This is a genomic window from Collinsella sp. CLA-ER-H6 (assembly GCF_040092305.1).
Taxonomy (GTDB): Bacteria; Actinomycetota; Coriobacteriia; order Coriobacteriales; family Coriobacteriaceae; genus Collinsella.
Map to the genome: position 1 here is coordinate 115,344 of NZ_JBBNLS010000001.1, position 57,671 is coordinate 173,014.

A 57,671-nucleotide genomic window follows, 5' to 3' on the forward strand; every position below is an offset into this window, starting at 1 on the left:
TGGAAGGTCTCGGCGGGAACCACATAGGGCTTGCCGTCGACCACAACCGGGGTGTACTCCCAGCCAAACTCCTCGCAGCACTTGGGAGCCAGGTCCTCGAGCATGACCTCGGCGCGGCCGTCGTGCTCAACGGCGACGTAGGCGGCACCGGGCTTGAGAGAAACTGCCTGGTCGGAGGGGATGGTCCACGGCGTGGTCGTCCAGATGATAAAGTCAACCGGGCCGTCGAAGTTCTCGAGGCCGACGGGCTTGGAGGTCATCTCAAAGCGCACGAAGATGGACGGGCTCGTCTCGTCGGAGTACTCAATCTCGGCCTCAGCAAGTGCGGTATGGCAGTGCTTGCACCAGTGGACGGGCTTGTGACCGCGATAGATCATGCCCTTGTCGAACATGGCCTTGAAAACCTCGATGTCGGCGGCGTCATGCTTGTGATAGAGCGTCAGATAGGGGTTGTCCCAATCGCCGAGCACGCCCAGGCGACGGAAGCCGGCCTTCTGCAGCTCGATGTTCTCGACAGCGAACTTATTGCAAAGCTCACGGATCTTAGCCGTGGAGGTCTGGTTGAACTTCTCGGTGCCGAGCTTCTCCTCGACCTTATGCTCGATCGGCTGGCCATGGCAGTCCCAACCGGGAACATAGGGAACCTCATAGCCCTGCATCATCCAGTAGCGGTTGATCATGTCCTTGGAGATCTTGTTCATGGCGTGGCCGATGTGGATCGGGCCGTTGGCGTACGGAGGGCCGTCGTGCAGCACGAACTTCTTGTGACCCTCGTTCTTCTTCAGAACCTGCTCGTAGACCTTGTTGTCCTGCCAGTCCTTGAGTCGCTTGGGCTCGGACTTGGAAAGACCGGCACGCATGGGAAAACCGGTTTTGGGCAGATTCATCGTCTGCTTGTACTCGTTTGCCACGGTACCCCTTTCATGTCGTGGGCGCGCACGCCCGTTGGGCACCAAAAAAGCGCCCGTCCCTACAAGCTGGGACGAAGCGCCACAAAACGAGCTGTACGCCCGCAAAAGCTCTTCGCTTAACCACCCAGCTTAGATGCCCTCGCCCGCGTAATCGCGCGCTCGCATCCGTTACTCGGCTGGCCTGTATCGACGACCATCTCGGCGATATCTACTAAGATGTGCCTGTGCGGCACATCCGTTGGGACCGCAGCTCCGGGGTGATTTTCATCGGTCGCATGCACGGGTTCTCAGCGCTCCCCGCTCTCTGTGGCATGCGGACGGCCGACTACTCGTCCCCATCAACGCTTATGCGGAGTATGCTAGCACGTTCCGCGCCGGCGAAAAACCCTCAACACTGGTTTCATACGTAAGAAATTTCTCGTGGTCGTTAGCCTTCTCTAGGAGCAAAATAACTGAAAGCACTTTAACTAACGAAAGAAGGCTGCCATGCGCACAATCGGAATGAGCGACTACACCGTCGGCGAGGATTGCTTTACCGAGCTGCCCGCCGCACTGGCGGAGTACGGCGCGAAGAAAGTCGCCATCATTGGTGGCAAGCGAGCCCTAGCTGCGGCGCTGCCGGGCATCGAGGCGGCGCTTGAAGGTACCGACGTCGAGATTCTGGAGACGCGCGTCTACGGCACCAACAGTACGCGCGCCAATATCGCCAAGGTCGTGAACTCCCCCGCTTGCCAGCAGGCAGACGTGCTTATCGCCTGTGGCGGCGGCAAGGCACTCGACACCGTCAAGACAGCGGCAATCGAGCTCAAGAAGATTGTCTTTACGGTGCCGACGATTTGCTCTAACTGTTCCGCCGCGACCGCCATTGCCGTCGTCTACAACGACGATGGATCGCTCGAGGGCTATTCGTACCCCAACCGACCGGCGCACATCTTCATCAATCCCAAGATCATCGCCGAGGCTCCGGCGGAGTACTTCTGGGCCGGCGTGGGCGACGCCCTGTCCAAGCAGCCCGAAGTCGAGTACGCCACGAGCGCCGGCGACCTGGAGCACACCGCCGGCCTTGGCCTGGCTCTTGCCCACACCTGTTCCGAGCCGCTGTTTACCTACGGTGTTCAGGGTCTTGAGGACGTTCGTCAGAATCTGTCGAGCGAGGCCGTCAAGCAGATCGCGCTCGACATCGTGGTCAACACGGGCTATGTCTCGAACCTGACCAACCAGAACGATTACTACTACAACTCGAGCGTGGCGCACGCGTTCTACAACGCCACCTGCAGCATTCCGCGCGAGGTCACCTACCTGCACGGCGAGGTCGTGAGCCTGGGCGTGCTCGTGCTGTTCGCCTATACGGGCGATACCGAGAACCTTGAGCGCTACGCGGCCTTTAACAAGCAGATGGGCCTGCCCGTGACGCTTGAGCAGGTCGGGCTTTCCGAGTCCGATATCCCGGCCCTGTGCGAGTACGCGCACGCCACCAACGAGTGGAAGCAGGGCAACCCCGAGCCCTTCACCGACGAAAAGTTCGCCGCCGCCATCAAGGCCGCCAACGCCTACGGCCACACGCTCTAGGCCTAGCCCAAAACCACCACAAGGGAGCAGTGCCCTTGTGGTGGTTGTTTATTGCTCCACCATTCAGTTCGTACTCGAACCCGGTTCTTTACGAGAAAGGGTTCGGGTACGATTTTTTATCGGAAATTCTGCGGAAGGACTACTCGGAACGGTAAACAGGAACGAATAAAGGCAGGGTATCATCGTGGTGATGGCATCCTGCCTTTTGTTTTGCGGAACCAAGGTCGCTTTATACGAACTTGATCGCCACTTATATGGCGCATTGATGGCAATTGCTGCGTACGTGCGTACCGGGAGCCCGTACACCTCTGGCAAGGCGTAACACACTAGACTTTGTTCCAAAGTCCGTGTGCTAAGGGGGCAGGCGCCTTAGAATTCCTGTGGAGTGTGTACGCACGTACGCAGGAAAACGGCAAAATTTCACTATATCGGGGCGTTCTTTCATCGGAGCGTATGGTATACACGGCTTAGTTCAACAAATAAGAATTTATATATAAAGGAGAATACTGATGAAACTGTTTTTATGTTCGCACTTTTCAAGTGTAGGAAGTCTGATAAAGGAAGAAATTGATAATAAGAAAGTCGCATTTATCCCAACAGCCTCGCTGCGTGAAGGCTACACCGGTTATGTCGGCTCGGCTCGAAAATTATTCAAAAAGTTGGGAGCAATCGTAACTGAAATTGATATTTCAACGGAGGCTTATTCAACGATAAAGGCTCTTTTTGAAGATGCGGATGTGATCTATTTTACCGGCGGAAATTCTTTTTTCCTTATAGACCAGCTCCGTAAAACGGGAACGGATGAGCTGTTGAAGAAAGAATTGGCAAACGGAAAACTGATGATTGGTGAATCGGCAGGTGCGATTGTATGCGCTCCAAGCATCCAATATATCGAGCAAATGGATGAAAAGCCGGAGGACTACACACAAGAAGATGATGCAGGGCTTAATTTGATTGATTTCTATGTTCTTCCGCATTTTCTTACAGCACCATTTAAGAAAGTTACCGAGAAAATAATGACTGAGTTTTCGGATTTGAATCTATGCCCAATTAACAATCGTCAGGGAATTGTAATTGATGGTGAAGGTTCAAAGGTTATTGGCAAAGACTAATTTAAAATTCCAGTTTGCTGCACTCGTTCCTAGCAGGGTTTGGGGCAGGCACGCCCCAACAAGAAGCCGTCCCAAAGGGGCAAGAATGGGGACAGCGGACGATTTCTTGGACCGTTACGCGGCCCTTCCCAGCGCGGAGCGGAACTCGGCCGGCGTGCGGCCACCGAGCGCATCGCTGCGCCTCTCCGTATTGTATCGGCCGATCCAGCCCCCGAGCTCCTCGATGAAGCGGGCGGGGGTCCAGTCCGACCAGTCCCTGCCGTGCCAGAACTCCTTCTTGAGCAGGCCGAAGAAGCCCTCCATCGCCGCGTTGTCCGGGCCGCAGCCCTTGGCGGACTGGATTGGCTACACTGATGTGGACGGTTCCGGGAGGGGCGCAAGAGACGGGAGGGCCGTGTACGCGTTCCTGCGCGAGGGCCGCGGGGAGGGGCTACCTGGGTACGGCGCCTGTCAACTCGGTCGACGTCTTTGATGACCGGGTCGTACTCAATATCAAATTCACGGATGATGCCAAAACGGTCACCCGTGAGAAAGTGTTGGGTTCGAGTGCTGTGGGCAATGTTCCAACATGCTGGGATCAAACTCGCTTGCCGGGATCACACGGTAGCCGTGGCGCAGGAGCAGGTCGACGAAAACACCGTTGCCCACGGTGAGCGTACCGCTGAACGTTCCGTCGTAGATGCGACCTACGCCACACGAGGGGCTGCGGTCCTGCAGGATGCACGCGGCGATCTCTTCCGGACCGCCCGCTTGCTCGCACATATCGAGCGCACGTTGAGCGCCTAGGCGAAACTCGCGATCGACCGAGATGCCCTCGCAGGTATGGACCTCGCCGTCCACGATCTCGGACGGCTTGCGCGGTGTGGGCAGGCCGCCAAAGACCTCAGGGCACACCAAGAGGACCTCGGTCCCCGTACGTTCGCAGGCCTCGACCAACGCGCGGTGGTAGTTGTCGAGCCCGTTATACTTGCAGCTCTCGCCCATCAAGCAGGCACTTACCACGATCTTCATATACAACTCTCCCCACGCAAAACGCCCCATTTGAGATAAACACTCAAATGGGGCGATTGACACTGCGCAACCAGTATTACTGCTGCTTTGGCATCAGCGGATTCTCGCGCGTGAGGAGATTCATGAACTCCTCGCCCGTGATCGTCTCCTTCTTGTACAGATAACGAGCCAGCTCGTGGAGCTTGAACTTGTTCTCCTTCAGGATCTGCAGGGCGCGGTCGTGCGCATCCTCGATCAGCTTGGCGACAATCGCGTCCACGCGCTCGGCCGTACCGGGGGCGCAGGTGAGCGACGTGTCCTGGTTAAGGTACGCATTCTGAACGGTACCGAGTGCCATCATGCCAAACTCATCAGACATACCAAAGCGCGTCACCATGTTACGGGCGAGCTTGGTGGCCTGCTCGATATCGTTGGCGGCGCCGGTCGTCATCTCACCAAAGATGAGCTCCTCGGCTGCACGGCCACCGCAATAGACGGCGAGCTTGTCCAGGACCTCCTGGCGCGTGGTCAGGAAGCGCTCATCCTCCTCGACCTGCATGGTGTAGCCCAGAGCACCGCTCGTGCGCGGCACGATGGTGATCTTCGTGACCGGTGCAGAGCCCTTCTGGCGGGCGGCAACGATGGCATGGCCGATCTCGTGGTAAGAAACAACCTGCTTCTCGTGGTCGGACAGCACCGTGGACTTACGCTGCTGGCCAGCGATGACGACCTCCACCGACTCCTCAAAATCGTCCTGCGTAGCGCGCTTGCGGCCCTCACGGACGGCACGCAGGGCGCCCTCGTTGATGATATTGGCCAGGTCAGCGCCCGAGGCACCGGGCGTGGCGCGGGCAATCGCGGTCAGGTCGATCGGCGGCTGCGTCTTCACGCTCTTGGCATGCAGCTCGAGGATGTTCTTGCGGCCGGTCAGATCGGGCAGCTCAACGGGGATGCGGCGGTCAAAACGACCGGGGCGCAGCAGGGCCGGATCGAGGCTGTCGGGACGGTTGGTGGCAGCGAGGACAACGATACCCTTGTGGTTATCGAAGCCATCCATCTCGGTCAGCAACTGATTGAGCGTCTGCTCGCGCTCGTCGTTGCCGCTAAAGCCGCCGCCGTCACGCTTTTTGCCGATGGTATCGATCTCGTCGATAAACACAATGCACGGGGCCTTTTCCTTGGCCTGCTTAAACAGGTCGCGCACCTTGGCGGCGCCACGGCCGACGAACATCTCGACGAACTCAGAACCCGAAATGCTAAAGAACGGAACACCAGCCTCGCCGGCAACAGCCTTGGCTAGCAGGGTCTTACCGGTACCCGGAGGGCCAACAAGGAGAGCACCGCGCGGCAGCTTGGCGCCAATCTCCTCGTAGCGCTGGGGCTTCTCCAGAAAGTCGACGACCTCCTTGAGGGACTCCTTGGCCTCTTCCTGGCCGGCGACATCCTTAAAGGTCACGCCCACGTCCTTGGAGGCGATCACGCGCGCGCCGGACTTGCCCAGTCCACCGCCGCCAAAGCCACCGCCGCCAAAGTTCATCGAAGGACCGTCATCACCCATGGCCTTCTTCATGCGGCGGTTGAGCCACCAGCCGATCAGGAAGAAAATCGCCATGGGAAGGATGAGCGTAAGCAGGTAGTAGGTCATCAAACCCGAGTTTTTATCGGGAACGACCGACTCCAGCGAAGCGCCAGACTCAAGCACGCGATCGGTAAAGCCCGCATCGTTCGGCACACCGGTCGTCTTATAGGCGATGTTCTCGTCCTCGCCCTTCTTGGTGTAATAAATCGAGTAATCGTCCGTGTTGTACTCGACCTTGTCGACACTCTTCTTATCGAGCGCTTTGACAAACGTCGAGTAATCGGTCTTCGTAATCTGCTGCGTGTGACCGATGTTGGGGAACAGAACGGTCGAGAGCACGAGGTAGACGACGAAGGCGATGAGCACGTAGAGGATCATATTCCGTCTACGCTTGTTGTCATCCATCTCCATCTGCTTGAACTCCATCTACTGGGGTTAATAATGCTTTCTAGAATACCCAACCCGAGCGGTGATAAACCGACGCCGGGCACGAAAAGACAGAGATGGCATCACTGGAAGTCGGCAAGGTTCAAATCTATACGGGCGACGGCAAGGGCAAGACGACGGCTGCGCTGGGGCTCGCGCTGCGTGCCACGGGCTATGGACTTAACGTGCTCATGCTTCAGTTTGCCAAGAAGCTGCACTGCGCCGAACATGATGCAGCACCTCGATTAGGGCTATGCATCGTACAAGCCGACCGCGACACATCCGAGGCTTGCGCCGCGCAGATCATGGAGCTCGCATGCGAGCAGATATCACAGGTCGACGTTCTGATTTTGGATGAACTCGGCGAGGCCATGCGCCGCGGCTTCGTGACGCGCGAGGATGTCGAAGCGCTGATCGCGATAAAGCCCGCCACCACGGAGCTCGTGCTCACCGGCCGGGGCTTGCTGCCCCTCGCGAACCTCGCCGACCTTGTCACCGAAATGCGCCCCATCAAACACTACTTCGACGAAGGACTCCTAGCCCGCCAAGGCATCGAATACTAGCCATTGGGGACGTCCCGAATGGCTAGGCGGTGGCGCGGCCTAGCCAGTTGCCACTGTGGTGGTAGATGGTGAACATCGTGGCCGTGATGAGCCAGGTTACGGGGTAAACCAACAGCAGGTGCTCAAGAGACGGATCGAACGGCATAATCGCAAACACCCAGATCACCCTCAAGACAACGGTGCCAAAGATGGTGAGCATCATAGGCTGCAAGCTCACGCCAGCGCCGCGAATGGAGCCCGACGCGTTCTCGATAATCGAGAAGATCGCGTAGAACGGCGCGATGAAATGAAGAATCGTCGTGGTGTACGCCGAAATCGAAGCATCGTCGACAAACAAACGCGACAGAGGACCCGAGAACACCAGGAGTACGGCAGACAGGCCACCAATGAGCATAAACGACAGCACGAGCGACGTATGGTAGCCCTTGCGCATGCGCTCATAGTTGCGCGCGCCAAAGTTCTGTGCCGAGAACGTGGTGATCGACACGCCGAGCGCCTCGGTAACCATCCAGACAATGCCATCTAAGCGGCCCGAAAGACCCCACGCCGTGGTGACATCGGCACCAAACGAGTTGACCGACACCTGAATCAAAACGTTGGAAATCGAATACGCAGCAGACTGAAAGCCAAGCGGCAGACCACACGAGATCATGCTCTTACAAATGCCAGGATCAATGCCGAGTTTGGACAGCGAAAGCCGCCACGCACCCGGTGCGTGCATCATGCGAATCACGATCATCGTGGCGTTGGAGCAAATGGTCAGCGCCACCGCGATGCCGCAGCCCAGCGCCTCCATATGAAGCACGGCAACAAAGATGACATCCAGCACCGCATTAACAAGGCAGCCGGAAGCGATGATCACAGCAGGCCCGCGCGTGTCGCCCACGGCGCGCAGCAGTGCCGTTCCCATATTGAGCAGCAGCGCCGCAACCATGGCGGCAAAATAGCAACGAGCATAGGCCACGCCCTCGGCCAAAAGTTCATGCGGCGTGTTCATAAGTACCAGCATGGGCTCAACGAACACTATGCCAAGAATCGAGAAAACGATACCGCCCACCAGCGCGAGCGTCATGGCCGTATGGACCGAACGGCTCAGCCGCTCATCATCGTGCTGACCAAAATACTGACCGGTAATGACCGCGCAGCCGGCGCCGACGCCAACGCAAAAGCCAATGCAGAGCTCGGTGAGCACCATCGTAGCTTGAATGCCACCTAGCGCGAGCTTGCCGCCAAACTGACCGACGATATAGGTACCGATAAGCGTGTAGGCCTGCTGAAAAAAAGAACTAAAAAAGATGGGAACGCACAGCGAAAGCAGCTGCTGCCAAATAACACCCTGCGTTACATCGATAGCCGTAGATTTCTTAGCCACACGCCCTCCCCAAAAGCGTACGTCAACCGACAAAACAGTAATTAAAGACCTAAGCTAATAGCAGCTTAGCACCGACCGACGTCGACCGAAACACCCCGAGTCAGAGCCCGGTGCAAACTATCTGCCTAGTGATACAGCCCCGGCTGGTAGTGATACTCGTTGCTCACGTGCGGGCACAGCTGCCAAAAGGCGACGGCACTCGCCGCGGCCACGTTGAGCGAATCGACCCCGTGCGCCATCGGAATGCGCACGGCTCGGTCGCAGCCCGCGATAGTCTTGGCGCCCAGGCCGGCACCCTCGGTGCCCATAAAGATCGCCAGGCGATCAACCTCCTGCAGCGCAGGATCGTCCAGCGAAACGGAGTCGTCCGTCAGCGCCATCGCAGCGCACGAAAAACCGGCTTCGTGCAGTGCCGCCAGGCCATCGTGCGGCCACACACGAGCCTCGCTGCCAATACGCGTCCACGGCACCTGAAACACCGTGCCCATGCTCACGCGGGCCGAGCGACGGTACAGCGGGTCGCAGCACGTCGGACTGACCAAAATACCGTCGACATTGAGCGCGGCGGCCGAGCGGAAAATCGCACCCACGTTCGTGTGGTCGACAATACCCTCGAGCACGCACACGCGCACCGGGCGCTCCCCCGCCGCCTCGACGACGCCACCCAAGAACTCATCAACCGGAATCTGCCGCGGGCGACGAAACGCCGCGAGCGCACCGCGCGTCACGTTAAAGCCCGTCAGCTGCTCCATGAGTTCCATGGAAGCCACGAACACAGGAACCGGACCTGCGCCCTCGCGCACAACCAGGCGCTCAAACAGCGGCATCATCTGGTCGAGCCAACGTTCGCCCAAAAGAAAGCTCACCGGCTCGTATCCGGCACGCACCGCGCGCTCAATAACCTTGGCACTCTCGGCGATAAAGATGCCCTTTTGCGGCTCTAGCACGCAGCGCAGCTCACGCTCGGTCAGTCGCACGTAGGCATCGAGCCGCTCGTCCTCGAGCGAATCAATTCGCAGAACCTCAACGACATCAGTCATAGCAGCCAGCCCGCACCTTTCTTTACAGCACATCTATACCAAACGAGGCGACGCTAAGCGCCGCCCCATACATTCAATCAACCCGATAATACCGTTCACGCCAGGCGATTTACGCCTCAACGCGACGATACGTCACGAACTCATAATCGACACCCTCGTCGCCCTCGCCCGAGGCAATCGTGGCAACACCGCCACGCCACGCAATCTCCCACGCGGGATCGGCGTCCAAATCGGGAAAGTACGTGTCCACGGGATGGACGCAGCGGTTATGCGTGACCTCGGCCTCGGCGCAATACGGCAAAAACTGCCGATACACCTCGCCGCCACCGATCACCCAGGCAACGGGCTCATCGGCAACCGCGGCGAGCGCCTCGTCGATGCTATGCACCACGTCGACGCCCTCGACAGCAAAATCCTCGTCGCGGGTAAGCACGATATTGCGACGGTTCTTGAGTGGACGCCCACCGGGAAAACTCAGCAGCGTCTTGCGCCCCATGATGACCGGGCAGCCCTTGGTGCAGGCCACAAAATGGCGCATGTCGGCGCGATTGGACACCACCATGTCGCCCTCGCACCCAATGCCCCAATCGTCACACACGGCAACGATAGCAGATAGCTTACACGTCATGAGCACCACCTACACCGCAATGGGAATGTTCTTGACCTGCGGGCCGTACTCATAGCCCTCGACGATCAGGTCATCGGTCGTAAACGCATAGAAGTCATGCACATCGGGGTTGAGCGTTACCTTGGGTGCCGCAAACTGCGGACGCTCGATAAGTTCGCGGACAATATCGACATGACGGTCGTAGATATGGGCGTCGGCGATCACATGCAGCAGCTCGCCGGGAATCATATCGATCGACTGCGCAACCATCATCAGCAAGATGGCGTACTGGCACACATTCCAGTTGTTCGCGGCCAAAATGTCCTGGCTGCGCTGGTTGAGAATCATGTTGAGCGTCGGCTTGTCGTCCTGCGGGCGCTGCGTGACGTTATAGGTCACGCTGTACGCGCACGGATACAGGTGCATCTCGGACAGGTCGCTAAACACATACGTGTTGGTCATGATGCGGCGACTGTACGGTGTGTGCTTAAGATCGTACAGCACTCGGTCCATCTGGTCGAAATCGCCCTCGGCATAATGGCTCTTCTGGCCAATCTGGTACCCGTAGGCCTTGCCGATGGAGCCGGTCTCGTCGGCCCACTCATCCCAAATATGGCTGTTGAGGTCATGGACGTTATTGGACTTCTTTTGATAGATCCACAAAATCTCGTCCATCGCAGACTTAAGCGCCGTGCGGCGCAGGGTGAGCGCAGGGAACTCCTCGCGCAGGTCGTAGCGCGCCGTAACGCCAAAGTTTTTAATGGTATAGGCAGGGGTGCCGTCCTCCCACACCGGACGGACCTTTTGGCCCTCGGTGGTGGTGCCATGGTCCAGAATGTCGCGGCACATGGATACAAACTGTTGATCAGCTTTGCTCATTGACCCTCCTGTCAGTCGCCTACAAGCGAGATTCATTGTAGCCCAGGCGCACGCGGCCCCACAGCCCAAACATAAGCCCTCATTTTCTGACATATGCCAGAAATTCCTTGCGCAAATCCGCACGTTCGCTATTCTATTGTTGACATATGTCAGATTTGGAGAGTGTATGGCAGGAAGACGAGAAAAATTACGCCGCGTTGGGATCATCCCCGAATACCGCGGCTTTACCCCCGACGGCCTTGCCAGTGGAGACGCCATCGACATGACGATCGACGAACTCGAGGTGCTGCGCCTGTGCGACCTGGAAGGCCTTAACCAAGAGGCAGTCGCACAGCAGATGGGCATCGCGCGCGCCACGGTGGCGGCTATTTGCAGCCGAGCACATCGTAAGGTGGCAAACGCGCTGGTCAATGGACGGGCGCTCAGTATCGAGGGCGGCAATATCGCATACTCCCCCATCACCACGACGACGGCCGCATGGCCAGCAAAGGAGGTCGGCACCATGAGGGTGGCAACAACGTACGACAACGGCAACATCTTTATGCACTTTGGCCGCAGCGAGCAGCTCAAGATCTACGACATCCAGGATGGCAAGGTGCTCAACGAGCAGGTCGTAGGCACCGGTGGCACCGGCCACGGCGCCTTGGCGGGCCTGCTTGCCAACGGTGGCGTTGACACGCTCATTTGCGGCGGTATCGGCGGCGGCGCTATCAACGCGCTTGCCCAAGCCGGCATCACGGTCTATGCGGGCGCCCAGGGCAGCTGCGATGCCTGCGTCGAGGCCCTCATTCCCGGCACGCTCGCACAGAACGGCGAGGCCACCTGCGACTGCCATGGACATGATCACGAGCACATCCACGAGCATGGCGAGTCCTGCGGCTGCCACGGTCACCACGACCATGACGGGCACGAAGGCTGCGGCTGCCACTAGCGGCAAGCACCTCGTCGAGAACGCGCTTCCACGCGTGCGACAACCAGCGAACAAACGGCGAAGGCCGTCTGGAATACCATCCAGGCGGCCTTCGCCATACACGACTCAACTAGTCGTTACTTCTTGTTGCGCATCTGCGCTTCCATCTGGCGCAGCAGGTCCATATCGGACTTGGGGCCGCCCGTACCCAGGCCGCCCATGCCGCCCAGACCCATAGCGTCCAGGCCAGGGATATTGGGCATGCGCATCCTCTTGCCCTTCTTGCCCTTTTTGCCCTTCTTGCCGCCGGCCTGCGCCTGATTGGCCATCGTGCGCATGCGGCCCATCATCTTGTTCATCTCGCCCCACTGCTTCATAAGGCTATTGACCTCGGTGGGGGTCACGCCGGCGCCCTTGGCGATACGCGCGCGACGCTGGCCGTTGATGATAGAGGGACGCAGGCGCTCCTCCTTGGTCATCGACATGATGATGGCCTCGTTCTTGTCAAAGATGCCCTCGTCCAGGTTGCCGCCCATCTGGTTGAGCGCGCGCTGACCACCGGGAAGCATGCCCAGAATGCCCTTCATGCCGCCCATCTTCTTGACGGCCTTCATCTGGTCGAGCATGTCGTTCATGGTAAAGCCCTCGCGCAGCATACGCTCGGCAGCCTCGAGCTGCTCGGCGTCGGCTGCCTCCTGGGCCTTCTCGATGATGCCGACAACATCGCCCATGCCCAGAATGCGCTTGGCCATACGATCGGGATAGAACGGCTCCAGCGAATCGGGTTTCTCGCCCATGCTCACGAACTTGATGGGCTTACCGGTCACCTGGCGCACGGAAAGCGCGCCGCCGCCGCGGGCATCGCCGTCGAGCTTGGAGATGATCACGCCGTCAAAGTCGGTGCGCTCGGCGAAGGTCGAGACGACGTTGACAATATCCTGGCCGGTCATGGCATCGACGACCATCAGCACCTGATCGGGCTTGACGGCCTTCTTGATGTCCACGGCCTCCTGCATCATCTGCTCGTCGATCTGCAGGCGACCGGCGGTATCGACGATGACCACGTCGCGCAGGTGGTCAACGGCCTCCTGGATGGCGCCCTTGGCGATATCGACCGGGTGCGCGCCGTCACCGCGGAAGACCGGCACGCCGATCTCGCCGCCAAGCGTGGCCAGCTGGTCGGCAGCGGCGGGGCGGTAGACGTCGCACGCGGCGAGCAGCGGCGAGCGACCCTGCTTCTTGAGCAGGTAGGCCAGCTTTACGGCTGCCGTAGTCTTACCGGAGCCCTGCAGGCCCACGAGCATGATGACATTGGGGATGCGGTTGCTAAAGACGAGCTTGCTCTCGGTGGAACCGAGCATCTCGGTAAGCTCGTCGAGCACGATCTTGACGACGTTTTGCGCCGGCGACAGCGACTCCATGACCTCGGCGGTCATGCAGCGCTCCTTGGTCTTGGCGACAAACTCCTTGACGACCTTAAAGTTGACGTCGGCCTCGAGCAACGCCATGCGAATGTCGCGCATGGCAGAGGTGATATCGGCCTCGGTCAGTTTACCCTTGCCGCGCAGGCGGTCAAATGTGTCGTTGAGGCGATCGCTCAGAGAATCAAACACTAGTCACTCCTTAGTTGGACTCGCCCACCAGGGCGCGGCAGAAATCTTTGGCATTAAACTCCTGCAGGTCATCGACCTGCTCGCCCACGCCGATGCGCAGGATGGGAAGCTTGAGCTTCTCGGCCACGGCCATGGCGATACCGCCCTTTGCCGTGCCGTCGAGCTTTGTCATGATAATACCGTCCAGGCCAAGCGCCTCGTTAAACTCGAGCGCCTGGTTGAGGCCGTTTTGGCCCGTTGCGGCATCGATCACGAGCACGACATAGACGGGCATGGGACCGGTGGCCATATTGGCGGCGCGCTTACGGGTCACATTGACCACCTTGGCAAGCTCGCGCATGAGCTCGGGGCTCGTGTGCAGACGACCGGCGGTATCGATGAGCACCAGGTCGCTGCCGCGCTTGTCGGCCTCGTCGAGCACGTCGTAGCAAACACTTGCCGGGTCGGAGCCGCGGTCGCGCTTGATGACGGGGACGCCGGCGCGCTGGCCCCACACATCGAGCTGCTCGATAGCGGCAGCGCGGAAGGTATCGGCCGAACCGATCACGACGTTCTTGCCGCGGGCGGCCATGGCGCTCGCGATCTTACCGACCGTCGTGGTCTTACCGGCACCGTTAATGCCCACAAACAGCACGCAGCTCGGCGTATCGGAGAACGGATCGCGCTCGATGGGCACAAAGTGCTGCTCAAGCTGCTCGGCCAGGGCGCGACGGAGTTGCGGGGCGGTCTTGAGGTTCTTCTTAGCCGCGGCATCACGCAGGTCATCGGAGACCTTTATGGCGACCTCGGCACCCATGTCACCCATGACGAGGGTGTCCTCAAGGTCCTCCCAAAAGTCCTCGTCGACCTCGCCGCCAAAGTAGAATACCTCGTTGAGGGCCTCTCGGCTGCGCTCAAGTCCGCGCGAGAGAGCATCAAAGAATCCCATTATGCATTCACGACCTTTCCGGTTTCGCGATCGAGTTTTTGCGAGACGACGCGACTGACGCCGTCGGCTTGCATCGAGACGCCATAGAGAACGTCAGCATCCTCCATAGTACGGCGCTGATGCGAAATGACCAAGAGCTGCGTATCGGAACGCAGCACATCGAGGGCGCCGATGAGCTTGGACAGGTTGGCGTCGTCGAGCGCCGCCTCAACCTCGTCCAGCACATAGAACGGCACCGTGCGTGTACGGTACACGGCAAAGAGCAGGGCGAGCGCCGTCAGACTCTTCTCGCCGCCCGACATGAGCATCATCTTGGTGATGCGCTTGCCGCGCGGCTGTGCCACGACCTCAATGCCCGTCTCGGCCGGATGCTCGGGATCGGTCATCTCCAGATGAGCCTGACCACCCGGGAAGAGCATGGCAAAAATCTCGCGGAAATTCGCGTCGACCTTCTCGAACGTCACCAGGAAGGCCTTGCGCATCTTACGATCAATGGCCACCGTGATCTTGGTGAGCGCCTTGCGCGCGCTCTCCAGATCGGCCAGCTGCTCCTCGATGTAGTCGGCGCGGCACTTGAGCTGCTCGTACTCCTCCATGGCAACCTGGTTCACAGGACCCAGGTTGTTGATCTGGCGCACGAGCTGGTTGAGCTCACGTTCGGCGGCATCGCGGTCAGTGGGAGCAGGAAGCATGAGCGCTTCCTCGAGCACCGTGGTGCCATCGGCGGTAATGGCCTTAATGGCGGCCTCTACCTGCACCTCGAGCTTGCCACGTGCGACCTTGAACTCGTTTTGCGTCACCGTGGCGGCATCGACCCGCTCCTTGGCGCGGGAGACCTCGGCCTTGGCGTCCTCGATAGTCTTCTTGAGCGAGGCCGAGTCCGCCTCCTCGAGCGAAGCCTGGTCACGCAAGCGCGCGGCCCAATCCGACGCGCGCTCCAGCAGGGCCGAATAGCGCTCGTGCATGGGATCGACGCGCAGGCGCAGCAACTCGAGCGAGCGCGAGGCCTGGCGTGTTCCGCGGATACGGCGGTCGATGCCCTCCAGGCGATGCTCCAGGTCAGGCACACGGCCCTTCAGCGAACGCAGACGCTCGCTCGTCTGAGCCAGGCGGACCTTGGCATCGGCGAGCTTACCGGCTGCCTCGGAGTCGTCACGGCGCACGCGATCGAGCTCGTCGTTGGCCTCGGCAATCTGCAAGCCCAGATCGCTTGCCTGCGCACGGGCCTCGTCGCGCGAACGGGTGAGCTCGTCAACGCGCGGGCGCGCAGCGCGAACGGCTTCGGAGGCCTGCTCGCGGCGCTTGGAGATGCGCACGCGCTCGACCTCGACATTGTTGGCGCTTTGCTCCAGACGGCCGATCTCGGAGAGCAGCGAGCGGCGCTCGCCCTCAAGACGGGCGATCTCGCCGGCGGCATCACCCTCGGCGGCACGCGCCTCCTCGACGGCCGCGTTGGCCTCGACGACCTGATCCGACACATGCTCAAACACAGCAGCTAGATCGGGCTCCAGGCCCTCCAGCTCGCGAATACGACGCTTGCGCTCCAGAGCACCCGAAGCCTCGCCGGCATCGAGGCCCACGCGAACCAGGCCGCCACAGGCGACGCGGGCGCCATCGGGGGTCACGTAAGTCACGCCGTCAACGACCGGCGCCGACAGCGCGGCAGCGAGATCGTCCACTACGTAATAGCCGCCGAGCAGCGCCTCGACGACGGGACCATAGCCTGCGCGCACGGACAGACGATCAACCAAACGGGTACCGGAGGCGCCCTCAGCGGCGGTAGAGCCACTCACGCCGCGCGTCACCAGCAGCGCCTCGCCCGAGGCCTTCTTCTGGTCCAGAGCGGCACGACCGGCACGCTCAAGCGCGGACGTATCGTCGAACAGCAGCGCATCGATATCGCCGGCGAGCAATTGCTCAACCAGGCCCTCAAGCTCGCGCGGGGCCTCGAGCACGTCGCCCAGACGACCCGAGACATCATCGCCCAGCGCACCCACCAGACGACTCACGAGCGGCGAGCTGTCGGCCATGCGGGCATCGAGTTTCTTTTGACTGGCAAGTTCTGAGCGCACCTCGGATAACTTGTTGCGCGCCTCGCTCTCGCGGGCACGCAGGTCCTTCAGGGCCGCGCGTGCCGTCTCGGTGGCCTCACGCGCATCGACCTGAGCCCGGCGCGCTTCCTCAAGAGCGCCCTCAAGCTCCTCGGCGCGGTCGCGACGGCTCTCGAGCGAGGCCGTGACCTCCTCGAGCTGTTCATCGATCTGCTCAAGGCGCGAGGCATACATGTTGTCCTCGACCTCGGCATTGGAAAGCGAATCCTTCACCTTGGCGAGCTCGAGCGCGGCGTTATCGGCCACGCGCTGCACATCGCGTTGCTCACGCGTAAGCTGCGAAATCTGATTGTCGAGCGCCACGCGTCGCTCGTGGAGCTCAGCGGCGGCAGGACCAGCGGCGTCAACGTCCTCCTGGGCCTGCCTGTGCGCACCGGTCACTTCCTCAAGCTGCGCACGCGCGTCCTCGAGCTCCTCGACAACGCGACGACGCTGATGCTCGGAGCTCGAAATCTGCCCGCGCATGTCAGACAGGCGCGACACCATGTTGTGGCCTTTTTCCTCGAGCAGGCGCATGTCGGAGTTAATGCGACCGACCACATCTTGCATATGACGGCGCTGCTCGCCCAGGTCGCCCACAAACAGGCCCTTTTCCTCGAGCATGACCTGAAGCTTCTCGAGCTCGAGCTCCTTTTCGTCCAAGCGGTACTGCGCAAGCTCCAGCTCGGCAGCACCTTCCTTGGAGCGGCTCTCCAGGTCGTTCCACTGCGACTGCAGCGAACGAAGCTCATCGACAGCCAGCATCTGCGTAAGCTCGTTCGCGCGCGAGGACAGCTCTTTGTACTTGCGCGCGCGATCGACCTGACGCTCCAGCGGTCGCAGCTGACGGGCGATTTCCTTATTGATGTCGCGGGCACGCGTCAGGTGCTCGTCCATCGACTTAATCTTTTTGAGCGCACGCTCCTTGCGGCGCTTGTGCTTGGAAATGCCGGCGGCCTCCTCGATAAGGGCGCGGCGCTCCTCGGGGCGGCTCTGCAAAATGGCGTCAAGCTTGCCCTGGCTGATAATGGAATGCGTATCCTTGCCCAGGCCCGAATCGTGCAGGATGTCCTGAATGTCCATCAGACGGCACGGACTCGAGTTGATGAGGTACTCGCTTTCGCCCGAGCGATACATGCGACGGGTGATGGCGACCTCGTCAAAATCGACGGGCAGTATATGGTCCGAGTTATCGAGCACCAGCGTGACCTCGGCGACACCCACAGGCTTTCGCGCTGACGAGCCCGAGAAGATGACATCCTCCATGGCCTGGCCGCGCAGCTGCTTGGCGCTCTGCTCGCCCAGGACCCACAGGATGGAGTCGGAGATGTTCGATTTTCCCGAGCCGTTTGGACCGACGATGACGGTCAGGCCCGGCTCAAACGTCATATGGGCACGGTCGGCAAACGACTTGAACCCTTTGAGCGTGAGGGACTTGAGATACACGGTTCCTCGCTTACACGTGCTTCTTGTTCAGAATCACGCCGTTAGTGGTGTAACCCATGCGGTCAAGTGCCTCGAGTGCAGCGGCTCCCTCGGCTTCCTTCTTTGAGGAGCCGGAGCCGCGACCCTGGCGAATACCATCGATCAACACCACGGCGGTAAAGGTGGGCGCATGCGCCGGGCCCTCGGAGCCAACGAGCTTATACGCCGGGGGTTCGTGACCGTCGGCTTGCACGCACTCCTGCAAAAACGACTTGGGGTTTGCAGGATGCTCGGCACGCTCGGAAGCCAAATGCGGCTTAAGCGTACGATGGATAAACTCCGCTGCGGCATCCCAGCCGGCATCCAGGTACAGTGCACCCACGAGCGACTCGTAGACGTTCTCGAGGGCCGAATGCAGGCCGCGCGCACCGGTACCGGTCTCGGAGGCACCAAAGATGATGATGTCGTCGATGCCCAGCTCGTGAGAAACCTCGGACAGCGTAGCGCCCGAGACAAGCGACACCTTCAAGCGCGTGAGCTTGCCCTCGTCAAACTCTGGATAGGACTCAAACAGGGAGCGTGCGACCACAGCGCCCAAAATGGAATCGCCCAAGAACTCAAGACGCTCATAGCTGGCAGAAACCGGCTGGCCCTCGACTGCCGAGGGATGCGTGAGCGCCGCGCGCAGCAGCACCTTATTATTGAACTCGTGGCCCAGGATTTCCTGGGCGCGCGTAAGTCGTTCGGATAAAGCCAAGACTTAGGCCTCCTTGGCAGCTTCGATAGCGTCGACGGCGTCGGCGACAGAGTTGAGCGAGAGCAGGGTCTCGTCATCGATCTCGAGGTTGAACTCGTCCTCGATAGCCGTAACCAGCTGCAGGCGCTCGAGCGAGTTGGCATCGAGGTCGTCAAAGGTGGTCTCCTCGCTAATTTCGGCAACATCGACGCCCAGAACGTCAGCAGCGACCTCGGCGATCTTGTCGAAGATTTCGGAGCGGTCCATAGCGCTTCCTCTCATAGTGCATGAATACCAAAAGAATGGTACCGCCCGGGCGGTACCAAGACACGGTTCTGATTCTACCCCACGACGTGCGCCGCGAAGCACATAACAACGCTCTAACTCGCTCTTATAAAACGATACCGTCCATAGAGTTGGCGACATTCTCGACCAGCCCGGCGCGCACGGCTTCGGCCGCCGCGAGCGTACCGTTTTTAACAGCCTCGACCGAGGTAGCGCCATGGCCGATCAGGACCACGCCGCGCAGGCCCAAAAGAATCGCGCCGCCCTTGGCGTCGCCAGAGAGCTTGGCCTTTATCTCGCGCATCTGCTTTTTAATGAGCAGTGCGGCGATCTTGGTGCCGAGCGAGGCCATAAAGGCGCCCTTGAGCTCCTGCAGCAAAAACTTGGCAGCGCCCTCGGTAGCTTTGAGAGCGATATTACCCGACATGCCATCGGCAACGACGACATCGAAGTTGCCTGAGGTGAGGTCAGTGCCCTCGCAGTTACCAACAAAGCCGGGAACGGCGGCCTTCATAGCAGGGAAACAGGCCTTGGTAAAGTTGGAGCCCTTCTCGTCCTCGGTGCCGTTGGCAAGCAGGCCCACGCGAGGATGCTCGATGCCCAGGACGACGCGGGCATAGGCGCTACCCATCTGGGCAAAACGCACCATGTCATCGACCTCCACATCGGGGTTGGCACCCATGTCGCACAGCACCGTCAGACCGCCGGCGCGATTGGGCAGCGCATTGGTCAGGCACGGACGCACCGGCTGCTTCTTACCCTCGGCCATATATCGAAACGGCGTGACGTAGGCGGTCGCGGCAGCCGTCATGGCGCCGGTAGAGCCGGCGGAGAAGAACGCGTCCGCGTTGCCCTTCTTAATGGCGCGGCAAGAAAACACGATCGACGACTTACGCTTGGTCATCACAGCGCGAATGGGATCGTCGTCCATGGCGATAACGTCAGGTGCCTCAAGGGCCTCAACACGTGCATGGGAAGCTGCAAAGGGATTGACGATTTCGGCCGGGCCAGCCGCCAAGACCTCGATATCGGGATCGGCGGCAAGCGCAGCCTCGATACCATCGAGAACAACCTGAGGTTTCTCGTCTCCGCCCACAACGTCTACACAAACGCGAACGTTACTCATATACATGCTCCTTATACAAAAATGGCCGACTCATTGAGCCGGCCATTGTGGTTCCATTTGGAACGGCATCCCATCCAGAGTATACCGTTACTCGGTAACGATAACCTCGCGGTCCTTGTAGAAACCGCAGCTGGGGCACACGTGGTGCGGAAGCTTGACAGCGCCGCAACGGGGGCACGTGGACTGAGCCGCAGCCGAGATCTTCATGTTGGCGGAACGACGGGTGTGAGTGCGGATACGACCCTGCTTTTGTTTAGGTACGGGCATAGTGACCTTCCTTATGAACTATCCAGTGTGGCGATTACGCGCAAGTAGCGATACTACCACAGTTTTACTCATCGAGCTTGAGATTCTTCAATGCTGCAAATGGATTTTCCGTGGCAGCGGCCCATTCTGCCTCTGCCTGGGCGGCGCAATCGCATTGCTCGACGTTGAGATTGCAACCGCAAGTGGGGCACAGACCGCGACAATCGGGCTTGCAGAGCACCACAAACGGCGTATCCATAACGACCGCGTCATTGATGGGCTCACCCAAATCGACGATGCGGTCCTCACCCAGGAGCTCGTAGCCGTCCTCGTAGGCCTCGGGATCCTCGGGCTCCTCAAAGAGGTAGAACTCCTCGATCTCGCCGGCGATATCAAACGAGGCGGGCTCAAGGCAACGGTCGCACTCGCCGGTGGCGTGCGCGCGGACCATGCCCGTGAGCAAGACACCGGTGCCGGCATTGGTAAAGACAACGTCGTAGTCGATGCCGTCCTGAAGCTGGTACTCCTTCTCGCCCACCGTGTAGGTGGCGACATCGACCTTACCGGTCAGCGGATACGAATCTCCAGGAAACTCGAGCTGCTCGGAAAGATCGACGGTAACGCTCGGGAACTCAGCCATTACCACTGACCATTCTGTTGGGCGGCACCCTCGTTGAGCTGCTGACGGCAACGGGTAACGGTGCCAGTCAGGCTCTTGAGGTTCTCCTCCAGGTGCGTAAAGACCTGCTCTGCGTAGTCCTCGGCAGCATAACGCGTCTCGCGCTCGTACTGCTGGGCACGATCGCGGATGTCGTCGGCCTGCTGCTGCGCAAGGCGGACGATCTCCTGCTCACCGGCAATGGTGAGGGCCTGCTGCTGAGCGTCGGCGATGATGGAATCGGCCTGAGCGGCGGCGGAAGCCATAAGCTCCTCGCGCTCCTTAAGGATACGGCGGGACTTCTGCCACTCCTCGGGATAGCTCATGCGGATCTCGTCGAGGATGTTAAAGAACACGTCGGCGTCGATGACCTTGAACTGAGCGTTCTTGCCGAAAGGCGGCTTGGCTTCCTCGATCAGCCCTTCGAGCTCATCGACCAAGCTGACGATCCTATCGCCAGGAAAATTCTCGCCCGGCATCCGGTCTCCTTTCATAGGTAACATATCATCGTGCTAGTTTACCACATGCCACCAGGCAATAAAAAACGTCACGAAAAGCGATGTCTGAGCGCTTCGACCACGTTGGACGGGACAAACGTCGATACATCGCTGCCGAGCGAGGCGATCTGGCGAACGACCGAGCTCGAGATATAGCCGTACTGCGGCGCACTCATGACAAAGATGGACTCCAGCTCGCTATCCAAGCGATAATTGAGGTCGGCCTGCTGCAGCTCGTACTCAAAGTCGGTCATAGCGCGCAGGCCCTTGACCACGGCCCCCGCCCCCTGCTCGCGAGCGAAGTCGACCAAGAGGCCGGTAAAGGGCAGGACCTCGACGCCGTCAATATCGCCGAGCGCCTCGCGGGCCAGCGCCACGCGCTCATCGAGCATAAACGTGGTGCCCACACCGTTTTTACCCTGCGATTCGGCCACGGCGACAATCACGCTGGGAAAGATGCGTCGGGCGCGGCGGATCACATCGATATGGCCAAACGTGATGGGATCGAAGGTGCCCGGGACGATCACGCGGTTGATGGTGTCATTCATGGGCGTCCTCCTGAAACGTCGTGGCATCGTTGTTATCAGCATCGGTGACGGCGCTATCGCCCTCACCATCGTCATCGCCGACCCAACGGAGCAGGTCGACCGAGGTAATGCCGTAGCGCTTCTCACGTACAGTCTCAAAGTCTGCCGGATGCGCGCCCGCATCGGCGGCGGCATGCTCAAACAGGGCATAAGCGCCAGCTGCAAGCAGACCCTGCTGGGCCAGATTCTGCAGCAGTTCCTCGACCGGCTCGGCACCAAAAGCATAGGGCGGGTCGAGCAGGACCAGATCAAAGGGGCCGCCCGGTACACGACCGCGTGAGGCACTCGTCAGCATGTCGCCCGTGACCACGCGCCAACGCGCACGGTCACGGCAGAGCGACTCGATATTCTTGGTAATGAGCCGCGCGGCGTTGCGATCGATCTCAAACGTCGTAAGCGAGCGGGCCCCACGAGAGAGCATCTCTAACCCTAAGGCGCCGGAGCCACCAAAGGCGTCCAGCACACGAACCTCGTCCAAATCGAAATCGAATGCCGACATGACCATAGATGCGCACGCCTCGCGCACGCGATCAGTCGTGGGGCGGGTGACATCGCGACCACGGGGCTCCTCGATCTTACGACCGCGCCATTCGCCGCCGATGATTCTCATCCTCCGCTGACCTCCTTAAAGATATGTCGATAACGCATGGCGACCGCGTCGCGCAAGGGACGCGTCGCCACAGAGTCAAGGTTGCAAGCATACCGCAAGAGCTCGAGCGCGTCCAAATGGGCCAGCTCGATCAGTTCCTCGTCGGCATCCAGGTCGACAAAACGCAGGGTCACGCCACCATGCTGGCGATAACCCAGGATCTCGCCTTCATGGCGCAGGCGCAGGTCCATCTGGGCGAGCGTAAAGCCGTCCGAGGTCTTTTCGAGCGACTGGAGACGGTCTTGCGCCGCCGATGCGCCGCCGTTGCCCTTGGAGTGCGTCATAACCAGGCAGGTGCCCGACACGCTGCCGCGGCCCACGCGACCGCGCAGCTGGTGCAAGGCCGCCAAGCCAAAGCGCTCACCGTTCTCGATGACCATAACGGTGGCGTTGGGCACGTCGACGCCCACCTCGACCACCGTAGTCGAGACGAGCACGTCGATCTCGCCACGCTTGAAGGAATCGATGACCCGATCCTTCTCCCCCGCCGGCATGCGGCCGTGAAGGCGCTCGATGGCAAGCCCCGGCAACGCCAGGCGCAGGCGGTCGAGCTCGGTTGCCGTATCGTGCAGCGGCACGGGGACCGTCACGCGGCCCTCGTCGTCGCGGGCAATACCGGGCACGTCCTCCAGCTCATCGGCCGAGTCACTCGGCTCCACGAGCGGGCAAATCACGTAGGCCTGCTGACCCTTTTCATGCGCCTCGCGGATGGCTCCATAGGCAAGGTCACGGCTCGACTCGGTGAGTACGCTTGTCGTCACGCCAGCGCCAGGGACGGGCCGATGGCGGATGATGCTCGTGTCCAGATCGCCGTAGACCGAAAGCGCCAGCGTACGCGGGATGGGCGTTGCCGTCATAACGAGCAGATCGGCACCGGGGCCCTTCGCGCGCAGGGCGTTGCGCTGGCCCACACCAAAGCGGTGCTGTTCATCGATGACCACGAGCGACAGATGCTTGAACGCAACGTTATCCGAAAGCACCGCGTGGGTGCCAAAGAGGACGTCGAGCTCGCCCGATTCCAGCTGTGCATGGATGCGCTCGCGCTCTGCTACCGGCGTGGCACCCGTCAGAAGCGCCCAGGACATGCCGGCCTGCGAGAGCAGAGGGCCGGTCTTATCGGCATATTGGCGCGCCAGCACGCCCGTGGGCGCCATAACGCAGGCCTGCGTGCCGCTATCGGCAGCCATAGCCAGCGCGCAGGCGGCAACGGCGGTCTTACCGGTACCGACATCACCCAGCAGCAGGCGGTTCATCACGCGCCCGCCATCGCACATATCGCGCAGGATATCCTGGAACGCGGCCTCCTGCTCGTCGCTCAGCGAAAACGGCAGGGCTTGCTTGAGCGCGGCCAGGTGCTCACCCGCGGTGTGGGCATAGGGAACCACATCGACCAGGCCGCCGTCGTTGCGCAGGCGCAGCGCCAGCTGCAGGTAGAGGCACTCCTCGTAGGCAAGCCGTGCGCGCGCGATATCGCGCTCTGCCATACTCGATGGAAAGTGGATCGAACGCAACGCGCGGGCATTGCTCATGAGCTTCCGCTTTGCGCGCAGCGGCGCGGGAATCGGATCGAACGGATTGCCGACGACCTCGATCGCGCCGCTTACGATGCGGCGCATCCACGCCTGGCTCACGCCGTCACTCACGTAATGGACCGGCAGGATGGTGCCCGCAGCACGCCCGTCATCGAGCTTTTCAAAGTGCGGCGAGGCCATCTGCTTAAAGCCGTAGGCAAACTCGACCTTGCCCATCACGGCCAGGCGGTCACCCTGCTTAAGCTGCTGGGCAATCCAGGGCTGGCGGAAAAAGGCGACCTGCAGCACGCCCGTCTCGTCAACAAGCGAGACCTCGGTCACCTGCATGCGCGGACGCGGCTGCATTTGGACGATACGGTCGACCGTGGCGACAATCGTGCAAACGGTACCGATGGGAGCCATCTCGATGGACCAGGAGCGCGTAAAGTCGAGATATCGATGAGGGATATGGAGAAGGAGGTCCCCCACCGTCCGAATTCCCAGACGGCGAAGGGCCTCCTCGCGTTTACCCGAAACATATTTGAGTCGCGCGATATCCTCGTCGAGCGCATTGCTCTGGGCAAAGCGCTCCGAGACGCGCGGCACGGAGCACAGCTCGGACATGGGCAGTTGCCTACTCGATCGAGAAGATCACGGGATAGAGCGGCTGCTCGCCACGATGGGCGTCAATCTCCAGGTCGGGCTGAGCCTCCTCAATGGCGTCGACGATCTCCTGGAAGGCCTCATCGGACAGTTCCTCGCCGGCCAGAATCGTCAGCGCGTCACCCTCCTCTTCCTCCTGCATACGGTTGATGCAATCGAGCGTGACCTGCTTCACGTCAGAGCCGACCACATCGATGGAGCCGGCAATGATGCCCATGACGTCACCGGAGTGAATCGGCGAGCCGTCGGAGGCACTGGAGTCGCGCACGGCGCGGGTGACCTCGCCATCGCGGACCTCGCTGATGGCGTCGACCATAGCGGCAACAGCATCCTCGAGCTCGGAATCGGGCAGGACCGCGAACAGCGCGGAGAAGGCCTGCGGGACGGTCTTGGTGGGAACGACGGCAACCTTTTTATCGGTGCAGGCAGAGGCTGCGGCCTCGGCAGCCATGCGGATGTTGCCGTTATTGGGCAGGATGATGACCGAGGTCGCGTTGACCTGGTCCACCGCGCCCAGCAGGTCGGCGGTCGAGGGGTTCATGGTCTGGCCACCCGAGACGATCACGTCGACGCCGAGGGACTTGAGGATGTCGGCCTCACCGGAACCGGCAGCAACGGCGACAAAACCCAGCGCCTTGGCGGGCTCGGCGGCCTTTTCCTGATCCTCGTGGATCTTGGCGGTACGGTCGTGGGCCTCCATCTCCATGTTGTGGATAAAGACCTCATAGATCTGACCGAGCTGCAGCATGTGCTCGAGCACCAGGTTGGGGGTGTTGGAGTGCACATGGATCTTATAGTCGGGATAGGCGCCCACGAGCAGCTCACAGTCGCCCATGGAGCCTAGGAACTTAAGGCACTCGTCCTCGTCAAACGGGGCGTCGGCCTTAAAGAGGAACTCGTTGCAGTAGCGGAACTCCGAGCCCTCCCAGTCGTCGTTAGCCTCGATCTCAACACGACCAAGAGCGGTATCGCGGGCAGAGCCGGCGGAGTCAAACGTAGCGGAGAAATCCTCGACCACGGTGCTGCGACCAAGCGCGGCGGCAACAAAGTTCTCCAGGAAGATGGCAAAGCCGAAGGCGCCTGAGTCGACCACGCCGTTCTCTTTGAGGACGGGCAGCAAGTCGGGCGTGCGGGCGACGGACTGGTACGCCTCGACGACGATAGCATCGAGCGCATCCTCGGCCGAGAACTTCTTCTTCTCGCACTCATCGGCCTTGGTCGAGACATCGCGCAGGACCGTGAGGATCGTGCCCTCGATGGGCTTGCGGACAGCCTGGAAGGCGACCTTGACGGCACGACGGAAGGCGAAGGCAATGTTGGCGGACGTAATAGGCTCGTCGGCAGAGACAAGGCCCTCGGCCACGCCGCGAAGAATCTGCGAGGTAATAACGCCGGAGTTACCGCGAGCGCCCATGAGAGAGCCGTGGGTGATGGCACCGGCGATGGCCTCCATGTCGGCATCGGCGGGAAGGGCAGAGAGCTCCTTGGTCACCGAGGCGAGCGTGAGCGACATGTTGGTGCCGGTGTCGCCGTCGGGTACGGGGAAGACGTTGAGCTTGTTGATCTCCTCGGCCTTGTCGGAAACGGCAGCCGCAGCGATCGGAAAACAGGTGCGAATGGTCTTTGCAATCATGGGTATTTGAATCTCCGTTTTCGGATGCTAGTTCAGACGGCTCTTGAGCGCGTCGATATGGATGCCGATCTTAAGGCTGGCGGGATCGATCTGGGCGATCTCCTGCAGGGTGAAGGCAACGGAGCTCGAAAGATTGTGGCAGACGGACTTCATGTTGACGCCGTTCTCGAGCACGACGTGAAGATCGACCGTAAGGCCGTTCTCGTCGGCGGAGACAAGCACGCCCTTGCGGAGGCGCTGACCGGCAAGCAGGCGCACGCTCTCGGCGCCCTGGAGCTGCTCAGCCATACCGACAACGCCATAGCACGTCATCGCGGCATAACCGGCAATATCGGCAATAACGTCGTTCGAGACGCTCAGGCTGCCGTTAATGGTCTCAGACACAAGAATCTCCTTTTCTTGGTGCTCGCGGCACCATGTCGTGGGAGCAATCATTGCAATATTCTACAACGACCGCGCCATGTTGAGGTGGCGGGCCTCGGGATTACATCCTCGACACGAAATGTTGATACGGTAACGTTCGCGAACGGCGATCGCGGCATGAAAAAACCCGCCGCATACGCGACGGGTTTTACAACCTGGCTCCCCGGGTAGGACTCGAACCTACAACAGCGCGGTTAACAGCCGCGTGCTCTACCATTGAGCTACCGAGGAATTTAAAGCCCAACAGAAAGGGCTGGAAAATTCTGGCTCCCCGGGTAGGACTCGAACCTACAACAGCGCGGTTAACAGCCGCGTGCTCTACCATTGAGCTACCGAGGAATAGGTGCGCGCTCTCAAGCAACGAAGTATATTATACGGACGAATCAGCTCAGGGCAAGAACTTTTTTAAGAAATTTTCCGACCTAATCATTGGGGACGTTCTTAAACGACTAGTCATTCAAGAACGTCCCCAACGACTACATGAAAGCGCCCCCAAGCGGATGTGCCTGAGGGCGCCTCTTGCTTGACTAGCTCTCGATATAGTCCTTCAGCTTGCTGCTACGGCTGGGATGGCGGAGCTTGGCCAGGGTCTTGGACTCAATCTGGCGGATGCGCTCGCGCGTGACACCAAACTCGCGACCGACTTCCTCGAGCGTACGGGGATGTCCGTCGACAAGGCCAAAGCGCAGCTCGATAACCTTGCGCTCACGATCGGCAAGCGAATCGAGCACCTGGGTGAGCTGCTCCTGCAGCATGGAGAAGCTGGCCGCATCGGGCGGAACGATAGCCTGGGAGTCCTCGATGAAGTCGCCCAGCTGAGAATCCTCTTCCTCGCCGATGGGGGTCTCGAGCGACACGGGCTCCTGCGAGATCTTCTGGATCTCGCGGACGCGGTCGGCGCTCATGTCCATCTCGGCACCGATCTCCTCGGGGGTCGGGTCGCGACCCAGGTCCTGAAGGAGCTGGCGCTGCACACGGACGAGCTTGTTGATGGTCTCGACCATGTGCACGGGAATACGGATGGTACGGGCCTGGTCGGCGATAGCGCGCGTGATGGCCTGACGGATCCACCACGTGGCGTACGTGGAGAACTTAAAGCCCTTCTGGTAGTCGAACTTCTCGACGGCGCGAATCAGACCGAGGTTGCCCTCCTGGATCAGGTCCAGGAACAGCATGCCGCGACCGACATAGCGCTTGGCGATGGAGACGACCAGACGCAGGTTTGCGCTGATGAGCGCTTGCTTGGCTTCGAGGCCCACGTTCTCAATGCGCGTAAGACGACGCATCTCGGCACGCGTGAGTTCGAGCTCACCAGCATCGGCAGCCTCGAGCTTCTCGGTGGCCTCAAGACCGGCCTCGATCTTCATGGCCAGATCGACCTCTTCGGAGGCGGTCAGCAGGTCGACCTTGCCAATCTCCTTGAGGTACATACGGACCGGATCGCCGGTCAGCATCACCGTGGAGGCATCGATGCCGCGCACGCGGGAGCGTGAACGGGACGTGCGCACGGTGCGCTTCTTCTTGCTCTTGGAAGAACCCATCTCGGCGTCGGCCTGACGGGCCATCTTGAGCTCGTGATCGTCGAGCGAGCCGGAATCGTGCTCATCGTCGTCATCGAAATCGTCGGTATCAGAATCGGTATCGTCATCGTCGACGTCCATGGGGGCGTCGTCGTTACCGCTCGCGGAGATAATCTGGATGCCGCTGTTGCGCAGCGCGGAATACACCGCGGTGAGCTGCTCGTCAGAAACATCGATATCCTTCAGGGCGACCTGAATCTCGTCCTCGGTTACCGAAGTCCTGTTTGAGCTGTTGCCCATGAGCTTTGCAACGTAGGATTCCAGCCCAGTACCCGTGCTCTCAGTCTTTTTTGGCACAGATTCTCCCTTCATAGTCCACAGGACTCAATACTTTAGCACACACATTGACGTCTATACCCAAAAAGAGGACTGGATATAGGCGAGAATACGCTGGCCTTGATTCTCATTTTCATTGCAACAGCCTCAGGACTCAGCGCAACGCGTTGCGCTGAGTCCTGAGGCGCGAATCCGGGTAGGCAACCCCAGAGGGGCCGGAATCCCCCGGCCCGCGATGGAGGGAGGCCGGCATGTCCAGACCCAAGCCGTCCGGAAGGTCGTACGGGAGGCTCACGAGGCACGAGAGGAACACGGTCGAGAGGATGCTCGACCGCAACCGCAGCGCCCGCGAGATCGCCGCGGAGCTCGGCAGGTCGCCCTCGACCGTGACCAGGGAGGTGGCGGCGCACCGCTACGTCACCGCGCCGCGCTCGCGCTACGGCGAGCCCGCGCCCGCGGACCTGTCGGGGGCCTGCCCCAGGCTCTCCGCGTGGCCGAGGTGCTGCAACGGCTGCTCGCACAGGAGGGGCTACGGCTGCTCGAGGAGGCCCAGGGTGTTCTACAGCGCCAGGAGGGCGCAGGAGGCGGCCGACGCCGAGCTCTCGGCGAGCAGGTCCGGGATCGACGAGACCGAGGAGGGCGCCGCCGCCAAGCTCGCGGCCATCAGGGACGGGCTCGCGCGCGGGCTCTCCCCGCAGCAGATAGCGGCGACGACCCCCGGGCTCAGCGCCTCCACCGTCTACAGGTGGGTGGACGCCGGCTACGACGGCATGACGAACATGGAGCTCAGGCGCAAGGTCGGCTACAGGCCGAGGTCGCGCCGGGCCCCGAAGAGGGCGACGTCCCACTCGGCGCGCAGGTCGCACGCGTCGTTCCTCGCGCTCGGCGAGGACGCCTGCGCCGCGGCCTGGGAGATGGACACCGTCGAGGGCTCCAGGGGCGACTCCGCCAGGCTCCTCACGCTCCTGCACCGCCCGAGCCGCTTCCAGCTGGCCCTGCCGCTGCCGGACGGCACGTGCGCCTCGGTCCTGGCGGCGCTCTCCTCCCTGCGCGGGGTCCTCGGCGAGGACGGCGCGAGGCGCGCCTTCGGCGCCGTGCTCACCGACAACGGGAGCGAGTTCGCCGACGAGGGCGCCATCGCGGCGCTGCTCGGCGAGCGGGACGGCGAGACCAGGCTCTTCTACTGCGACCCCCGGCAGAGCCAGCAGAAGGGCGCGTGCGAGAAGAACCACGTGGAGATCAGGAAGCTGCTGCCCAAGGGCGCCGGGGCCAGGTTCGACCGGCTGACGGCGGCGGACTGCGCGCTGCTCATGTCGCAGGTGAACTCCGAACCGAGGGGGGCGCTCGGGTTCCTGACGCCGGCGCGCGTGCTGCGGATGGCCCTCGGGGAGGACGCCTCCGCCCTCATGGACGCGTTCGGGATAGAGGAGCTGGCGCCCGGCGAGCTCGACCTCACGCCCGGCTGCATCGAAAGGGCCAGGGCCGCGAGGGGCGAGGGGCCGCTGGCGGGATAGGCGGCGGGCCGGGACATGGGCCGGAGGGCCCGTGCGCTGAGTCCGGAACGGCTGCGCGGCGGGCTGGCGGAGCATGCGGCGGCGGCATGGGGGCACCGGACTCCACAGCCCCTCCACCTGCGGAAACGAAGTGATGGCCAGGTGCCGGGAGCTATTTCCGCGTTGCGCTAGCTGCGGAAACGCGGGGTCCGTTCAGGCTGTTGCGTTGAGATTGAAAATCAACCGAGAATACGCTGGTTAACCACAACATCTAGGCTTGTTCGGTGCCTGCGGCCTCCAGGCCGATCAAACGGAACGGGTCCGCCACGCCGCCGATCGACTTTTGCAACTCGCGTTGACGCTGCGAATCCTGCGCGGCCTGCACGGTCAGCGCGCGACGGGCCTCATCATCGAGCGAACGATCCTGGCGCAGCTTGGCCTGTGCGGCACGCATGCGGCGCTTGATGGTGTAGAGCTCGAGCGTATCGAGCATAAACACGATGTTCGTCTCGGTGGGGTGCTTGCTCGTCGCCGAGATGCGCCCGGCACTCACAAGCGTTGCCGCCTCGGGACACACCGAGCGCGCCGCATCCATGCAGGCTGCAGGATCGGTTCCCGGCGGCGTTGCCAGAACAGCCCACGCGATGGACTCGTGACGTGGGTCAACCCACTCGATGGAGCAGATGCGGTCGGCATACGTGCGGAACAGGTCGGGGTAGCTCGTGAGCATGGTCAACAGTTCGCGCTCCCCTGCCAAGGACTTGCGCTCTAGATCGGTCAAGACCATCGGCGCCGCCGTAGCCGGTGCGTCCGAACCATCAGGCACAGGAACAGAGCCCATACCATCAGGCACGTCGATCGGCGGCAGGTCGTCGACGACCTCCACGGGCGCGGCATCGTAGGCATCGAGCGGGACGTAGTCGTACGGCTCTTCTTCGACCGGCTCGGACACCGGCGGCGTAGCGCCCGATGCCCAAGCACCGCGACCGGCATCGCGGGAACCCAATGCCCGACTGCCCGCGCTACCAGAGCGCTCGGCCTGCGCCCGCTGGCGCTCAAAGTTCTGCTCACGACGTCGTTCCGCATCCTCGCGCTTGGCGACATCGCGAAACACGCGACCCGAGCTCGCACGCACTGTCTCCAGATCCAAACCCAACAGGTCGGCAATCTGGATAAAGTACGTGTCGATCATATAGCTGTCGCGCAACGGATAGATAAGCGTCAGCGCATCCTCCAGCGCCTTGGCGCGACCGCCCGGCGTGGTGATGTCACTCGACTCCTGCAGCGAACGGTACACAAAGTCCATGAGGGGCTCGGAGGCATCGATGCGCGCCTGCAATGCCTCGCCACCATGCGCGGTGATGAACTCCATGGGATCGTTGCCGTCGGGCAGCACCACGCAGCGCAGGTCCATAGAATCCTGCTCGATAAACTGAATCGCACGGCGAGCGGCCTTTTGGCCGGCGGCGTCACCATCGAACATGTACACGATGCGCTTGGCAAAGCGGGTGAGCGTCTTGACGTGATGCTCCGTGAGCGCGGTGCCCAGCGTGGCGACGACGTTTTTAATCCCCGCCTCCCAACAGGCGATGCAGTCGGTATAGCCCTCTACCACGATGGCGGTATCCTGCGCGACAATAAACTCCTTGGCCCAATTAAAGCCGTAGAGGTTTCGCTTTTTATGAAACACGCTCGTCTCGGCGGTGTTGAGGTACTTGGGTTGGCCGTCACCCATGATGCGCCCGCCAAAGGCAATGTTGTGACCCTGCTCGTCAAAGATGGGAAACATCACGCGGTCGTAGAAGCGGTCGGCAAGCTGCCCGCGCCCGCGGCTCACGGCAACATTGGCGTCGATCATCTCCTGCGGGGTAAAACCCGCCTGGGACAGGTGCGACACCAGCGCGTTGCGACCCGGCGCAAAGCCCAGGCAGTAGCGGCGGCAGACGTCGCCGCCCATGCCGCGGCTGGCAAAGTACTCGCGCGGACGGCCGTCCTTACCGCGCATAAGCATGGTGTGGTAGAACTGGGCGGTCTCGGCGCACAGATCGTAGATTCGGGCACGCTTGGTACCGCGCTCGCGGCGATCTCCGGTGTCATGCAGCTCAATACCCGCGCGATCGGCCAAATAACGGATTGACTCGGGAAAGCTCAGGTTCTCGCGCTTCATGATATAGGTGAAGACGTCGCCACCCTCGCCGCAGCCAAAGCAATGCCACACCTGCGTGGCGGGAATAATGTGGAAGGACGGCGTCTTTTCGCCATGAAAGGGGCAGCAGCCCCAAAACTCATGGCCGCGAGGCTTGAGCTCAACCGTTTCCTGCACGATGGCGACTAGGTCAGACGCAGCGCGTACCTGGTCTTTCTCCTCAACGCTAATCACGGATGCTCACCCCCTGCTCGCCCAAGTTGTGACGAATGTCCTCGATATTACCCTCGACGGTCGCGATAAGCTCGTCCAACGAATCGAACACGCGCGAAGGGCGCAGCCAACGCGTAAACGCCAACGACACCGAGGCGCCGTACAGGTCGCCCGCATACCCGATCAAGTTGGCCTCGAGATGCGCCGAGGCGGCGTCGTCGGCATACGTCGGCGGCAGGCCCACGTTGACGGCGGCAGGCCACACGGTATCGTCGACCAGCACAAGGCCCTCGTAGACGCCATCGGCAGGAACCTGAATACCCTCGCGCACCTGAATATTTGCCGTGGGAAAACCCATGTCGGAACCCTGGTGACGACCGCCGGCAACAATACCTCGCAACATATACGGGCGGCCGAGCAGCTCGGCGGCAAGCTCAACATGACCCTGGCGGAGCTCCTGGCGAATACGGGTGGCACAGATCGTCTGCCCATCGACGCACAGCAGCTTGTGGCCAAAGACGTCTACACCGCGCGTGGCTCCCCACGCCTGCATCTCGGCAACGCCCGAGGCGCCGCCGCGACCCAACCTAAAGTCGCTGCCAACGCGAATCGAGCGGATATCGACGACGCGCGAAAGCAGCTCAAGAAAACCCACGTGGTCGAGAGCCGCCACCGCAGGCGTAAAGGGAACGGCCACGACCGCATCGACCCCGGTGAGAGCCAGGGCATGCAGACGGTCGGCCGTCGTCATCAATTTTTGAGCGGGCGAAGGGCTCACCACTACGTCCGGGTCGGGATCGAAAGTGACCACGACTGCCTTGCAGCCGTGAGCATGCGCATCACGGACAAGCGCTTGGATGAGTTCCTGGTGTCCACGGTGAACGCCGTCGAACACGCCAATGGCGATTGAAGCGGCACCCAAGTGCTCACACTCATCAAACGTATCGGCAGGAACGATGCGAGCCTCGTCCGACTCGCCCGCGAAAAAGACACGCGCGAGCTCGCGAGCGGACAACATCATCGAACACCGCCGATTGCCTGCGGAAACACGTGCTCCATGACAAAGCGGCCGCCCTCAATGCGGGCGAGCGCCTTGAGTCCCCCATCGAGCACCAACGCAAACGGCGCCTTCGAGGAATCGAAATCGGCAAGCGCACGCTCAACGGGAATGCGTCGGCCGCAGAGCAGGTCGTCGGCAAGATTGCCCGGCAAGTCAACACGTGTGGCGCCCAGGGCCGCAATGGGATCCAGGGCAAAGCCAGCCGCGGACTCGGGAGAAAGCTCCTCGACCGCATGACAGGCGCCAATGGAAACAACACCGGAGGCCGTGCGGCGCAGCGCGGAAATATGCGCGGCGCTATCGCAAGCGCGGCCCAGGTCGCGAGCGAGCGCACGGATATAGGTGCCCTTGCTCACCGAGAACGCCACGGTCCACACACACGTATCACCTTCGCCGCCCACGGCGATCAGGTCGGCGGCATAGACCTCGACGGGGCGCGGAGGTAGGTCCACCGCATTGCCCTCGCGAGCAGACTTGTAGGCGCGAACGCCATTGACCGAGATAGCAGAAAACGCCGGCGGCACCTGCATCTGCGGGCCCAGCATGGCGGCCAAGCGCTCACGAGCATAGGCAGGATCGCGGAGCTCGTTGGCAACAGCCACCGTGCGGACCGCCTCGCCCTCCGCATCATCGGTATTGGTCTCGGCGCCAAACGAAATATCGGCGACGTAGCTTTTGGTATCGAGCGTGAGCATGCCCAGCAGACGGGTGGCCTGGCCCACACCCACCACCATGACGCCAGATGCCATGGGGTCGAGCGTGCCGGCATGGCCGACACGCCGCTCATGGAGGGCGCGTCGGCATTGCGAGACCACATCGTGGGACGTGCAGCCCACCGGCTTATCGACAGCGAGCAGCATATTCAGTTGTGAAGGCGTACGACGAGCCATGTACCATCCAAAAAGTTAAAGCTCGACGGTCACCAAAGCGGGATCCTCCCCTACCAGCTCGGCCAGCATGGGAAGTGCCACGGTGAGCGTCTCGAGAATTGTTCCGTTGTTGGAAAAGCCGGCGGCGGCATGATGCCCGCCACCGCCAAAATTGGCAGCAATCTCGGACACATCGAGGTCGCCCTTGGAGCGCAGGTTGCCACGCACCTTGGTATCGCCCTCAATGCCCTTTAAGAACATGCAAACCTCGACGCCCATCACCGAGCGCACCACGTCAACCAGGCCATCGCACTCATCCGAGGTGACACCGCAAGCCTCAAGGTCACTCTGGTACGCGTAGCTATACGCCACGCGCCCATGCGCGACCGTCTTAATGCGGCCCATAACGATGGACTTGAGGTGCAAAAACTCAACGCGCATGCTCTGGTAGACCTCGAGCGCAACGCGCGCCGGATCGGCACCGTGCGCCACCAGGCGCGAGGCCGCATGGAACGCGGCGGCATCGGCGTTTTGGTACTGAAAACGGCCGGTATCGGTAACCAAGCCACACAGCAGGCAGGTCGCAACGCCATCACGTGCGACAATGCCACAATTGTCCAAGAAGCGGTCGATGATCATAGCGCAGGCTGCAGCTTCGACGCGCCTCAGGCTGAGCTCGGCAAACTCCTCGCGCGCCGGATGGTGATCAAAGCACACCACATGCTTGGAGCGGCGAAGCACCTCGGCGGAATTATTGAGGCGCTCGACGACCGGCACGTCCACCGAGATGAACAGGTCAGGATTGCCGGTGTACGCAGATGCCGGCACCAGACGATCGGAGCCTTCCATAAAGCGGTAGATGCGCGGAACTGGGTCATCGTCTGCCAGCAGCAGGGCAATGTCCTTGTTGGGGAAAAACTTCATGAGCGAAAGGCCCAGACCCAATACGGAGCCCAAGGCATCGCCATCGGGAGAAGTATGTCCCGAAATCGCAATGGAGGACGCACCCTCGATGAGCTCGAGGATGCGTCGCTGAATATCTGCAGACTCGCACGAGGCGAGGTCGGCGGAATTAGTCATCTAAAGCTGCCTCCTGGGCGGCATCCGCTATGGGATAGCCGTCCTCGTCCTTTTCGATCGCAAGCGTGGCGGGAACGTTTTCCAGCGCGCGCGTGATGCGCTCGGCCTCATCGGTCGAGCGATCGATGCGAAAATCGAGATCGGGCGTGACGCGCCAATCGAGCGAGCGGGCCAACAGGCTACGGATGCGACCCTTGGCGCTGGCGAGCGCCTCCATGACCTCATCGTAGCGGCTCGCGTCGCACGACACGTACACGCGCGCGAACGAACGGTCCACCGCGACCTCGACCGCGGTCAAGGTGACCAGGTCGAGACGCGGATCGGAAACCTCAAAGAGCAGGATATAACCGAGCTTCTCGCGAAGCTGCTCGCCCAGACGGCGGGTTGCCTGCGTTTGCTTCATAGCGCTACCCCCTACTCGGTACGGGCAACCTGGTCGATGCGGTAGCCCTCAATGGTGTCGCCAGGCTTGATGTCCTGGAAGTTCTCCAGGCCAATACCGCCCTCGGAGCCGCTCTTGAGGCTCTTGGCCTCGTCCTTGTAGTGACGCATCGAAGCGATTTTACCGTTGAAGACCACGATGCCGTCGCGCACCAGGCGTACGGAATCGGTCGCAGCGATTTCACCCTCTTCGACGCGGACACCGGCGGCGATGCCGACTTTGGGCACCTTGAAGGTGTCCAGGACGGTCGCAGTGCCCGTGGAGACCTCAACCTCGGTGGGCTTGAGCATGCCGATACGGGCAGCGTCGAGGTCCTCGAGGCACTTGTAGATGACGTCGTAGCAACGGATCTCGACGCCCTCGCGCTCGGCGGCGGAGCGGGCCTTGCCGTCGGGACGAACGCCAAAGCCGATGATGATGGCGTTGGAGGCGTCGGCCAGGACGACGTCGGTCTCGTTGATGGCACCGACAGCGGAGTGGATCGTGTTGATGCGGACCTCGGACTGATCCATCTTGTCGAGCGAGTCCTGAAGAGCCTCGATGGAACCCTGGACGTCGGCCTTGATGATCAGGTTGAGTTCCTTGACCTCGGCGTCGGCAATGGTCTCGAAGAGGTTCTCGAGCGTGACGTGCTTGACGCGGCTCTGCTCCTCGATACGGGCCTTCAGCGAACGCTCGTCGGCAAGGGCGCGAGCCTCGCGCTCGTCCTCGAACACGCGGAACTCGTCACCGGCGTTGGGCACGGACTGCAGGCCCAGGATCTCGACGGCGTCGGAGGGACCAGCCTCGGTGACGGCACGGCCCTTGGGGTCGAGCATGGCGCGGACGCGACCGTAGGTAAGGCCGGCGACCAGCGTATCGCCCACGTGCAGGGTACCGCGGGTCACGAGCACGGTAGCGACCGAGCCGCGGCCCTTGTCGAGCTTGGCCTCGAGGACGTTGCCGGAGGCAAAGGTGTCCGGGTTGGCCTTGAGCTCGAGTACATCGGCCTGGAGCAGCACGGTCTCCAGAAGGTCGTCGATACCGATCTTCTGCTTGGCCGAGATGTTGACGAACATATTCTGTCCGCCCCACTCCTCGGGGATGACGCCGTACTCGGTGAGCTCCTGACGCACACGGTCGGGGTTGGCGCCGGGCTTATCGATCTTGTTGACGGCGACGACGATGGGTACGCCGGCAGCCTTGGCGTGGTTGATCGACTCGACGGTCTGGGGCATGACGCCGTCGTCGGCGGCCACGATCAGAATGACGATGTCGGTCACTTTGGCGCCACGGGCACGCATAGCCGTAAAGGTGGCGTGACCGGGGGTATCGATAAAGGTGATCTTGCGATCGTTGATCATGACCTGCGAAGCGCCGATGGCCTGCGTAATGCCGCCCGCCTCGCCGGCAGCGACGCCGGTGTGACGGATGGCGTCGAGCAGCGACGTCTTGCCGTGGTCGACGTGGCCCATGACGGTGACGACCGGGGCGCGCGGCTTAAGGTCGGCGGGATCGTCGTAGAACGAGAAGGTGTTCTCCTCCTCGGGGGTGATGATCTTAATCTGACGGCCCAGGTCGTCGGCAACGAGCTCGACAAGGTCGTCGGACATGGACTGCGTCATCGTGAGCGGCGTGCCCAGCAGGAACAGGCGCTTGATGATGTCGTTGGCCGGAACATCGAGCGCCTCGGCAAGCTCCTGGACGGTAACGCCCTGGGAGACCTTGATGGCGTCGAGGTCCTCGGGGTTCACGCCCTGGGCCAGCGCCTCCTCTATCTTGCGCTCCTCCTGAGCCTTGGCAGCCTCGCGCTCGCGCTTCTCCTTGCGCTTCTTGCGGCGACCGGTGGACTCGCGAGAGGCCTCCTCGACGGCGGCACGAGCCTCCTCGAGCACCTTCTCGCGGCTGTACTCCTCGGCCTCGCGAGCCATGCGGCTGTAGTGATCCTCTTCGTTGTTGTGACCGCCCTTGCGCTTCTTGCCCTTGCCCTGCTTATCGGGGTTGGGGAAGTCCATGCCGGCAGCGACGTTGTTGCTGGCGTTGGTGCGATGGCTGTGCGGACGGCTCTCGGAGGCGTTGCGCTCGGAGTTGTTGTCGGAAGCGTTGCGATCGTTACGACGGCCACCGCGGCGATCGTTGTTGCCGCCACGACGGTTACCGCGCTCTGCGGCGCGCTCGGCCTTGGCCTTGTCCTCGGCGTCCTTCTTCTCCTTGAGCACGGTCTCCTGTGCGGCGATCTGGTCGAGCAGCGAACGGAAGCGCGAACCGGAGTCGGAAGCGGGAACGGCGCGGCGCTGGGCCTCGCGGGCAGCCTCCTCCTTCTCACGGGCAAGGCGCTCCTGCTCGGCCTTCTTCTTGGCCTCGGCCTCGGCGCGGGCAGCCTCCTCAGCAGCCTGGGCTGCGGCAAACTGGCGACGCTCCTCCTCGCGGGCCTTCTCGGCGGCGATGCGCTCGCGCTCGGCCTCGGCGGCGCGAGCGGCCTCCTCGGCGGCAGCTGCCTGCTCCTCAGCCTGCTTGGCGGCCTCGACTTCCTGAGCGCGGGCCTCGATTACCGAGGCGAGCTGCTTGCGGACCATGGCGACATAGGCGTCCTCCAAGGTGGAGGAAGCGGACTTAGCGGGAATCTTCATATCGGCAAGATGACCCATCAGTTCCTTGGAGGTCATGCCGAACTCTTTGGCCAGGGTGGACACACGGACTTTTGCCATATGACTTCACCTACCCTTTCTGGCACCTTGGGTGCCTAGAGACTGAACGAGCGTGGGAGACGCGCCGGGACCCGCCCGGCGCGACCGCGCGCTAGATCAGGTCCTCCGCATCATCGAAGGCGTCGGTGTCGTGGACACCGCAGAAACGGGAGCCGGGACGAGCCTGGTTTCGGCACTGGATGCCGTCCTCGGACACGTACTCGCAGCGGCGGACGTCCTCGTCCTCCTCGTCACCGATCAGGTCGGCGGCGGGCTCCTCGTGAACGGGAACGTTCTTGAGGATGTCGGCGGCAAGCGTCTCGGACTTGATGTCGATGTGCCAGCCGGTCAGGCGCGCGGCGAGGCGGGCGTTCTGGCCCTCCTTGCCGATGGCGAGGGACAGCTGGTCGTCGGGCACGATGACGCCGGCGTAGGCCTTCTCCTCGTCGATGAGGACGCGGGTGACCTTAGCGGGCGACAGGGCGTTAGCAACGTAGACGGCAGGATCGGCATCCCACAGGATGACGTCGACGCGCTCGCCGCGGAGCTCGCCCACGACAGCGCGAACACGGCTGCCCTTGGGGCCGACGCAGGCGCCCACGGGATCCAGACGGTCGTCGAGCGAGTGGACGGCGACCTTGGAGCGCTGACCGGGCTCGCGGGCGATCGACTTGATCTGGACGGTGCCCTCATAGATCTCGGGCACCTCCTGCTCAAATAGACGACGCATGAGCTCGGGGTGGGTACGGGAGATGACAATCGGCGGACGGCTGTGCTCGCCACGAACCGGCTGCAGGTTGGAGTTGGGGTCGCGAACGTCGATGATCACGGCCTTGATGTGCTGGTTGTGCAGGTAGCGCTCGCCCATCGGACGCTCGTTGCGCTCGTTCTCGTAACGGCGCTGGTCGAAGTGCGGCAGCTCGGCCTCGACGCCCTCGCGAATCTTGACGATCGTGAAGTCGGGCGTGGACTGCAGCACGGTACCGCTGATGAGGTCACCGATGCGGCCGGAGAACTCCTCGTAGATCTGCTCGCGGGCGGAGTTACGCACGATGGCGTTGATCTCGGCCTTGGCGTGCTGGGCAGCGATGCGGCTCGTATTCTTGGGGGTGACGTCGATCTCCTCGAACTCGGTGAAGTTGCCCTCCTCGTCCATGGAATCGTCGATCGGCTCCAGGCGGTAGACGTAGATCTTGCCGGTGGTGCGGTCGATGGTCACCTTGGCGCCCCACTCAAGATGCAGGATCTCGGCATAGCTCTTGGCGAGCGACTGCTCCAAGCGGTCGATCAAGTAGAGCTGGTCGATGTGCTTCTCCTGGCAAAGCTCCATCAGGGCGGACATCATGTCGGATGCTGCCATCTTACTTTCCTTCCTTCGCGGGCTTGAAGTCGTAGGTGGGCTTCAACTTGCACTTTTTAACATCAGAGAAATCGAGGGTAACGGACTCGCCGTCCTCGAGCTCGAGGGTCACGTTCGTCTCGGTGGCGGCGGCAATCTTGCCGGCGTACTTGCGACGGCCCTCGGTGGCGGTGGAGGTGAGCTCACAATTCTCGCCCACAAAGCGGGCAAAGTCGCACGGGCGGCGCAGCGGGCGCGCCATGCCCGGGCTCGACACCTCGAGCGTATAGCTCGAAGAGATGGGATCGAGCTCCTCAATCACATCGCCGACCCACTTTGTGTTGGCCGTGACGTCGTTGAGCGACAGGCTCTGACCCTCGGCACCCTCGATACGCACACGCACGCAGGGGGCCTTGGTGGCACCCACGAGCTCGACGTCGACGATATCGATATCGTGCTGGGGAGCGACGGCCTCGAGCGCGTCGATGATCGCCTGCTCGGTCTTGGTCTTGACCATTGCGGCACCTCCATCCATACAAAAAAGAAGCGGGGCCGAAACCCCACTTCTTTCAATTACAACTTCATTTGCAAGCAAACTATACCAATAGCTGCGGAAACGTGCAAGCACAGTACGAACCTGCAGGTCAGCGGGAGCACAGGTTCTCCACAAGAATAGAACAATTGACCGCAGGCACCAGGACAGGTACATGAAAAACGAGGGGCGACCTAGCCGGATCGCCCCTCGCCTATAGCACGTCAGCTAAGCGCGCAGTGCTTACTTGACCACCAGGTTGACCAGCTTACCGGGCACGCAGATGGCCTTGACGACCGTCTTGCCCTCGAGCCACTTGGCGACGGCGGCCTCGGCGGCAGCCTGCATATCCTCATTAGAGGCATCGCGGGCAACGTCGACGCGGCCGCGGACCTTGCCGAGCACCTGGACCACGATCTGCACCGTGTCCTCAACGGACTCGGCCAGGTCGAACTCGGGCCAGGCGGCGGTATAGGCGTTGCCCTCGCAGCCGAGCGCCTCGTGCCACAGCTCGTCGGCCCAGAACGGGCAGATGGGGGCAAGGACGCTCACGATGTCCTTGGCCACGCCGTAGCACAGCGCCTTGTCGCGGGCGGTACCCTCGGTGGCGTTGAGGTAGGCGCTCGCCGCGTTGACGAGCTCCATGACGGCCGAGATCGCGGTGTTAAACTGGCCGCGATCGAAGTCCTCGGTGCACTTGGCGATGGTGCGGTGACGCTCGCGATAGAGCTTCATCGCAACCTCGTCGAGTGCGGACTTGTCGAAGGCCACGTTGGCATCGCCGGACTGGACGAGCTGCCAAACGATACGCCAGGCGCGCTTGATAAAGCGGTTGGCGCCCTCGACGGCCTTGGGGTCCCAGTCGAAGTCCTTCTCGGGCGGGGCGATAAACAGGATCGCCAGACGCATGGTGTCGGCGCCGTAGGGCTCGATGACCGAGCTCGGGGGCACGACATTACCCTTGGACTTGGACATGGTATCGCCGTTCTCGTCCTTGACCATGCCCTGGCACAGCAGGTTGGTGAAGGGCTCGTCCACACTCAGCAGGCCCAGATCGCGCAGTGCCTTGGTAAAGAAACGACTGTAGAGCAGGTGCAGAATGGCGTGCTCGATGCCGCCGATGTAGTTATCGACGGGCATCCAACGGTCGGCGGCCTCACGGGAGAAGGGCAGCTCAGTGTTGTGCGGATCGGTATAGCGCAGGTAATACCAGCTGGAGCAGGTAAAGGTGTCCATGGTATCGGTCTCGCGCTTGGCCGGGCGGCCGCAGACCGGGCAGGTGGTCTCGTAGAACTCCTTGCACTCGGCAAGGGTTTCGCCAGCGCCCAGGTCCAGGTTCTCGGGCAGCGTCACCGGCAGCTGATCCTCGGGCACGGGCACGATGCCGCAGTGCTCGCAGTGGATGGCCGGGATGGGGTTGCCCCAATAGCGCTGACGGGAAATGAGCCAGTCGCGCAGACGGAACTCGACCTTGCGACGACCACAGCCCATGGCCTCGAGGTCGGCCACGATCGCAGCCTCGCCCTCGGAGTGCTTGCCGCCGCGCATGCCGGTGTACTTGCCGGACTGGACGAGCGTGCCCTCGGCAGCGTGGGCGCAATCCCAGTCGACGGTCTCGGCATGGAAGGTATCGATGGTCTCGCCATTAGCCTCGACGGCTGCGCGGTCATCGTCGTCCAGGATGATTGGCACGATCGGCAGGTCGTACTTACGGGCAAACTCAAAGTCGCGCTGGTCGCCACAGGGAACGGCCATGACGGCACCGGTACCGTAGTCGGCAACGACATAATCGGCAACCCACACGGGGACCTTCTCGCCGTTGACGGGGTTTACCACATAGCGGCCCGTGAAGGCACCGTGCTTCTCGAGGGTGCCCTGGGCACGCTCGACGGCAGAGATATGCTTGGAGTCCTCGACGATCTTGGTGACGGCCTCCTCGTACTCCGTGCCCTCGACGAGCTCGTGCAGGCCGGCGTACTCGGGAGCCAGGACAAAGAAGGAGACGCCAAAAAGGGTATCGGCACGCGTGGTGAAGACGGTAATCTTGCCCTCGTCGCCCTCGATGGGCTCGCCATCCTGGTCGCACAGGGTAAAGTCGACCTCGGCGCCCTCGGAGCGACCGATCCAGTTGGCCTGCATCTGCTTGACGCGCTCGGGCCAGCCGGGGAGCTTCTCCAAGTCGTCGAGCAGCTCCTGAGAGTACTCGGTAATCTTGTAGTACCACTGCTCAAGGTCGCGCTTCTCGGGCTCGGTGCCGCAGCGCCAGCACTTGCCCTCGGTAACCTGCTCGTTAGCCAGAACGGTCTTGCAGTTGGGGCACCAGTTGACCGGGTTCTTCTTGCGATAGACCAGGCCCTTTTCCCACATCTTCTCAAAGATCCACTGACCCCAACGGTAGTAGTCAGGGCTGCAGGTCTTGACCATGCGATCCAGATCGTAGGAGAAGCCCATGCGCTTCATCGTGGCAAGCGCCTGGTCCATGTTCTTATACGTCCAGGCGGCAGCCTGCGTGTTGTGCTTGATGGCGGCGTTCTCGGCAGGCAGGCCAAAGGCGTCAAAGCCGATGGGGTGCAGCACGTCGTAGCCGCGCATGCGGGCCTGACGGGCCATGGCATCACCGATGGTATAGTTGCGCGCATGGCCCATGTGCAGGTCGCCCGACGGATACGGGAACATCTCGAGCACGTACTTCTTGGGCTTGCTGTCGTCGGTGTCGACGGCAAAGAGGTTGGAGTCCTCCCAGGCCTTCATCCACCTGGACTCAATGGCCTGCGCGTCGTAGGCAGGGATCTCGTCCTTATGATCTGTGCAATCGCACATATCAGCTCCTTTGTTAGCTGGGTTGGGGCGGGGCGTTCTTACCTTTACTCGCTGCTGCGGACAGTCCTGCTCGCACGAAGAGCACATTAAGTGCTCTTCGGCTCGTGCGGAACTTGCAGCGAGCAAAGGTAAGAACGCCCCGCCACATCGTTAACTCGCATGATGATAGCAAATACAACAAGCGAGATGCCTGCGACTTGCAGGCATCTCGCTTTATCTAAATAACGTGGTTGTGAATCAACCGCTAATTGTTACCCGCCCAAACATGATCGGGTTTTCCAAGTGCCGCAGATTGCCGTGAAAGAGGAGCGACGCGTACTTTGGTACGCGAGCGACGGTTTGAACGGCAAGGTGCGGTGCTTGGGAAAGCCGCTTAGCGGTAGCTGACGCTCTGTTGGGAATCCTTGACGACTACGTCGTGGGCGCCGCCTTCGACGATGGAGGTGGAGCTTACCAGGGTCAGGCGTGCCTTTTCCTGGAGCTCGGGAATCGAGAGGGCACCGCAGTTGCACATCGTGGACTTGACCTTGTAGAGCGTGCCGCCCACACCGTCCTTGAGGGAGCCGGCGTACGGGACGTAGGAGTCGACGCCCTCGACGAAGCTGAGCTTCGCGGCGCCGCCCAGGTCGTAGCGCTGCCAGTTGCGAGCACGCGCAGAACCCTCGCCCCAGTACTCCTTCATGTACTGACCGTTCACGTTGACGCGCTCGGTCGGGCTCTCGTCAAAGCGGGCGAAGTAACGGCCCAGCATCATAAAGTCGGCACCCATGGCAAGGGCGAGCGTCATGTGGTAGTCATAAACGATGCCGCCGTCGGAGCACACGGGCACGTAGACGCCGGTCTCCTCGTAGTACTCGTCGCGAGCGCGGCAGACATCGATCAGCGCGGTGGCCTGGCCACGGCCGATACCCTTGGTCTCACGGGTGATGCAGATGGAACCGCCGCCGATACCGACCTTGATGAAGTCGGCACCACAGTCGGCCAGGAAGCGGAAGCCCTCGGCGTCGACAACGTTACCGGCACCGACCTTGACGTCCTCGCCGTAGTTGGCGCGGATCCACTCGATGGTGCGCTTCTGCCACTCGCTGAAGCCCTCGGAAGAGTCGATGCACAGGACATCGGCACCAGCCTCGATGAGCAGCGGCACGCGCTCGGCATAGTCGCGGGTGTTGATACCGGCGCCGACCATGTAGCGCTTGTCGCCGTCGAGCAGCTCGTTGGGGTTGGTCTTGTGGCTGTCGTAGTCCTTGCGGAAGACGATACCCATGAGGTGATCGTAGTCGTCGACGATGGGCAGAGCGTTGAGCTTGTTGTCCCAGATGACGTCATTGGCAACCTTGAGGCTGATGTTTTTGTCGCCCACGATGAGCTGCTCACGCGGGGTCATGAACTCGGAGACCTTCGTCTGGTGGTCATCGCGGCTGGGGCGATAGTCACGGCTGGTGACGATGCCCAGGAGCTTACCCTTGGGAGTGCCGTCGTCGGTGACCGGCATGGTGGAGTGACCGGTCTTCTCCTTGAGCTCGATGACCTGCTCCATAGTCATGTCGGGGGTCAGGGTGGAATCGGACTGAACGAAGCCGGCCTTGTGATCCTTGACGGCCTTGACCATAGCGGCCTCGGACTCGGCGCTCTGGGAACCGTAAATGAAGGACAGGCCACCCTCGGTAGCGAGCGCGACACCCATGTCGACGCCCGAGACGGACTGCATGATGGCGGAAACCATGGGGATGTTCAGGGTGATTGCCGGCTTCTCACCGCGCTTAAAGCGGGTTAGCGGCGTCTTAAGAGAGACGTTGTTGGGAATGCACTGCGAGGACGAGTAACCAGGGACCAGCAGATACTCCGAAAACGTGTGGGACTCACCGGGAAAGAACGTAGCCATGTTTCTCCTTTTTCCATGCGACCGGTCGGCTGCAGGCCTCGTAGGACCCAGCCCAACCTTGGGCGCCCAATACTGGGGAAGTATCTTAACGCACTTTGACTGCTACAATGCATGATTTAAGAAGAGCACACGAGGGTTTGACGCAGGCTTTGCGTTTGCCCAGCAAACACTTTAGCGGGGAGACGTGGAGCGTATGGAGTACAAGACGACGGCAAAGTTGGTCATTCAAGCGTGCGACAAAGATCTGCCGGGCGTGTTTGGACACGGCTGTGTCTTGCTGCTGCAGGGTATCGCCCGAGAGCACTCGCTCAACCGTGCCGCCAAGAGCATGGGCATGGCATACTCCAAAGCCTGGCGCATTGTGAACGAGGCGGAAGGGCAGCTGGGCTGCAAGCTCATCGAGCGCGACGGCGCCCGCGGATCCACCCTCACCCCCGCCGGCGAGCGAGCCATAGCGGCCTACGAAGAGCTGCAGGCCGACATTAACAACGTCATCGCCACCAAAGCCGACGCCCTCATCGCAAGTATCAAAGAGTAGCTAACTTGCGAAGGGCGTTGTCGAGGGTGGCGGCTACCTGTAAAGGGTCGTCGGTGCCGGCGAAGAGGCGGATGGTGCTCCCCTGTTTGCCGCTTGGGGCTGAAAGGCGCGTCGTTGCGCCGCCGGCAAGCGATGTGCGAAACTCCCCGGGCAAAGCATCGAACAGCTCGCACGCACTACGCTCGATAAGATCAAATTCAACTGCCGGGCCAAAGCCGTGCTCGAGGATTCCCGTTGCAGCCGCATGGTCGGGATGCGAGCTCAGCCCGGGATAGCGCACGTTGCGCACCATCTCATTGGCGGCCAGATACTCGGCCAGCGCACGTGCGCGGTCGAAATGCGCCTGCATGCGGGCATCGAGCGTGTCCAGCCCGCGCTCCAGCACACCGGCCTCGTCAGCAGGCATATCAAGCTTGGCCAAGCCACAGCCCTCAAGCAGGGCATGCGCGCACTCAGCCGCGGCATCCACGCGATGGCGCTTGAGCTGCGAGCGCGCGACCGATACGGCAACCAACTTGCGCGGAGCCTTGCCGGCGCACACGCGATCGAGCGCCTCAAGCGACAGCGCAGCACCCAGCCGCAGTGAATCGCAGCCAAAAGCCGACGCCACCGTGTTATCCGCCACAAACAGCGCGTGGGCCACGCGAGCCGCGCGGCCCAGAGCGCGAAGGTCGGGCACACGCAGACCAAGCCCGCCGATGGAGTTGACGAACCACCACAGGTGCGGACCCTCGGCATCAAACGAAGCATCAAAACCCTCGGACGCAGCGGCAAACGCCTCGGCGGACGGCGAGCCCACCAGCGCGACATCGCAGCCGTCAAATCCGCTCGCAAACGCATCGGCAAAGTCGTCCGCAAAGGCAACCAGACGATCGCCGGGACACACAATCCCCAGCTGCGGCAGCGCTGCTGGCACATGCGAGGCCGCAAGCAACCGCGCCTCACGCGCGCCGGCTCTCAAAGCCCAAGCCTCTTCTAGCTGTTGCACGTCCACGCGGCACCGTCCCTTCATAAGCAAAAACCCACGATGCGGATGTTTCCCGCATCGTGGGCAACGGCTGCAGTATAGCGCCGATATGCGACGAATCTCCTAGATATTGAGCGCGTGATAGGTCACGCTCGCACCCGGAGCGTCAACGGTCACGCCATAGGCCTCGGGATAGATGCGCGTCGAAAACACGAGCGCACCATCGTTCACAAACACCTCGACCGACGAGGCATCGCCAACAATGCGCACGTTACGAACCTCGTCGACGGACTCCCAGCGCACAGTACGACCGCAGCCGGCAGAAGCGCGGCCCTCATCGGTAAATCGCATCTCAAAGCGCGGGGGCAGTTCGTCCTCGGCGGGCACAAACGCCAGCTTCAGCTCGCCATCAACGATCGCGGTAAACGCGCCGTCGACACAGTCGACAACAACATCAAAGCAGGCATCGCCGGCAACCTCCAACGAGCCCTCCCCCACACGCACCGAGGCATAATGGTGCTCGATCTCGCGCACCGGCAGCTGCAGCACCACGCCGCCGGCACCGGCTGTAAGCTCACGCGGCACCGTCATGCAGTGCTGCCAGCCGCACACCACGGTGGGTGCGTTGCCATAGGTCGGCTCATCGGGCATGCCCATCCAGCCGATTAGAATATGGCGACCGTCCTCGGACGTAAACTCCTGCGGAGCATAGAAGTCAAAACCGGCGTCCCACAGGCGGAACTCACCCAGCTCATAGGCACCGTCACCACCGGTAATGTCGCCCGTTACAGGCATGTAGCCAGCAGCGTATACGTTGCCGCGGTCCCAACGGCCGCCCTCAAGACCCTGAGGCGAGAACGACAGAAACGCCGCCGTATCGCCATTCGAATCGAGCTCGATGTAGCCGGGGCACTCCCACATAAAGCCAAAGCGCTCGGGCGTAGACACACGGTTCTCGAGCTCCCAGCTCAGCATATCGGCCGAGCCATACACCAGGATCTCACCCACATCGCGCCCGGCACCCTCGCCGTGCATGGCGCAAAATCGACTATCGACATGCGGCCCATCCACGCGACGACGCGCGCCCAGCACCATGTGATAACGCCCGTCCGTGTCACGCCACACCTTGGGGTCACGCACGTGGCAGGTCAAATCCTCGGGATAATCCTCGGACGCCAGCACCACGCGCTTTTGGCTGAACTCCCGACCGGCAAGGCCATCAACGCTCTCGACATAAACAGTATCGGCGCGACGACCGGTATTGACGTAGTCGTACGTGCCGTCCGCATCGGAAAGCTTAACGTTGCCCGTGTACAACACGCGAATGCGGCCGTCCTCGGCAAGCGCGGAGCCCGAATACACGCCATGGCAATCGAACGGCTCGTCGGGCAGCAGCGGGGCGCCAACGTAGTCCCACGTCATAAGGTCGCGGCTCGTCGCATGGCCCCAGACCTTAACGCCGCCCTCGACATCAAACGGCGCATACTGAAAGTACGCGTGAAATACGCCACCCGCCTGACAAAGACCGTTGGGGTCGTTGAGCCAACCCGCCGGCGGCATAATATGGAAGCGCTGGCCATACGCGCCATAACCGCACTCAGTGGCGGCGGCGTCAACGGCGGCAACCAGCTTTGCAAGATCGCGACCAAGTGCATTAGACATATCAAAGTCCTAACGGATCGAAAGTAACAAGGCGCCAGAGAACGGCACCAGATACAGGAAACGCCCGTGAGCATACAACCCGCGGGCATTCCCTCAATCAAAAGCTCTTAGGCCTGCTCGGAAGCCTTGCGCTCGTCCTTGTACAGGACAAACGAGACGCCAAAGGAAACCAGCGCGGCAACCGCGAACATGATCGCGTACTGCACGGGCTGGGCCAGGCACAGCAGGATACCGAAGATGCCGGTAACGCCCGTGCCGGAGGCGGCCAGCGAAGTGAGCGCGCAGACCAGGGCACCGCAGCCGCCGCCGATGCAGCCGGCAATGAAAGGCTTAAAGAAGCGAAGGTTCACGCCAAAGATGGCAGGCTCGGTAATGCCCATAAAGGCGGACAGAGCCGAAGGAAGCGCCAGGCCCTTAATCTTGGCATCGCGGGTCTTAAAGGCAACGGCGAGCGCAGCGCCACCCTGGGCGATGTTGGCAGCGCTGGCGATGGGCAGCCAGTAGGTCACGCCATACTGGGCGAGCTGGCCCAGGTCGATGGCGGTGTACATCTGGTGGATACCGGTAACGACCGTGGGGGCATAGAACAGGCCGACGATAAAGGAACCGATGCCGAAGGGCAGGGTCAGCAGGGTCTGGATCAGACCGAGGATGGCGTTCTCGGCCCACACGAAGATGGGGCCGACGGCAACGAGCGTCACGAGCACGGTCACGAACACCGAGACGAGCGGAGTCACAAAGAGGTCGAACATCTCGGGAACGATCTTGTGTAGGCGCTTCTCGAGGAAGGCCAGAATGGCACAGGCGATAACGATGGGGATCACATGGCCCTGATAGCCGACCCACTCAAAGCTGTACACACCAGGAATAACGGTGACCATGGTCTGCACGCCCTCGGAGGCAACCGTGTAGGCGCTCTGCAGCGAGGAGTTGATGAACGCACCGCCGACGACGGCACCAAGATACGGGTTGGCGCCAAAGGCCTTAGCGGCGGAGTAACCGATCAGGATCTGCAGAATGCCAAAAGACGTGCCCGAGACCAGGTCGGCGATCTTGTAGATAAAGTTATTGGTGTCGAGCGCGATAAAGCCGTTGGAGGCCATAAAGTTGAGGGCGCTCATGATGCCCAGCAGCAGGCCCGAAGCCACGATGGCGGGGATGATGGGAACAAAGACGTCGCCGAGCACCTTAATGGCACGCATAAAGATGTTCTGCTGCTGAGCCGCGGCCTCCTTTACCTCGGCCTTGGTGGCAGCCTCGACGCCGCTGAGCGCGATGAACTCTTCGTAGACCTTGTTGACGGTGCCGGTGCCAAAAATAATCTGGAGCTGGCCCTGGGCCTCAAAGACGCCCTTGGCGCCATCGACATTCTCGATGGCCTCCTTGTTAACCTTGGAATTATCGGCAATCACCAGGCGTAGACGCGTGGCGCAGTGTGCGGCCGAAACAACGTTGTCGGCGCCACCGACGTTGTCGAGCACCTCTTGGGCTGATTTGCGGTAGTCCATAACTTCCCTTTCCTCCAACGGGCGCATGTGCACCCGGCCATCTTTGACACATACACTGTAAACGTTTTCAGTTTGATATGACTGTAATCGTTTTCATAGTAGGGTGAACGGTAGGAAAAAGCCGGCGAAAGGTAGTTTTGAAGCAAAAACAGGGGTCTCAGAGGCAGGCAGACGTGCCCAAGGCCTAGACATTCATAAGCTGATGGCCGAGCTTGAGCGTCTTGAGACCGCTCTCCCCCTCCTCGCCATCGAGCGCGTTGAGCAACATATTGGTCGCCTCGACGCCGCTGGTCAGGTAGCCGTAATGCACGGTGGGAATGCCGCCCGTCAGCGCGCGCAAAAATGCGTTGTCGCCGAAGCCGCTCACGCGACGCACGCCCTCGCCCATGCCACGCACCTCGTCAAGAGCGCGCAGGGCGCCGGCAGCCATAGTGTCGGTCGCGCACGCGATAAACGAAACATCGGGGGCATCGGCAAGCAGCTCGCGCGCAGCGCGATAGCCCGAGTCGAGCGTAAACGAGCCCAGGCGAATCAAGGCGGAATCGAGCGGGTTGCCCGCAGCGCGCAGGCCGGCCTCAAAACCGCGACGGCGGTCATAACCGGCCGCGCGGTCCTCTTCGGAAACTCCAATGTAGGCGATCTTGCCGTCCACGCGACCCGCAAGCGCACGGCCCAGCTCAAAGGCAGCCTCGTAATCGTCGTGATAGACACACGCCGCGCCCTCGACATGCTGACCGATCAGCACAATGGGCACGCGGCACGAGTCAATCGCCCGACGGTGCTCGTCGGTGATCATGGTTGCCACCAGCACAATGCCATCAACCGGATGGTTTTGGAATAAATCGAGGTATTCGAGCTCGCGATCGGGCGCATTGTCGGTGTTGGCAAGCAGCATCTGGTAGCCACGGCGACCGAGCACCTGGCCAATGCCAGCGGTAATGCGGCTCACGGATTCCGAGTTGATCTTAGGCACGATGACGCCGATGAGCTTGGTGGAACCGGTGCGCAGCGCGCGAGCCTGGCTGGATCGCACGTATCCGGTCAACTCGATTGCCTGCTTAATGCGCTCGGCCTTGTCCGCCGAGATATATCCACCGTTGAGGTAGCGCGAGACGGCGGCGCTCGAAACGCCCGCAAGCTCGGCCACATCTTTCATCTTTACCACGAGCACCCCTGTCATTGAAATCGCTTTCACCATGATACCCGTGAAGACGGCATACGAACCAAATCGGCCCAACCAGGTCGAGCATACGCCAGCGAGCGGGCAGCTGCCGTGGCGAGGTGCCGCGAAAGAGGAGCGAAGCGTACTTTATGTACGCGAGCGACGGTTTGAGCGGCAGATCGCCCGGCAGATGCCCGCGCAGCGTCGAGCGGTCCGGCGTTTGTTAAAACGCCGGAACAAAGTTAGCCGTGGTACTCGCCGTTGTACTGGATGAGCGTCAGGTCCTCCACGCCATCGAGCGCGCGAATGGCGTCCGCATAGGGCATGTCAACGCCGTCCGAGAACACCTCCACTGCCATCTCGACCTTGTCACCGCGCATGGTCTTGGACTTCACCGTAAACTTGGTGCGCCCAAATGCACGCATGATATCGTCGCCGGCGGTCTGGCCCGTGTAGTGGATGACCATCATGTACACGCGCGCCTTGTCCTGGTGGCTCGCAAAGCCGGCAATCATCACCACAATCACCACTGCCGTAAGCCCCACGAGCGCGTACATGCCGGCGCCTGCCGTAATGCCTGTGGTAATGGCCCAAAAAAGATACAGCAGGTCGAGCGGGTCCTTGACCGCCGTACGATAGCGGACGATGGACAGAGCACCGACCATACCGAGCGAGATGACCACGTTGGTCGAAATCGCGAGCGTGACCATGCAGGTAAGCACGCACATGCCCACGAGTGTCACGGCAAAGCTGCGCGAATATACCACGCCGGTAAAAAAGCGCTTGTACACGTAATAGATCAGGATGCCCATGGCGAGCGCCACGAGCAGCGAAAGGCCAATCTTGGCAGGGTCGACCTGGCCAAACGCCTCCAAAACGGAGTTCTTAAAAAAGTCCCTGGTGCTCATGGTCTAAATATCCCCTCGGTTCTCAAAATCCGATTCCCAGTAATTAAATCCGCGCAGGTAGGCGGTCTTTTCGTAACACAGGCAGTACTTGGAGACCGCAGTAAGCTCGGCCGCTCCCGGCGGCACCATATCACGCACCAGCTGCGGGCAAAACTCCGTAAACTTGACCTCCATCACCAGCTTGCCGGACTCCAGGACCGGCAGCGCGGGCAGCATCGCGTCAAAGATATCGAAGCTTCCCACCGCGGCACGCACGTTCATGTCAAACGTAATGCGCACAGTACCCTCATCCATCACCCACGGCTCGCGCTCGTAGTCCACGATGGTCCGCGGGCGCATCATGTTGCAGATGCACTCGATGTAGAACTCGCGGCAGAGCGGATAGGGGCTCCTCAGCAAAAAGTCGTAGTCGCCGGCCAGGATCTGCTCAAACTCGCCGCGCGTGAGCGGCGCATCCTCCTTGTAAATCCAGCTACCGTACTTCTTTTTTCGCTCGAGCTTAATCACCTTGTCGCTGCCGTTATAGATGCGTACGCGATACTTTTTGCGCATGAGAATGCCGGCGTCTTTTTCCTCGTAGGCCGAGTTGCAGTAGTCGTCAAAATACAGGCTGCGAATAGTGTAACCGCCCGCCCGCGCACGCTTGTCCAGCTTAAACACCGGCGCCATGCGACAGGCAAGCGCGGCGTGCTCGCCCTCGTTAATGAGATATTTGAGCTCGTGGCGGTAACGCTCCTGCGTGGTACGCACAGGCGGAGCCGCCAAGCGCTCAAGCAGCGCGCTAGCCCTCCTCATACGTGTCCTCCACGACCTTACCGCCGTCTTGCACGTAAAAACACTTCATGCCGTAGTGCTTGCCGTCGTCGGTCACATAGTAGTCAAACGCATCTTGCGTATAGCCGTCGGAGTTGTTGGCACGCACGCGTACAAAATACTGGCCGGCATCGGGCGCATCGCAGGTCACCTCGGGAAGCAGCACGTCCTCGGCCTTAAAGACCACGTCGCTAATGGCATAGTCACGAGCAAGCTCCACGGTGTAGCGAATGTCGCGCGCCTCAAAGTCGTAGGACGCATCCCAGTTAATACGCAGCTTACCGTTATCGATCTGCGGCACGCCGATGTAGAACGGCATGGGCTTTTTAAAACTCTCGCGAAAGCTCTTGTAGTTCTCCTCGATCTCGGAGGGAATCGCCGCGGCGATCTGCTCGTATTGGTCCTTGGTGACAGGCAGATGGTCGATATCGGGCGAAGCAAAGACCAGCGATTCAGTAACCTCGCGGTAGTGCTTGATCATCTTGCTCAGGCGTGCCTCGGTCATATACGAACGCAGGTCCTTGACGGCGCGGTCGAGCTCGCTGCGGAACGATTTGCTGCGCAGCGCACGATTGAACAGTACGTTGCCCCAGTAGTTGCTCACGCCGCGCTCCCAGCTCGCGTAGTCCGAAAACCCGGTAAGAGAAAGCTCCAGCTTACGCAGCATGCCGTCGTTATCCCAATCCAAAAAGTACCAGGTATTTGAGTTGAGAGGGCTGTACAGATAGCAGTTACGGTTCTGCGTATCACAGTTGCCCGTCAGAATCTGAAACGCCAGCCAATAAACCAGATTCTCGGAATCAAAGTAGGTATCGAGCACATCATCGATCTTTTGCGATTCGTCGTTGAGCGCATCGAGCATCTCGATGAGCTTGGTGTGGTCCGAATCGCCCTTAATCTCGAGCATGCCCTCAAATTTAGCCTGGTTGTAGTCGGGATCGTCGGCGAGCTTAATGGTGTCCTCGTAGCGATAGAACTCAAAGCTGTTCACCTTGTACAGGTGTCCGTTCTTATCTAGGCCATGTGCCTTAAGCGCCGTCTTATTAAGCTGCTCCACCTGCGTAAACAGGCCGTAGTCCTCAAAGGTGTCGTTGGACTTTTCGGTCTGGTCGCACACCCACAGATGCACAAACTGCGTACGTAGGCCCATCATCTGGGGAATCCCACGGATAAGGTCGTAGGCCATCTTGTTGCGAAAACGCATACCCTCGCCCATGTGCTTGTTGAGCGCAATCGCGCGCTGTTGGCGCCAGGTACCCTTGCCCTTTTTGAGCTCCACCTTGTAATTCTTTTGCGAGTTCATGCTCGACGTCTGGCCGCGCACCTGCACGGTAGCATTGGGCGCTTCCTCGCCATAGCCAACCTCGCCGGCCTCCGGGCCCTCTTCGTCGCCCGGCTGCAACAGGCCCATAACCTGATAGCGCGTCACGCCCATGTCGGCATAGTCATACACCGAGTACGTGTTGATCTCGGCCCAGCTGTGGTCGGTGTTCTCGGAGCTGTTGCCGCGCGAGACCGTCAGGTACATGGTCACAATGCCCGAGTCGTCGTAGACCTCGTAGAGCTCGTCCTTGTCGCGCAGGTGTTTGGCCTTATTCGAGGCCTCAGCCTTTTTAATCTTGTCCTGCTTTTTGACCTTTTTAGTCGAGGATTCGTCCTGAGACGAGCAGCCCGAAAGCAACAGCGCGCCGGCAGCCGCCTCAAACAGGCGACGGCGAGACATCATTCTATCGGTCATCAGAACCTCCCCAATGCTTGCGATACACGCGAACTACTGCGCGCTCAAACGCGCCGTGCGGCACGCCCTTATGGCGGCCTTCCTCATAGCGCTGCTCGGCACGGTCGAGCAAGCGGCCCAGCTGTGTAAAGCGACCCGTTTTGTCGGTCGCCACAATGGGCTGCTGGCTCAGGATACGATACGGCAAGTTGGCGGTATAGGTATCGAGCCGCAGCAGCGCCGCGATAAAAAACACCGCCGCACCCAACAAAAAGCCAAAGCCGTAAAATTGCTGCGGCAAAAGCAACGACACGGCAGTCGCCAGCCCGGCCACACCGGCAAACAGGCCCGAAGCCAGCACGGCCCCCTTATAGTCGGTAAAGTACAGCAAGATAAGCATCACCGTATTACCCACGGCATACAGGCCATAGCCCACGCACAGCGTGCGAAAATACCCGTGCATAAGGTTGTTAAAGCCCAACGGTAGGGCCGACAGCACCGTGGTCTCGAGCGAAATGACCGCCGCGGTCACAAACAACTGCTTGAGCGCACAAAAGCGCAGCTCGCTGTTAAGCGTGGAGAGCATCTCCTCCTCGGCCACCACAATGTCGCCTACCACGCCGCCGTCATTGAACAGGCTGTAGTAGTCGCGGTAGCGCGGATAGAAGTTGACCTCGACCGAGACCACAAAGTTGACGGTCGTGACCAGGATCGTCAAAAACGCGATGAGCGCCGGCACATCGTAGTAGGGCGCACCATAAAACAAGCCCTTGACCCGCACGCCAATGGGACCAGCCCAAATAATCACCAGGTGCGCAAAGAGTCCCAGATTGGTTAACAGACCCGTGAGCGCCAGCGGCATAAACTGATCGAGCCACTGCAAAAAGGGCCAGGGGCTGCGGTCGCTCTGAGGAAAATACCGGTACAGCAGCACCACGTCCCAGGCGAGCATGACACCGTAGCCCAGGGCGATTGATGCCAACAGGCCCTCGACCGGCGGCAGCCCCAATGCCAGCGCTGCCAGGGCAAACAGGCACGCCACGCCAATGGCGGCCGCAAAGCTGCACAGGATGCCGCGGTAATCCTTAATAGCCGTGAGATAGCTCATGCCGTTCCAGTTGACGATCATAATGTTGAACAGCCACAGGCACAGCAGCCCCTGCAGCAGCGTGGCGCCCGAGAATAGCAAAAAGACGCCGTAGAGCATCGTGCCCGCAACGAGCATGACAGCATTGGAGCCCCAAAACGAGGGCAGAATCTCGTCCTCGCGCTCGGCAAAGAGCATGTCGGCCAAAAAGCGCGTGACCGGCATGGAGAAAAAGCTCGTGAGCGTAAGCGACGCCAGCAGCGTGTAGGTCACCATGCACACCAGCAGATCCTGGTTGGCGCGCCCCACGCCCCACAGACCGCACAGCACCAAGATGCCCACCTGCAGCAGCACGCCCAGCAGCATGGGGCCCGTGCACACAATGCCAGCGTAGCCATAGGCGCGCATCGTGGCAAACAGGCCCTTGCGCCTAAACAGGCGCTTGAGCTCAAAACCAATTCCGGCCACCGGCTACTCCCCCTCTCTGGACAGGTTAAACGCACGCGCCGTCTCGTCGTACAGCGCGCGATAGCTGGCAAGCATCTGCTCGTGCAAAAAGTACGTGGCAACTCGACGCTGCCCGCGCTCCCCCATCTCAATGCGACGGGCACGGCTCACGCACATGCGCTCCATGGCATCGGCCAAGCCCTTGCGATACATAGGCGGCGCCACAAAACCCGCCACGCCAAAGTCGTCGCCCGGGGCGCCTTCGAGTAGCTCGCGGCAGCAGCCCACCTCGGTCGTCACGCAGGGACGGCGCGCTGCAAGCGACTCCAGCACGCTAAGCGGCTGGCCCTCGGAGATGCTCGTCAAAATGGTAAAGTCGAGCTTTTCCATGTACTCGACCACGTTGACGCGGCCGGTAAAAATCAGGTCGCGCACGCCCAGGGTTTCTACCAGCGCGTGGCACTCGGCGCCGTACTCCTCGTCGTCCACGCCGCCCATGATGTGCAGGCGCACCTTAGGCAGGCGCTCGTGCAGCTCAAAGAAGGCATAGATCATAGTCTTGACGTCCTTGATGGGAGCCAGGCGCACCACCGCACCAATGTCCACCCAGCCGTCATCGGGCTTTAAGGGAATGTCCTTAAAGCGGTCGAACTGAATGCCGTTGGGGATAACCAGGCATTTGTCTGCATCGCAACCCATATCGATCTGCGTCTTACGAGCGTTATGGAACAAACTCGTCACGCGGAAGGCGCGGCGGTAGATCTCCTCCGAAAGCAGGTAGAAAAAGCGGATCCAGCGGTCCTTAAACGACGGCACCACCCAATCGGCGCGAATGATCTCTTCCTCGCGCTCGCGGGTATAGATGCCATGTTCGGTCAGCAGCACCGGCGCATGGCGAACGCTTGAGCCCAGGCAGGCGAGCAGGCCACCGTAGCCGGTCGAGATAGCGTGGTACACATCGGCCACCGGCACCTCGCTGCCCAACAGGTAGAGCACGGGAAGCAACATGGAGCGCATGGTGTGGAATGCATCGGCAAAGGGCGTGTAGGGGTACTCGGCCAGGCACACGTCGCGGAAGATGTCCATAAACGTTCGGCTCTGCAAAAACGAGAGCGGATGCACGCGACGGCGCTGAAAGATATCGAACAGCACGTCCCAGTCCGGATTGGAGAGCGACACCAGGCGGCGTAGCGCCTCGCGCTCGCGGTCGTTAAAACTGGCTTCGTGCTGCTCGCCCGAAAGCCGCAGGGCATCGTCTAGGAACACCTCGTGCACCTCGACCACGTTGCCGGGCAGCTCGTAGACAAACTTGCCGCGGTCGGCAGCATGCGCGCCGATCACCCACAGCACAAACTCGTGCTCGGGCATGGCCTGGATATAGCCATGCATCCAGGTAGATACGCCGCCGTGCACATAGGGGTAGCAACCCTCGA

At 61.2% G+C, this 57,671-nt stretch carries 47 protein-coding genes, 2 tRNA genes and 1 pseudogene (2 of these 50 cut by a window edge); 6 read left to right on the forward strand and 44 right to left on the reverse strand.

Features of this window, described 5'->3' with window-relative positions; translation table 11 throughout:
* Positions 1 to 911 carry the beginning of an isoleucine--tRNA ligase gene (gene ileS, locus AAAX77_RS00520; RefSeq protein WP_349104212.1) on the reverse strand. 1,891 nt of this gene lie to the left of the window's left edge, so only the first 911 of its 2,802 coding nucleotides appear in the window; the start codon lies at positions 909 to 911; its stop codon lies off the left edge, out of view.
* Between the two features lie 486 nt (positions 912 to 1,397).
* Here ileS and AAAX77_RS00525 point away from each other — a divergent pair, with 486 nt between their 5' ends.
* Together AAAX77_RS00525 and AAAX77_RS00530 are read left to right on the forward strand one after the other, a co-directional pair.
* On the forward strand, positions 1,398 to 2,480 hold the full coding sequence (locus tag AAAX77_RS00525; protein WP_349104214.1) for an iron-containing alcohol dehydrogenase family protein: 1,083 nt from the start codon (positions 1,398 to 1,400) through the stop codon (positions 2,478 to 2,480).
* 509 nt (positions 2,481 to 2,989) lie between these two features.
* Positions 2,990 to 3,592, forward strand: coding sequence for a Type 1 glutamine amidotransferase-like domain-containing protein (locus AAAX77_RS00530; RefSeq protein WP_349104216.1), 603 nt, complete (start codon positions 2,990 to 2,992; stop codon positions 3,590 to 3,592).
* Between the two features lie 114 nt (positions 3,593 to 3,706).
* On the opposite strand, the pseudogene AAAX77_RS00535 reads toward AAAX77_RS00530, so the two are convergent.
* The 3 genes and pseudogenes from AAAX77_RS00535 to ftsH all read right to left on the reverse strand — a co-directional run.
* Positions 3,707 to 3,928 (reverse strand): annotated as a pseudogene (locus tag AAAX77_RS00535) (IS3 family transposase); the annotation flags it as partial.
* 183 nt (positions 3,929 to 4,111) lie between these two features.
* Positions 4,112 to 4,603 carry a DUF523 domain-containing protein gene (locus AAAX77_RS00540; protein ID WP_349104218.1) on the reverse strand — a complete coding sequence of 164 codons (492 nt, stop codon included), beginning with the start codon at positions 4,601 to 4,603 and terminating at the stop codon, positions 4,112 to 4,114.
* Positions 4,604 to 4,679: 76 nt separating this feature from the next.
* Entirely contained in the window at positions 4,680 to 6,572 is a 1,893-nt protein-coding gene (gene ftsH / locus AAAX77_RS00545; RefSeq protein ID WP_172544932.1) for an ATP-dependent zinc metalloprotease FtsH, read from the reverse strand.
* A gap of 92 nt (positions 6,573 to 6,664) precedes the next feature.
* Here ftsH and AAAX77_RS00550 point away from each other — a divergent pair, with 92 nt between their 5' ends.
* The gene (locus tag AAAX77_RS00550; protein ID WP_349104219.1) at positions 6,665 to 7,150 is read left to right on the forward strand and encodes a cob(I)yrinic acid a,c-diamide adenosyltransferase; all 486 of its coding nucleotides are present in this window, start codon (positions 6,665 to 6,667) and stop codon (positions 7,148 to 7,150) included.
* 22 nt (positions 7,151 to 7,172) lie between these two features.
* On the opposite strand, the gene AAAX77_RS00555 is transcribed toward AAAX77_RS00550, so the two are convergent.
* From AAAX77_RS00555 to thyA, 4 genes are all read right to left on the reverse strand, one after another.
* Positions 7,173 to 8,522, reverse strand: coding sequence for an MATE family efflux transporter (locus tag AAAX77_RS00555; RefSeq protein ID WP_349104221.1), 1,350 nt, complete (start codon positions 8,520 to 8,522; stop codon positions 7,173 to 7,175).
* Positions 8,523 to 8,647: 125 nt separating this feature from the next.
* Positions 8,648 to 9,562, reverse strand: coding sequence for an RNA methyltransferase (locus tag AAAX77_RS00560; RefSeq protein ID WP_349104222.1), 915 nt, complete (start codon positions 9,560 to 9,562; stop codon positions 8,648 to 8,650).
* Positions 9,563 to 9,671: 109 nt separating this feature from the next.
* Positions 9,672 to 10,190 carry a dihydrofolate reductase gene (locus AAAX77_RS00565; RefSeq protein ID WP_349104223.1) on the reverse strand — a complete coding sequence of 173 codons (519 nt, stop codon included), beginning with the start codon at positions 10,188 to 10,190 and terminating at the stop codon, positions 9,672 to 9,674.
* 9 nt (positions 10,191 to 10,199) lie between these two features.
* Positions 10,200 to 11,048, reverse strand: coding sequence for a thymidylate synthase (thyA, locus tag AAAX77_RS00570; RefSeq protein WP_349104225.1), 849 nt, complete (start codon positions 11,046 to 11,048; stop codon positions 10,200 to 10,202).
* Between the two features lie 166 nt (positions 11,049 to 11,214).
* On the opposite strand from thyA, the gene AAAX77_RS00575 reads away from it, so the two are divergent.
* Positions 11,215 to 11,979 carry a DUF134 domain-containing protein gene (locus AAAX77_RS00575; protein ID WP_349104227.1) on the forward strand — a complete coding sequence of 255 codons (765 nt, stop codon included), beginning with the start codon at positions 11,215 to 11,217 and terminating at the stop codon, positions 11,977 to 11,979.
* Positions 11,980 to 12,095: 116 nt separating this feature from the next.
* Here AAAX77_RS00575 and ffh read toward each other — a convergent pair whose 3' ends face one another.
* The 17 genes from ffh to rpoD all read right to left on the reverse strand — a co-directional run bounded on the left by ffh (position 12,096) and on the right by rpoD (position 28,905).
* A complete protein-coding gene (ffh, locus tag AAAX77_RS00580) occupies positions 12,096 to 13,571 on the reverse strand; it encodes a signal recognition particle protein (protein WP_349104228.1) in 1,476 nt (491 codons plus the stop codon).
* Positions 13,572 to 13,581: 10 nt separating this feature from the next.
* Positions 13,582 to 14,499: a signal recognition particle-docking protein FtsY gene (gene ftsY / locus AAAX77_RS00585; RefSeq protein WP_316365938.1), complete on the reverse strand. Its 918-nt coding sequence runs from the start codon at positions 14,497 to 14,499 to the stop codon at positions 13,582 to 13,584.
* Positions 14,499 to 18,035: a chromosome segregation protein SMC gene (gene smc, locus AAAX77_RS00590; protein WP_349104229.1), complete on the reverse strand. Its 3,537-nt coding sequence runs from the start codon at positions 18,033 to 18,035 to the stop codon at positions 14,499 to 14,501. Before smc ends, ftsY begins: the two co-directional genes overlap by 1 nt.
* Before the next feature lie 10 nt (positions 18,036 to 18,045).
* Positions 18,046 to 18,771, reverse strand: coding sequence for a ribonuclease III (gene rnc, locus AAAX77_RS00595; protein WP_117716046.1), 726 nt, complete (start codon positions 18,769 to 18,771; stop codon positions 18,046 to 18,048).
* Positions 18,772 to 18,774: 3 nt separating this feature from the next.
* The gene (locus tag AAAX77_RS00600; RefSeq protein WP_055286398.1) at positions 18,775 to 19,017 is read right to left on the reverse strand and encodes an acyl carrier protein; all 243 of its coding nucleotides are present in this window, start codon (positions 19,015 to 19,017) and stop codon (positions 18,775 to 18,777) included.
* 124 nt (positions 19,018 to 19,141) lie between these two features.
* Entirely contained in the window at positions 19,142 to 20,161 is a 1,020-nt protein-coding gene (plsX, locus tag AAAX77_RS00605) for a phosphate acyltransferase PlsX (RefSeq protein WP_349104230.1), read from the reverse strand.
* A gap of 87 nt (positions 20,162 to 20,248) precedes the next feature.
* Positions 20,249 to 20,428, reverse strand: coding sequence for a 50S ribosomal protein L32 (gene rpmF / locus AAAX77_RS00610; RefSeq protein WP_022094017.1), 180 nt, complete (start codon positions 20,426 to 20,428; stop codon positions 20,249 to 20,251).
* Between the two features lie 64 nt (positions 20,429 to 20,492).
* Entirely contained in the window at positions 20,493 to 21,047 is a 555-nt protein-coding gene (locus AAAX77_RS00615; protein WP_055309521.1) for a DUF177 domain-containing protein, read from the reverse strand.
* Positions 21,047 to 21,544, reverse strand: a complete 498-nt coding sequence (locus AAAX77_RS00620; RefSeq protein ID WP_040358176.1) for an ATPase — start codon at positions 21,542 to 21,544, stop codon at positions 21,047 to 21,049. Before AAAX77_RS00620 ends, AAAX77_RS00615 begins: the two co-directional genes overlap by 1 nt.
* Before the next feature lie 68 nt (positions 21,545 to 21,612).
* Positions 21,613 to 22,110 (reverse strand): pantetheine-phosphate adenylyltransferase, encoded by a 498-nt coding sequence (coaD, locus tag AAAX77_RS00625; protein WP_349104232.1) that lies wholly within the window; start codon positions 22,108 to 22,110, stop codon positions 21,613 to 21,615.
* Positions 22,103 to 22,759, reverse strand: a complete 657-nt coding sequence (rsmD, locus tag AAAX77_RS00630) for a 16S rRNA (guanine(966)-N(2))-methyltransferase RsmD (RefSeq protein ID WP_349104234.1) — start codon at positions 22,757 to 22,759, stop codon at positions 22,103 to 22,105. The genes coaD and rsmD overlap by 8 nt, the downstream gene beginning before the upstream one ends.
* Entirely contained in the window at positions 22,756 to 24,933 is a 2,178-nt protein-coding gene (locus AAAX77_RS00635) for an ATP-dependent DNA helicase RecG (RefSeq protein WP_349104236.1), read from the reverse strand. Before AAAX77_RS00635 ends, rsmD begins: the two co-directional genes overlap by 4 nt.
* Positions 24,934 to 24,943: 10 nt before the next feature.
* Complete coding sequence (locus tag AAAX77_RS00640; protein ID WP_349104238.1) at positions 24,944 to 26,605, reverse strand: DAK2 domain-containing protein; 1,662 nt, start codon at positions 26,603 to 26,605, stop codon at positions 24,944 to 24,946.
* 27 nt (positions 26,606 to 26,632) lie between these two features.
* Positions 26,633 to 26,989 carry an Asp23/Gls24 family envelope stress response protein gene (locus AAAX77_RS00645; protein ID WP_022093773.1) on the reverse strand — a complete coding sequence of 119 codons (357 nt, stop codon included), beginning with the start codon at positions 26,987 to 26,989 and terminating at the stop codon, positions 26,633 to 26,635.
* A 195-nt stretch (positions 26,990 to 27,184) separates the two neighbouring features.
* Positions 27,185 to 27,259 (reverse strand) — tRNA-Asn (locus AAAX77_RS00650).
* 33 nt (positions 27,260 to 27,292) lie between these two features.
* Positions 27,293 to 27,367: transfer RNA gene (locus tag AAAX77_RS00655), tRNA-Asn, on the reverse strand.
* Positions 27,368 to 27,555: 188 nt separating this feature from the next.
* On the reverse strand, positions 27,556 to 28,905 hold the full coding sequence (gene rpoD / locus AAAX77_RS00660; protein WP_349104239.1) for an RNA polymerase sigma factor RpoD: 1,350 nt from the start codon (positions 28,903 to 28,905) through the stop codon (positions 27,556 to 27,558).
* Between the two features lie 230 nt (positions 28,906 to 29,135).
* Here rpoD and AAAX77_RS00665 point away from each other — a divergent pair, with 230 nt between their 5' ends.
* Complete coding sequence (locus AAAX77_RS00665; RefSeq protein WP_035137225.1) at positions 29,136 to 30,398, forward strand: IS30 family transposase; 1,263 nt, start codon at positions 29,136 to 29,138, stop codon at positions 30,396 to 30,398.
* Positions 30,399 to 30,648: 250 nt separating this feature from the next.
* On the opposite strand, the gene dnaG is transcribed toward AAAX77_RS00665, so the two are convergent.
* The 10 genes from dnaG to AAAX77_RS00715 form a co-directional block, all read right to left on the reverse strand.
* Positions 30,649 to 32,757, reverse strand: a complete 2,109-nt coding sequence (gene dnaG, locus AAAX77_RS00670; protein ID WP_349104241.1) for a DNA primase — start codon at positions 32,755 to 32,757, stop codon at positions 30,649 to 30,651.
* Positions 32,750 to 33,757 carry a riboflavin biosynthesis protein RibF gene (gene ribF, locus AAAX77_RS00675; protein ID WP_349104242.1) on the reverse strand — a complete coding sequence of 336 codons (1,008 nt, stop codon included), beginning with the start codon at positions 33,755 to 33,757 and terminating at the stop codon, positions 32,750 to 32,752. Before ribF ends, dnaG begins: the two co-directional genes overlap by 8 nt.
* Positions 33,754 to 34,686: a tRNA pseudouridine(55) synthase TruB gene (truB, locus tag AAAX77_RS00680; RefSeq protein ID WP_260698928.1), complete on the reverse strand. Its 933-nt coding sequence runs from the start codon at positions 34,684 to 34,686 to the stop codon at positions 33,754 to 33,756. Before truB ends, ribF begins: the two co-directional genes overlap by 4 nt.
* 15 nt (positions 34,687 to 34,701) lie before the next feature.
* Positions 34,702 to 35,745 (reverse strand): DHH family phosphoesterase, encoded by a 1,044-nt coding sequence (locus AAAX77_RS00685; RefSeq protein WP_349104243.1) that lies wholly within the window; start codon positions 35,743 to 35,745, stop codon positions 34,702 to 34,704.
* Positions 35,738 to 36,148: a 30S ribosome-binding factor RbfA gene (gene rbfA / locus AAAX77_RS00690; RefSeq protein ID WP_349104244.1), complete on the reverse strand. Its 411-nt coding sequence runs from the start codon at positions 36,146 to 36,148 to the stop codon at positions 35,738 to 35,740. Before rbfA ends, AAAX77_RS00685 begins: the two co-directional genes overlap by 8 nt.
* An 11-nt stretch (positions 36,149 to 36,159) precedes the next feature.
* Positions 36,160 to 38,874 carry a translation initiation factor IF-2 gene (gene infB, locus AAAX77_RS00695; RefSeq protein ID WP_271737825.1) on the reverse strand — a complete coding sequence of 905 codons (2,715 nt, stop codon included), beginning with the start codon at positions 38,872 to 38,874 and terminating at the stop codon, positions 36,160 to 36,162.
* Positions 38,875 to 38,965: 91 nt separating this feature from the next.
* A complete protein-coding gene (gene nusA, locus AAAX77_RS00700; protein WP_006234042.1) occupies positions 38,966 to 40,213 on the reverse strand; it encodes a transcription termination factor NusA in 1,248 nt (415 codons plus the stop codon).
* A 1-nt stretch (position 40,214) separates the two neighbouring features.
* Positions 40,215 to 40,709 carry a ribosome maturation factor RimP gene (rimP, locus tag AAAX77_RS00705; RefSeq protein WP_152068090.1) on the reverse strand — a complete coding sequence of 165 codons (495 nt, stop codon included), beginning with the start codon at positions 40,707 to 40,709 and terminating at the stop codon, positions 40,215 to 40,217.
* Between the two features lie 258 nt (positions 40,710 to 40,967).
* Positions 40,968 to 43,544, reverse strand: a complete 2,577-nt coding sequence (gene leuS, locus AAAX77_RS00710) for a leucine--tRNA ligase (RefSeq protein WP_349104246.1) — start codon at positions 43,542 to 43,544, stop codon at positions 40,968 to 40,970.
* Between the two features lie 373 nt (positions 43,545 to 43,917).
* Positions 43,918 to 45,429: an IMP dehydrogenase gene (locus tag AAAX77_RS00715; RefSeq protein ID WP_035138103.1), complete on the reverse strand. Its 1,512-nt coding sequence runs from the start codon at positions 45,427 to 45,429 to the stop codon at positions 43,918 to 43,920.
* 193 nt (positions 45,430 to 45,622) lie between these two features.
* Here AAAX77_RS00715 and AAAX77_RS00720 point away from each other — a divergent pair, with 193 nt between their 5' ends.
* Positions 45,623 to 45,967, forward strand: coding sequence for a LysR family transcriptional regulator (locus AAAX77_RS00720; RefSeq protein WP_349104247.1), 345 nt, complete (start codon positions 45,623 to 45,625; stop codon positions 45,965 to 45,967).
* On the opposite strand, the gene AAAX77_RS00725 is transcribed toward AAAX77_RS00720, so the two are convergent.
* From AAAX77_RS00725 to pelF, 9 genes are all read right to left on the reverse strand, one after another.
* Positions 45,957 to 46,961 carry a PLP-dependent transferase gene (locus AAAX77_RS00725; protein ID WP_349104248.1) on the reverse strand — a complete coding sequence of 335 codons (1,005 nt, stop codon included), beginning with the start codon at positions 46,959 to 46,961 and terminating at the stop codon, positions 45,957 to 45,959. The two genes, AAAX77_RS00720 and AAAX77_RS00725, sit on opposite strands and share 11 nt — an antisense overlap.
* A gap of 96 nt (positions 46,962 to 47,057) precedes the next feature.
* Positions 47,058 to 48,596 carry a glycoside hydrolase family 32 protein gene (locus AAAX77_RS00730; RefSeq protein ID WP_349104250.1) on the reverse strand — a complete coding sequence of 513 codons (1,539 nt, stop codon included), beginning with the start codon at positions 48,594 to 48,596 and terminating at the stop codon, positions 47,058 to 47,060.
* A 107-nt stretch (positions 48,597 to 48,703) separates the two neighbouring features.
* Positions 48,704 to 50,104, reverse strand: coding sequence for a PTS transporter subunit EIIC (locus AAAX77_RS00735; RefSeq protein WP_349104252.1), 1,401 nt, complete (start codon positions 50,102 to 50,104; stop codon positions 48,704 to 48,706).
* Between the two features lie 184 nt (positions 50,105 to 50,288).
* Positions 50,289 to 51,260 carry a LacI family DNA-binding transcriptional regulator gene (locus AAAX77_RS00740; protein ID WP_349104282.1) on the reverse strand — a complete coding sequence of 324 codons (972 nt, stop codon included), beginning with the start codon at positions 51,258 to 51,260 and terminating at the stop codon, positions 50,289 to 50,291.
* Positions 51,261 to 51,508: 248 nt separating this feature from the next.
* Positions 51,509 to 52,174: a DUF4956 domain-containing protein gene (locus AAAX77_RS00745; protein ID WP_349104254.1), complete on the reverse strand. Its 666-nt coding sequence runs from the start codon at positions 52,172 to 52,174 to the stop codon at positions 51,509 to 51,511.
* A 3-nt stretch (positions 52,175 to 52,177) separates the two neighbouring features.
* Entirely contained in the window at positions 52,178 to 52,969 is a 792-nt protein-coding gene (locus AAAX77_RS00750; RefSeq protein WP_349104256.1) for a polyphosphate polymerase domain-containing protein, read from the reverse strand.
* A complete protein-coding gene (locus tag AAAX77_RS00755; protein ID WP_349104257.1) occupies positions 52,956 to 54,725 on the reverse strand; it encodes a CotH kinase family protein in 1,770 nt (589 codons plus the stop codon). Before AAAX77_RS00755 ends, AAAX77_RS00750 begins: the two co-directional genes overlap by 14 nt.
* The gene (gene pelG, locus AAAX77_RS00760; protein ID WP_349104258.1) at positions 54,715 to 56,259 is read right to left on the reverse strand and encodes an exopolysaccharide Pel transporter PelG; all 1,545 of its coding nucleotides are present in this window, start codon (positions 56,257 to 56,259) and stop codon (positions 54,715 to 54,717) included. Before pelG ends, AAAX77_RS00755 begins: the two co-directional genes overlap by 11 nt.
* Positions 56,260 to 56,262: 3 nt before the next feature.
* On the reverse strand, positions 56,263 to 57,671 hold the 3' portion of the coding sequence (pelF, locus tag AAAX77_RS00765; protein ID WP_349104259.1) for a GT4 family glycosyltransferase PelF. It continues 19 nt past the right edge of the window; only the last 1,409 of its 1,428 coding nucleotides appear in the window; its start codon lies beyond the right edge, outside the window; the stop codon is at positions 56,263 to 56,265.

What these genes read in the sequence shown, in the direction of transcription:
- AAAX77_RS00525 (WP_349104214.1), top strand. Translation starts at nt 1,398, where the DNA reads ATGCGCACAATCGGAATGAGCGACTACACCGTCGGCGAGGATTGCTTT.
- AAAX77_RS00530 (WP_349104216.1), top strand. Translation starts at nt 2,990, where the DNA reads ATGAAACTGTTTTTATGTTCGCACTTTTCAAGTGTAGGAAGTCTGATA.
- AAAX77_RS00540 (WP_349104218.1), bottom strand. Translation starts at nt 4,603, where the DNA reads ATGAAGATCGTGGTAAGTGCCTGCTTGATGGGCGAGAGCTGCAAGTAT.
- ftsH (WP_172544932.1), bottom strand. Translation starts at nt 6,572, where the DNA reads ATGGAGATGGATGACAACAAGCGTAGACGGAATATGATCCTCTACGTG.
- AAAX77_RS00550 (WP_349104219.1), top strand. Translation starts at nt 6,665, where the DNA reads ATGGCATCACTGGAAGTCGGCAAGGTTCAAATCTATACGGGCGACGGC.
- AAAX77_RS00560 (WP_349104222.1), bottom strand. Translation starts at nt 9,562, where the DNA reads ATGACTGATGTCGTTGAGGTTCTGCGAATTGATTCGCTCGAGGACGAG.
- AAAX77_RS00565 (WP_349104223.1), bottom strand. Translation starts at nt 10,190, where the DNA reads ATGACGTGTAAGCTATCTGCTATCGTTGCCGTGTGTGACGATTGGGGC.
- thyA (WP_349104225.1), bottom strand. Translation starts at nt 11,048, where the DNA reads ATGAGCAAAGCTGATCAACAGTTTGTATCCATGTGCCGCGACATTCTG.
- AAAX77_RS00575 (WP_349104227.1), top strand. Translation starts at nt 11,215, where the DNA reads ATGGCAGGAAGACGAGAAAAATTACGCCGCGTTGGGATCATCCCCGAA.
- ftsY (WP_316365938.1), bottom strand. Translation starts at nt 14,499, where the DNA reads ATGGGATTCTTTGATGCTCTCTCGCGCGGACTTGAGCGCAGCCGAGAG.
- AAAX77_RS00600 (WP_055286398.1), bottom strand. Translation starts at nt 19,017, where the DNA reads ATGGACCGCTCCGAAATCTTCGACAAGATCGCCGAGGTCGCTGCTGAC.
- plsX (WP_349104230.1), bottom strand. Translation starts at nt 20,161, where the DNA reads ATGAGTAACGTTCGCGTTTGTGTAGACGTTGTGGGCGGAGACGAGAAA.
- rpmF (WP_022094017.1), bottom strand. Translation starts at nt 20,428, where the DNA reads ATGCCCGTACCTAAACAAAAGCAGGGTCGTATCCGCACTCACACCCGT.
- AAAX77_RS00615 (WP_055309521.1), bottom strand. Translation starts at nt 21,047, where the DNA reads ATGGCTGAGTTCCCGAGCGTTACCGTCGATCTTTCCGAGCAGCTCGAG.
- AAAX77_RS00620 (WP_040358176.1), bottom strand. Translation starts at nt 21,544, where the DNA reads ATGCCGGGCGAGAATTTTCCTGGCGATAGGATCGTCAGCTTGGTCGAT.
- coaD (WP_349104232.1), bottom strand. Translation starts at nt 22,110, where the DNA reads ATGAATGACACCATCAACCGCGTGATCGTCCCGGGCACCTTCGATCCC.
- rsmD (WP_349104234.1), bottom strand. Translation starts at nt 22,759, where the DNA reads ATGAGAATCATCGGCGGCGAATGGCGCGGTCGTAAGATCGAGGAGCCC.
- AAAX77_RS00635 (WP_349104236.1), bottom strand. Translation starts at nt 24,933, where the DNA reads ATGTCCGAGCTGTGCTCCGTGCCGCGCGTCTCGGAGCGCTTTGCCCAG.
- AAAX77_RS00640 (WP_349104238.1), bottom strand. Translation starts at nt 26,605, where the DNA reads ATGATTGCAAAGACCATTCGCACCTGTTTTCCGATCGCTGCGGCTGCC.
- AAAX77_RS00665 (WP_035137225.1), top strand. Translation starts at nt 29,136, where the DNA reads ATGTCCAGACCCAAGCCGTCCGGAAGGTCGTACGGGAGGCTCACGAGG.
- ribF (WP_349104242.1), bottom strand. Translation starts at nt 33,757, where the DNA reads ATGATGTTGTCCGCTCGCGAGCTCGCGCGTGTCTTTTTCGCGGGCGAG.
- truB (WP_260698928.1), bottom strand. Translation starts at nt 34,686, where the DNA reads ATGGCTCGTCGTACGCCTTCACAACTGAATATGCTGCTCGCTGTCGAT.
- AAAX77_RS00685 (WP_349104243.1), bottom strand. Translation starts at nt 35,745, where the DNA reads ATGACTAATTCCGCCGACCTCGCCTCGTGCGAGTCTGCAGATATTCAG.
- rbfA (WP_349104244.1), bottom strand. Translation starts at nt 36,148, where the DNA reads ATGAAGCAAACGCAGGCAACCCGCCGTCTGGGCGAGCAGCTTCGCGAG.
- infB (WP_271737825.1), bottom strand. Translation starts at nt 38,874, where the DNA reads ATGGCAAAAGTCCGTGTGTCCACCCTGGCCAAAGAGTTCGGCATGACC.
- nusA (WP_006234042.1), bottom strand. Translation starts at nt 40,213, where the DNA reads ATGGCAGCATCCGACATGATGTCCGCCCTGATGGAGCTTTGCCAGGAG.
- rimP (WP_152068090.1), bottom strand. Translation starts at nt 40,709, where the DNA reads ATGGTCAAGACCAAGACCGAGCAGGCGATCATCGACGCGCTCGAGGCC.
- leuS (WP_349104246.1), bottom strand. Translation starts at nt 43,544, where the DNA reads ATGTGCGATTGCACAGATCATAAGGACGAGATCCCTGCCTACGACGCG.
- AAAX77_RS00715 (WP_035138103.1), bottom strand. Translation starts at nt 45,429, where the DNA reads ATGGCTACGTTCTTTCCCGGTGAGTCCCACACGTTTTCGGAGTATCTG.
- AAAX77_RS00720 (WP_349104247.1), top strand. Translation starts at nt 45,623, where the DNA reads ATGGAGTACAAGACGACGGCAAAGTTGGTCATTCAAGCGTGCGACAAA.
- AAAX77_RS00730 (WP_349104250.1), bottom strand. Translation starts at nt 48,596, where the DNA reads ATGTCTAATGCACTTGGTCGCGATCTTGCAAAGCTGGTTGCCGCCGTT.
- AAAX77_RS00735 (WP_349104252.1), bottom strand. Translation starts at nt 50,104, where the DNA reads ATGGACTACCGCAAATCAGCCCAAGAGGTGCTCGACAACGTCGGTGGC.
- AAAX77_RS00740 (WP_349104282.1), bottom strand. Translation starts at nt 51,260, where the DNA reads ATGAAAGATGTGGCCGAGCTTGCGGGCGTTTCGAGCGCCGCCGTCTCG.
- AAAX77_RS00745 (WP_349104254.1), bottom strand. Translation starts at nt 52,174, where the DNA reads ATGAGCACCAGGGACTTTTTTAAGAACTCCGTTTTGGAGGCGTTTGGC.
- AAAX77_RS00750 (WP_349104256.1), bottom strand. Translation starts at nt 52,969, where the DNA reads ATGAGGAGGGCTAGCGCGCTGCTTGAGCGCTTGGCGGCTCCGCCTGTG.
- AAAX77_RS00755 (WP_349104257.1), bottom strand. Translation starts at nt 54,725, where the DNA reads ATGACCGATAGAATGATGTCTCGCCGTCGCCTGTTTGAGGCGGCTGCC.